This is a genomic window from Flavobacterium sp. Flavsp81 (genome assembly GCF_059491325.1).
Genome location: NZ_CP168505.1, coordinates 1614801 through 1672471 on the forward strand (window position 1 = coordinate 1614801; position 57671 = coordinate 1672471).

45 protein-coding genes and 1 other RNA gene (2 of these 46 cut by a window edge) are annotated in these 57671 nt (G+C 34.7%); 20 read left to right on the forward strand and 26 right to left on the reverse strand.

The features are described from left to right. A protein-coding gene (locus tag ACEN92_RS06485; RefSeq protein ID WP_495641556.1) for an ATP-dependent DNA helicase crosses the window boundary here: on the reverse strand, positions 1 to 1371 show its 5' portion. It extends 54 nt beyond the left edge of the window; 1371 of the gene's 1425 nt are visible here — the first part of the coding sequence; it begins with the start codon at positions 1369 to 1371; its stop codon lies off the left edge, out of view. 364 nt (positions 1372 to 1735) lie between these two features. Between ACEN92_RS06485 and ACEN92_RS06490 the strand changes: the two genes are divergently transcribed. The 3 genes from ACEN92_RS06490 to ACEN92_RS06500 all read left to right on the forward strand — a co-directional run bounded on the left by ACEN92_RS06490 (position 1736) and on the right by ACEN92_RS06500 (position 3856). Next, entirely contained in the window at positions 1736 to 2557 is an 822-nt protein-coding gene (locus ACEN92_RS06490) for a DUF3822 family protein (RefSeq protein WP_495641557.1), read from the forward strand. Continuing rightward, the gene (locus ACEN92_RS06495; protein WP_495641558.1) at positions 2554 to 3156 is read left to right on the forward strand and encodes an RsmD family RNA methyltransferase; all 603 of its coding nucleotides are present in this window, start codon (positions 2554 to 2556) and stop codon (positions 3154 to 3156) included. Before ACEN92_RS06490 ends, ACEN92_RS06495 begins: the two co-directional genes overlap by 4 nt. 97 nt (positions 3157 to 3253) lie before the next feature. Next, positions 3254 to 3856 carry a 3-keto-disaccharide hydrolase gene (locus ACEN92_RS06500; RefSeq protein ID WP_495641559.1) on the forward strand — a complete coding sequence of 201 codons (603 nt, stop codon included), beginning with the start codon at positions 3254 to 3256 and terminating at the stop codon, positions 3854 to 3856. Positions 3857 to 4501: 645 nt separating this feature from the next. On the opposite strand, the gene ACEN92_RS06505 is transcribed toward ACEN92_RS06500, so the two are convergent. Then, the gene (locus tag ACEN92_RS06505) at positions 4502 to 5752 is read right to left on the reverse strand and encodes a cation:dicarboxylate symporter family transporter (protein ID WP_495641560.1); all 1251 of its coding nucleotides are present in this window, start codon (positions 5750 to 5752) and stop codon (positions 4502 to 4504) included. 31 nt (positions 5753 to 5783) lie between these two features. After that, an RNA gene (rnpB, locus tag ACEN92_RS06510) (RNase P RNA component class A) lies at positions 5784 to 6124 on the reverse strand. A gap of 120 nt (positions 6125 to 6244) precedes the next feature. Here rnpB and ACEN92_RS06515 point away from each other — a divergent pair. Continuing rightward, positions 6245 to 6538 (forward strand): SH3 domain-containing protein, encoded by a 294-nt coding sequence (locus tag ACEN92_RS06515; protein WP_495641561.1) that lies wholly within the window; start codon positions 6245 to 6247, stop codon positions 6536 to 6538. A gap of 282 nt (positions 6539 to 6820) precedes the next feature. Here ACEN92_RS06515 and ACEN92_RS06520 read toward each other — a convergent pair whose 3' ends face one another. The 4 genes from ACEN92_RS06520 to ACEN92_RS06535 all read right to left on the reverse strand — a co-directional run bounded on the left by ACEN92_RS06520 (position 6821) and on the right by ACEN92_RS06535 (position 9075). Further along, positions 6821 to 7192: a LysM peptidoglycan-binding domain-containing protein gene (locus ACEN92_RS06520; RefSeq protein ID WP_495641562.1), complete on the reverse strand. Its 372-nt coding sequence runs from the start codon at positions 7190 to 7192 to the stop codon at positions 6821 to 6823. A gap of 6 nt (positions 7193 to 7198) precedes the next feature. Beyond that, positions 7199 to 7681, reverse strand: a complete 483-nt coding sequence (locus ACEN92_RS06525; RefSeq protein WP_495641563.1) for a BON domain-containing protein — start codon at positions 7679 to 7681, stop codon at positions 7199 to 7201. 221 nt (positions 7682 to 7902) lie between these two features. Continuing rightward, complete coding sequence (locus ACEN92_RS06530; protein ID WP_495641564.1) at positions 7903 to 8616, reverse strand: exonuclease/endonuclease/phosphatase family protein; 714 nt, start codon at positions 8614 to 8616, stop codon at positions 7903 to 7905. A 12-nt stretch (positions 8617 to 8628) separates the two neighbouring features. Continuing rightward, complete coding sequence (locus tag ACEN92_RS06535) at positions 8629 to 9075, reverse strand: GNAT family N-acetyltransferase (protein ID WP_495641565.1); 447 nt, start codon at positions 9073 to 9075, stop codon at positions 8629 to 8631. Between the two features lie 305 nt (positions 9076 to 9380). Here ACEN92_RS06535 and dnaX point away from each other — a divergent pair, with 305 nt between their 5' ends. Then, positions 9381 to 10466: a DNA polymerase III subunit gamma/tau gene (gene dnaX, locus ACEN92_RS06540; protein ID WP_495641566.1), complete on the forward strand. Its 1086-nt coding sequence runs from the start codon at positions 9381 to 9383 to the stop codon at positions 10464 to 10466. A 61-nt stretch (positions 10467 to 10527) separates the two neighbouring features. Here dnaX and ACEN92_RS06545 read toward each other — a convergent pair whose 3' ends face one another. Then, entirely contained in the window at positions 10528 to 10890 is a 363-nt protein-coding gene (locus tag ACEN92_RS06545; protein WP_495641567.1) for a hypothetical protein, read from the reverse strand. Here ACEN92_RS06545 and ACEN92_RS06550 point away from each other — a divergent pair. After that, positions 10889 to 11176 carry a DUF8439 domain-containing protein gene (locus ACEN92_RS06550; protein WP_495641568.1) on the forward strand — a complete coding sequence of 96 codons (288 nt, stop codon included), beginning with the start codon at positions 10889 to 10891 and terminating at the stop codon, positions 11174 to 11176. The genes ACEN92_RS06545 and ACEN92_RS06550 overlap by 2 nt on opposite strands. A gap of 162 nt (positions 11177 to 11338) precedes the next feature. Here ACEN92_RS06550 and ACEN92_RS06555 read toward each other — a convergent pair whose 3' ends face one another. Genes ACEN92_RS06555 through ACEN92_RS06570 form a run of 4 tightly spaced genes read right to left on the reverse strand, consistent with a single transcriptional unit; the run spans position 11339 to position 15425 of the window. Next, positions 11339 to 11920, reverse strand: a complete 582-nt coding sequence (locus tag ACEN92_RS06555) for a TMEM175 family protein (RefSeq protein WP_495641569.1) — start codon at positions 11918 to 11920, stop codon at positions 11339 to 11341. 9 nt (positions 11921 to 11929) lie between these two features. Beyond that, entirely contained in the window at positions 11930 to 12820 is an 891-nt protein-coding gene (locus ACEN92_RS06560; protein WP_495641570.1) for a Ppx/GppA phosphatase family protein, read from the reverse strand. 32 nt (positions 12821 to 12852) lie between these two features. After that, a complete protein-coding gene (ppk1, locus tag ACEN92_RS06565) occupies positions 12853 to 14934 on the reverse strand; it encodes a polyphosphate kinase 1 (RefSeq protein WP_495641571.1) in 2082 nt (693 codons plus the stop codon). A gap of 5 nt (positions 14935 to 14939) precedes the next feature. Beyond that, complete coding sequence (locus ACEN92_RS06570) at positions 14940 to 15425, reverse strand: SixA phosphatase family protein (protein WP_495641572.1); 486 nt, start codon at positions 15423 to 15425, stop codon at positions 14940 to 14942. 609 nt (positions 15426 to 16034) lie between these two features. On the opposite strand from ACEN92_RS06570, the gene ACEN92_RS06575 reads away from it, so the two are divergent. Genes ACEN92_RS06575 through ACEN92_RS06585 form a run of 3 tightly spaced genes read left to right on the forward strand, consistent with a single transcriptional unit; the run spans position 16035 to position 25718 of the window. Next, on the forward strand, positions 16035 to 22835 hold the full coding sequence (locus tag ACEN92_RS06575; protein ID WP_495641573.1) for an HYR-like domain-containing protein: 6801 nt from the start codon (positions 16035 to 16037) through the stop codon (positions 22833 to 22835). Between the two features lie 28 nt (positions 22836 to 22863). Further along, positions 22864 to 23781, forward strand: a complete 918-nt coding sequence (locus ACEN92_RS06580) for a PorP/SprF family type IX secretion system membrane protein (RefSeq protein ID WP_495641574.1) — start codon at positions 22864 to 22866, stop codon at positions 23779 to 23781. An 11-nt stretch (positions 23782 to 23792) separates the two neighbouring features. Then, a complete protein-coding gene (locus tag ACEN92_RS06585) occupies positions 23793 to 25718 on the forward strand; it encodes an OmpA family protein (RefSeq protein ID WP_495641575.1) in 1926 nt (641 codons plus the stop codon). Positions 25719 to 25838: 120 nt separating this feature from the next. Here ACEN92_RS06585 and ACEN92_RS06590 read toward each other — a convergent pair whose 3' ends face one another. The 7 genes from ACEN92_RS06590 to pyrR form a co-directional block, all read right to left on the reverse strand. Continuing rightward, positions 25839 to 26342, reverse strand: coding sequence for a CAP domain-containing protein (locus ACEN92_RS06590; protein ID WP_495641576.1), 504 nt, complete (start codon positions 26340 to 26342; stop codon positions 25839 to 25841). A 177-nt stretch (positions 26343 to 26519) separates the two neighbouring features. Then, positions 26520 to 27164 (reverse strand): pyridoxamine 5'-phosphate oxidase, encoded by a 645-nt coding sequence (pdxH, locus tag ACEN92_RS06595; RefSeq protein ID WP_495641577.1) that lies wholly within the window; start codon positions 27162 to 27164, stop codon positions 26520 to 26522. Positions 27165 to 27270: 106 nt separating this feature from the next. Beyond that, on the reverse strand, positions 27271 to 28176 hold the full coding sequence (locus ACEN92_RS06600) for a ribonuclease Z (protein WP_495641578.1): 906 nt from the start codon (positions 28174 to 28176) through the stop codon (positions 27271 to 27273). 93 nt (positions 28177 to 28269) lie between these two features. After that, on the reverse strand, positions 28270 to 28602 hold the full coding sequence (locus ACEN92_RS06605; RefSeq protein WP_495641579.1) for a ribonuclease Z: 333 nt from the start codon (positions 28600 to 28602) through the stop codon (positions 28270 to 28272). 224 nt (positions 28603 to 28826) lie between these two features. Then, entirely contained in the window at positions 28827 to 29753 is a 927-nt protein-coding gene (locus ACEN92_RS06610; protein ID WP_160373111.1) for an aspartate carbamoyltransferase catalytic subunit, read from the reverse strand. 80 nt (positions 29754 to 29833) lie between these two features. Beyond that, positions 29834 to 30475: a DUF6891 domain-containing protein gene (locus ACEN92_RS06615; protein WP_495641580.1), complete on the reverse strand. Its 642-nt coding sequence runs from the start codon at positions 30473 to 30475 to the stop codon at positions 29834 to 29836. Between the two features lie 34 nt (positions 30476 to 30509). Next, positions 30510 to 31049, reverse strand: a complete 540-nt coding sequence (gene pyrR / locus ACEN92_RS06620) for a bifunctional pyr operon transcriptional regulator/uracil phosphoribosyltransferase PyrR (RefSeq protein ID WP_495641581.1) — start codon at positions 31047 to 31049, stop codon at positions 30510 to 30512. A gap of 288 nt (positions 31050 to 31337) precedes the next feature. Between pyrR and ACEN92_RS06625 the strand changes: the two genes are divergently transcribed. From ACEN92_RS06625 to ACEN92_RS06650, 6 genes are all read left to right on the forward strand, one after another. After that, the gene (locus ACEN92_RS06625) at positions 31338 to 32519 is read left to right on the forward strand and encodes a hypothetical protein (RefSeq protein WP_495641582.1); all 1182 of its coding nucleotides are present in this window, start codon (positions 31338 to 31340) and stop codon (positions 32517 to 32519) included. 150 nt (positions 32520 to 32669) lie between these two features. Continuing rightward, complete coding sequence (locus ACEN92_RS06630; RefSeq protein ID WP_495641583.1) at positions 32670 to 33263, forward strand: dihydrofolate reductase family protein; 594 nt, start codon at positions 32670 to 32672, stop codon at positions 33261 to 33263. 169 nt (positions 33264 to 33432) lie between these two features. Next, positions 33433 to 34395 (forward strand): Fic family protein, encoded by a 963-nt coding sequence (locus tag ACEN92_RS06635; protein ID WP_495641584.1) that lies wholly within the window; start codon positions 33433 to 33435, stop codon positions 34393 to 34395. Positions 34396 to 34692: 297 nt separating this feature from the next. Continuing rightward, positions 34693 to 35238 carry a DUF6934 family protein gene (locus ACEN92_RS06640; RefSeq protein WP_495641585.1) on the forward strand — a complete coding sequence of 182 codons (546 nt, stop codon included), beginning with the start codon at positions 34693 to 34695 and terminating at the stop codon, positions 35236 to 35238. Positions 35239 to 35299: 61 nt separating this feature from the next. Then, positions 35300 to 35467, forward strand: a complete 168-nt coding sequence (locus ACEN92_RS06645; RefSeq protein ID WP_495641586.1) for a hypothetical protein — start codon at positions 35300 to 35302, stop codon at positions 35465 to 35467. Positions 35468 to 35684: 217 nt separating this feature from the next. Then, complete coding sequence (locus ACEN92_RS06650; protein WP_495641587.1) at positions 35685 to 35858, forward strand: hypothetical protein; 174 nt, start codon at positions 35685 to 35687, stop codon at positions 35856 to 35858. A 55-nt stretch (positions 35859 to 35913) separates the two neighbouring features. On the opposite strand, the gene ACEN92_RS06655 is transcribed toward ACEN92_RS06650, so the two are convergent. Continuing rightward, positions 35914 to 37533 carry an ABC-F family ATP-binding cassette domain-containing protein gene (locus tag ACEN92_RS06655; protein ID WP_495641588.1) on the reverse strand — a complete coding sequence of 540 codons (1620 nt, stop codon included), beginning with the start codon at positions 37531 to 37533 and terminating at the stop codon, positions 35914 to 35916. A gap of 256 nt (positions 37534 to 37789) precedes the next feature. Continuing rightward, on the reverse strand, positions 37790 to 38563 hold the full coding sequence (locus ACEN92_RS06660) for a TlpA family protein disulfide reductase (RefSeq protein WP_495641589.1): 774 nt from the start codon (positions 38561 to 38563) through the stop codon (positions 37790 to 37792). Between the two features lie 96 nt (positions 38564 to 38659). Here ACEN92_RS06660 and ACEN92_RS06665 point away from each other — a divergent pair, with 96 nt between their 5' ends. The 3 genes from ACEN92_RS06665 (at position 38660) to ACEN92_RS06675 (ending at position 41422) form a co-directional block, all read left to right on the forward strand. Next, positions 38660 to 39400 (forward strand): prolipoprotein diacylglyceryl transferase, encoded by a 741-nt coding sequence (locus ACEN92_RS06665; protein ID WP_495641590.1) that lies wholly within the window; start codon positions 38660 to 38662, stop codon positions 39398 to 39400. A 30-nt stretch (positions 39401 to 39430) separates the two neighbouring features. Next, entirely contained in the window at positions 39431 to 40819 is a 1389-nt protein-coding gene (locus ACEN92_RS06670) for a radical SAM protein (protein ID WP_495641591.1), read from the forward strand. Positions 40820 to 41227: 408 nt separating this feature from the next. Beyond that, positions 41228 to 41422, forward strand: coding sequence for a hypothetical protein (locus ACEN92_RS06675; protein ID WP_495641592.1), 195 nt, complete (start codon positions 41228 to 41230; stop codon positions 41420 to 41422). 179 nt (positions 41423 to 41601) lie between these two features. Here the strand turns inward: ACEN92_RS06675 and ACEN92_RS06680 are convergent, their stop codons facing one another. From ACEN92_RS06680 to ACEN92_RS06700, 5 genes are all read right to left on the reverse strand, one after another. Next, entirely contained in the window at positions 41602 to 46848 is a 5247-nt protein-coding gene (locus ACEN92_RS06680) for a glycosyl hydrolase family 18 protein (RefSeq protein ID WP_495641593.1), read from the reverse strand. Between the two features lie 470 nt (positions 46849 to 47318). Continuing rightward, a complete protein-coding gene (locus ACEN92_RS06685) occupies positions 47319 to 49385 on the reverse strand; it encodes a beta-N-acetylhexosaminidase (RefSeq protein WP_495641594.1) in 2067 nt (688 codons plus the stop codon). Between the two features lie 145 nt (positions 49386 to 49530). After that, positions 49531 to 51468: a glucosamine-6-phosphate deaminase gene (gene nagB, locus ACEN92_RS06690; RefSeq protein ID WP_495641595.1), complete on the reverse strand. Its 1938-nt coding sequence runs from the start codon at positions 51466 to 51468 to the stop codon at positions 49531 to 49533. Positions 51469 to 51585: 117 nt separating this feature from the next. Continuing rightward, the gene (locus ACEN92_RS06695) at positions 51586 to 53166 is read right to left on the reverse strand and encodes a RagB/SusD family nutrient uptake outer membrane protein (protein ID WP_495641596.1); all 1581 of its coding nucleotides are present in this window, start codon (positions 53164 to 53166) and stop codon (positions 51586 to 51588) included. 10 nt (positions 53167 to 53176) lie between these two features. Further along, positions 53177 to 56215 (reverse strand): SusC/RagA family TonB-linked outer membrane protein, encoded by a 3039-nt coding sequence (locus ACEN92_RS06700; RefSeq protein ID WP_495641597.1) that lies wholly within the window; start codon positions 56213 to 56215, stop codon positions 53177 to 53179. Positions 56216 to 56479: 264 nt separating this feature from the next. On the opposite strand from ACEN92_RS06700, the gene ACEN92_RS06705 reads away from it, so the two are divergent. After that, the gene (locus ACEN92_RS06705; protein WP_495641598.1) at positions 56480 to 57532 is read left to right on the forward strand and encodes a sensor histidine kinase; all 1053 of its coding nucleotides are present in this window, start codon (positions 56480 to 56482) and stop codon (positions 57530 to 57532) included. Then, positions 57522 to 57671, forward strand: partial view of a LytR/AlgR family response regulator transcription factor gene (locus ACEN92_RS06710; protein WP_495641599.1) — the 5' end (the start) only. Its footprint extends 552 nt past the window's final position; only the first 150 of its 702 coding nucleotides appear in the window; it begins with the start codon at positions 57522 to 57524; its stop codon lies beyond the right edge, outside the window. Before ACEN92_RS06705 ends, ACEN92_RS06710 begins: the two co-directional genes overlap by 11 nt.

Consider the following 57671-nt stretch of genomic DNA (forward strand, 5'->3'; position numbering starts at 1 on the left):
ACGTGTCATTGCCGTATATAACCATCTGATATAATCCCTATCGATTCCGTTCGGTAAATATGGCTGCTCTATAAAAACGGTATTCCACTGCCCTCCCTGTGATTTATGACAGGTTATGGCATAGGAAAATTTGACCTGAAGGCCATTAAAATATTCATTGTTTTTTACCTTTTGAAATTTCTTGTATTTCGTGGTTTCATCTTCATAATCTTTCATTACTTCTTCATACAAACGATTTGATTCTTCATATGTAAGTGATGGAGATTCACTTTTAATCGTATCCAACAGTAAAACTGTTTCAAAAGGTTTTTGGTCCGGATAATCGACCATTCTGATTTTTACATTCGCAAAAGTAAATCCGTATAATTCTTTGATTCCGAACATTTCCAGAACTTCGATAATATCTCCGTTGGCAATAAATCCGGCTTCATCCGTTTCTTTCAGCCAGAAATAATTATTCTTAACTACCATCAGGAAATCCCCAACAGAAAGTTCACTTTCTTTAAACAAAATCCTGGTTCGGATTTGCTCGTTATACTGATTTGCTCTTTTGTTAGAACGCACAATAAAAGCTGTATCTTCAATACTATAGTTACTGTAAGCCGTATTTATCGCATCCTGAATATCGTATCCATCTGTAAGTCTGACGATATCCTTAAATTTTTTCACATCGAATTTAAATTCCGTAATGAACGATTCTTTCAGCAATTCACGTAATTCAGTTGCATTATATAAAATCCCCGAATTTTCTTCCTGACGCATTACTTCATCCAGTTCAATATGCTCGATTTCTTTATCATAATGAATGCCTAAAGTCTGAATATCAAGTGCCGGGCTAATGTCTAAATTTACGGGAGGCAGCTGAGCCGTATCTCCCAAAAGGATCATTTTGCAATTGGTTCCGGAATATACGTATGAAATCAAATCGTCTAACAACGATCCATTATCATACAATTTTGAATCTGAATTACTGTCTGAAATCATCGAAGCCTCATCGACGATAAAAATGGTATTTTTATGTTTGTTGACTTGTCTGGTAAAAGCAATACCTCCACCGGATGATTTTTTAGGAAAATATATTTTTTTATGAATCGTAAAAGCCGGTGTATTGGAGTAATTAGCAATCACTTTTGCAGCACGCCCGGTTGGTGCCAGCAAAACAAACTTCTTATTGATATCGCCCAGATTGTTTACTATTGTCGAAATCACTGTTGTTTTTCCCGTTCCGGCATACCCTTTCAGCACAAAAATGGTGTCATTTGCAGGTTCAGTCAAAAAAATAGCGATTTTTTGAAAAAATATATCCTGTTTATAGGTTGGAGCAAAAGGAAATCTTTTTTGTAAAACGCCGTAAAACAGTGATGAATTCATAGGGTAAAATTGAAGTACAAAGAACGATATTTTAAATGGCAATTTCAATGTCAATATCAAAAATCAATTAAAATGGCAATGGTAAAAAACAATTAAAATGGCAATAATAACATTCAATTTAAATAATTAAACTTGAGAAATGTCAAATGAACTATAATTGAAAACATACATAAGGGGATTATTTTTTTGAAATTGAAATTGATTTTTGAAATTGATTTCCGCCATTGTACCTGACTTTTTATATTGCCATTGATTTTTGAAATTGACTTTTGCCATTGAAATTGTTATTTATTTTATTTGTAAGTTTGTAGTTGTCATAAATTCTTTCTTGATACTAAACAGGTAACGAATTGTAAATTAAAATATGTCATTGCAAAATACTAATATCACTTCAAAAAAATACAAAAAACTCTCTATTCAGGTTTCATTGACCGGATTATCATTTTGTTGTTTTGATACTTTAAATAACACCATAACTTCCCTGAAAGAAATTCATTTTGAAACTTTTCATAAAGCAACCAAAATTGAAGAATTATTTGGGGATGCTTTCAACAACAATCCTGAATTAAAAGATACTTACGACGAAATTTTAGTGATTCACAACAATAACCTTTCTACTTTTGTACCAACGGCTTTGTTTGATGAAAATTACCTTGGCAGCTATTTGCAGTACAATACCAAAGTTTTTGAAACTGATTTTTTTGCTTACGACCAGATTTCGAATTATCAAATGAATGCCGTTTATATTCCCTATGTCAATATTAATAATTTTTTTATTGATCAATTTGGTGCGTTTGATTATAAACATGCCAACAGTATTTTAGTGGAAAAAATCTTAGATGCTTCCAGAAATAATGACGAAAAGAAAATGGTTGTTAATTTTAATTTCGGGCACTTTGAAGTTATCGTGGTACAAAATCAAAAGCTATTATTATTCAATTCATTTGAATATCAGACTCCTGAAGATTTCATTTATTATTTACTTTTTACTGCCGAACAATTGAGTTTAAATCCGGAAAGCTTTCAACTCGAATTATTGGGTACTATTGACAAAAACGATCCGTTTTATGCGATTGCGTATAAATATATTCGTAATATCTCATTTTTGGATGTAAGCTCTTTACAACAAAAAAACAGCTTTTCAACTGCTCAGAATCAAAAACATTATATCTTATTTCAATCATGAGAATCATTTCAGGAAAATATAAAGGACGCCGCATTTTTCCACCAAAAAACCTTCCTGTAAGACCGACTACTGATATGAGTAAGGAAGCATTATTTAATGTTCTGAATAATCATTTTAGTTTTGATGGCTTAAAGATTTTAGATTTATTTTCAGGAACCGGTAATATTAGTTTTGAATTCGCTTCCCGCGGAAGCGCACCAATAACCTCTGTAGATGGTGATTTTGGCTGTGTAAAATTTATCAAACAAGTTGCATCAGAATATGATTTTGATATTGCAGCAACTAAAAGTGACGTTTTCAAGTTTCTGGAAAACTGTAAAACATCCTACGACATTATTTTTGCCGATCCACCATATGGATTGGATCAGGCTTCTTTCGAAAAAATTGCTTTAACTATTTTTGAAAGAGATCTACTGAATGAAGAAGGAATGATGATTATTGAGCACTCCAAATATACCAAAATGGAACATTTGAGTAATTTCTCCTTTCAGAAAAACTACGGAGGCTCATTCTTTAGTTTCTTTGAATTAAATTCAACTGACGAAGATGAAGAATTAACCGATTCATCAAACAAAGCTACTGAAGAAGACGAAGGCTGATTTATCATTTCTTTTTAAAAAACTTTAATTTTTAAATTACATTATGCTCAAAAAAACATTTTTTGCTTTTGTCTTTCTTTTAGTTTTAAATTCATGCGTGGTCCAACAAAAAAGTTTATCAATAAATGATTGGTATGCTTTTACAAAAACCAGTACTGAAAGGCTCGATCCTTCAAAAGCCTATGCATTTTCTGATGGGATGATCAGAATGTATGGAGAAAGCAATGGTTATTTAATGACTAAAAAAAGCTATAAAAATTTTGAACTTAGTTTAGAATTCAGATGGAATACAGAAGAGAAGTTTAAAACAAACAGCAAGAAAAACAGCGGGGTCATGTACAATATACCCGCAGATTCACCCGATAAGATCTGGCCAAAAGGAATCCAGTTTCAAATCAAAGAAAATACTACCGGAGATTTTATCTTTTTAGATCAGGTAACCGCAAAAGTAAATGGAAAACTCGTTGAAGCCGGCGCAAGCGTAATATCTCCAAAGTTTAACAGTAATGAGAAACCTTATGGCGAATGGAATTCTATTATTATCAAATCCTTCAACGGAAAAATCACTCAATATCTAAACGGAAAATTGATAAACGAATGTGTGGAAGCTTCCTCTACAGAAGGTAAAATTTCTTTGAATTATGAAGGCTCACCTATTGACTTCAGAAACATTGCAATAAAAAACATTTCGAAAGAGTAAGACAAATTTCAAATATTCATTCGATCCACTAAGCATCTCTTTTAAGAATAACATTCTTAAAAGCTGGGTTTGATTTGCATTGTGCCAAATATTTAACCCCTTGCTTCAATTTTAACATCCGTGTAGATTTACCCTGCAAATGATATAAGTTTAAACCACAATTCTATAACATATAGAAGGCATTAACATTATATATTTGACGAAACATTAAAATCAAAAAAATCATGAACCTAAAAAGACTTTTCGGAGGATTACTTACCCTTCTCGGAATAATAGGCCTTATTTACACTGCAGTTATATTTGCAGGTACTTCAGGCGAAACAAGAGACGTTAAATCGTTGATTATTTACGGTATACTAGGAATTATATTTTTCATGTCGGGTATAAGCCTGGTTCGTACTACAAAAGACGAATCGTAAATATTATAAAAGGCTGTACTTTTCATAAACAGAATTATTCTTCGTTAACCCGAAATATGGTTAGCGAAGCAGTTTCTGTTTTATATTTTCTTAATCAGTTAGTTGTCATTTTGTGGCAAAAATTGATAGATAATATGAGTTCAATTCAAACAAAAAAAATCCGCACAAATCCGCATCTTCGTTTTAGCGAATTAGTTTAATCCGCGTCCTGTCAAGCACAATGTTATCAATCTTCCGCAACAGGCTCCAGATTCAATTCCGTAAAATCATGTTCCGTTTTCGAGATTACAATCGTTGCTACAGTATTTCCAATTAAATTGGTTATTGCTCTGGCTTCACTCATAAATTTATCAACTCCCAATAAAAAAGCCAAACCTTCGACCGGAATTTTATGCAGCGCTGTCAATGTTGATGCCAAAACTATAAAACCGCTTCCGGTAACTCCTGCCGCACCTTTTGACGTAACCATTAAAATACCAATTACTGTCAGAATTTCGAAAAAACTTAAATGCACATTGTATAATTGTGCGAGGAAAATAACTGACATTGACAAGTAAATCGAAGTTCCATCCAAATTAAAAGAATACCCGGTCGGAATCACTAAACCCACAACCGACTTACTGCAGCCCATTTGTTCTAATTTGACCATAATACTTGGCAGCGCCGCTTCAGAAGAAGATGTCCCGAGAACCAGTAAGAGTTCTTCTTTTATATATTTTAGAATCGAAAGCATATTGATTTTATAATAACGCAGAATGCTTCCTAAAATTAAAAAAACAAAAAGTGCCATAGTCAGATAAACACACAGCATCAATTTACCAAGCGGAATCAAAGTCTCCAATCCAAACTTACCAATCGTGAATGCCATACCTCCAAAAGCACCTAATGGCGCGAGATACATTACATATTTCAATCCGAGGAAAACTACTTTCGAAAAGCGTTCCAAAACCAAAATCGTCTGCTGCCGTCTCTTATAAAAATTCAGTAGAATACCACAAACAATTGCGGCTAATAAAACCTGTAAAGTAAAATTTGACAGAAAAAACTGCAGCCACGAAAAGTGCTCCGCAGCTCCTTTTGTATATTGACTTGCATCTCCCAAAGTCAGTCCGGATTTATCAATTTTTCCGGGTTGAAAAAAATAGGCAACTCCTACTCCAATTGCCAGCGCCACCGTCGAAACCACCTCAAAATATCCTAAAGCTTTTACGCCGATGCGGCCCACTTTTTTCAGGTCCCCCATTCCGGAAATTCCCAAAACAATCGTCAGGAATATAATTGGGCCGATAAATAATTTGATAATATCAACAAATTTCTTCCCTAAAATCTCCATTTTTACACCATTCGCCGGTGAAAAATGCCCAAGCAGGATTCCGGCAATAATGGCAATCAAAACCCAAAAAGTAAGATTGGTAATGATAGTATAAAAAACACCTTTTTTAGGCTTGGAAATAGTTTTTGGAGTACTTATATTCATGAAAAATAGTTAGGAATTTTCACAAATATATAAAAAAAGCAGACCTGTAAGCCGGATTCTGTTCTTGTCTGGTTCCAAAAAACGAGACAATACCTTATCATTTATCTAGATCACGCATTACTGCGTGACTCAAGCTACCTACCCTTCAGCAACGGACGAGAAGCCCTTAAATGCTGATATACTTGGTATTTCACCGCATAGAGTTTACCTGGTTTCACTACAGCATTACCTGTACATACTTTCTGTTGCACTTGTCCTTGTCTCGTCCGTAAAAACGAGACCGACGGGTGTTACCCGCTATGCTTCTCTGTGGTGTCCGGACTTTCCTCCCTCTCGTCCCAAAGACGAGACGACGATAAGGCGGTCTGCATGGCAAATTTAGTTCTTTTATGGGTATTTTACAGTCATAATAAGTTTACTTTAACACTGCTTTTGCAACGGCTTAATTTTAAAATGGTTATCTTTAAAATCCTAATTTTAAATTCATTTATTATGGCTAAAATGTATCACTACGCAACGGTCTCAAAAGCTTTAGATCAGCTGAATGAAAAAGGATTTACATGCGACTTCAATCGAAACGCAGACATGATAAAAAAAAATCCTGAAAAATTTGAAATTGTACATGTGTATCGATACGAAGGCGAATCAGATCCGGGCGATGAGGCTGTCGTTTACGGGATCAAATCCACAACAGGCAAAAAAGGGGTTTATGTAGCAGGATTTTCGGCAGATTCAGATTCCGAAACCGCACAAATGTTACTCGACTTAAGCATAAGAGGCAGGTGATTTTTCAGGAGCTGTTCCTGCTATCCGCTGTATCTTTTATGATCTCGTTCCAAAAAACGAAACCATAAAAGGATGCCACTCCCATCAGGGCTAAGGCTTTAGGTTTCACAAGAAATTATGTTTTTCACAAAGTAACCCCAATCTAAGTCATTGCAAGGAACGAAGCGATCACACTACTAAAAACAAAAAATTGATTCAGCAAACGAGATTGCCTCGTTCCTCGCAATGACATAAAAAAAGTCCATCATAAAATGACAGACTTTTAAACAACTCGCAACTAAATTACGCCGTTGGTATTTTCAATTTCCAACCAGGCTGAATCAGGTCAGGGTTTTTAATAATATCTTTATTCGCTTCAAAAATAGCCTGCCATGAAACGCCATGTGCTTTTCCTATTTTCGATAATGAATCTCCATTTTTAACGGTGTAATCTTTTGTAGAACCTTCAGCAACGGCGATATTCATCACTATATCAGCCGATCTGAACTCAGGATCAATTTTGCCGTAAGCATTCCAAATCTTTTCCTTGTCTTCTGCAGATTTAGCTGTTCCATCAATATACAACACATTATCCTGCTCTCTAACCTGTAAATTCGATATACCTAAATTAGCCGCTAAATCTGTTAACTCTTTGTATTTATCCCGTAAACTCATAACCTCTTATTTTTTAATAGTTAACTTGTTATCGACTCTTTTAGGTTTCAATTCCTGCACGCTTTGAATTAAAAACTGCAATTGGCTTCCTTTAATTTCCCCTGAAAGAGTAACCACACCACCTACAACAGTTGCACTCACTCCATCATAATCTTTTATTATTTTGCCCACCGATTTATCTAAATCACTATCAGAATTAATTATAACAGCTGCAGCAGCAGGTTCTTCATTAGGCTCCGGAATCTGACAGTTATTCACTACCGATTTTACTCCTTTAACCGCTTTAACAGAACGCTCAATATTTTTTTTAAAAGCCTCATCATCGCAAGTTCCTACAATAGTAGCAACACCTTCATGTACTGTAACATGTACTTCCGGAGTATCACCTAATTTTGTATTAATTTCTTTTTCGATATCCTCATCTTTAGGTGCACAAGCCACTAAAGAAACAACAAGCCCTATTCCCAACAAAACTGATTTAATTTTCATAATGCTATTTTTAATTAATTAACCATTTTAAAATTAAGGCAATTAATTATCAACCATTTATATAATAATGTTAGAAGATTTATATTTTTTCCAGTAAGAATAGAAAGTATACCAAAAGAAATTGTGGTTTTATAATACTGTAATTTCACTTTCAGATTAAACCATAAAAAATTGTAGTTTAGAAATTTCAGGACTTTCTGAAAAGTTCTTTAAAACGTTAACTATATTCCAAACTTTACAATCAAAGGTTTATGATCGCTATACATTTTCCAATCTTCATAACTTCCTATTTCAACGCTTTCCAAAACTTCAATAAAATCATTTGAAGCAAAACAATAATCAAGATGATACGGTTTATTTTCATGGCGATACAAAAACAATGTCGGATGCATTTCTTTTCCCTGTTCCTGATTATAGAATTTATGATAGACACTAAATATATTTTTCTCCGCTAATTTGGCGACAACTGTAGAATGATTACCAGCTCTTCTTGGTCTGTCCCAAATCGTATTGCTGTTAAAATCTCCAATCAAAATTGTTCTATTACCTGAAAGCAGTTTTTCATAATAATTAATTGCCTTCCAAACTTGGGTCACATATTGTCCATCTTTATCCTGAGGGTTATTTGCCCAGACGGCGAACAAAATAAAATTTACTTTGCCTTTTGTAACAGAAATTGGTAATACATTTTTAAAATCGGGATTATGGCAATCCAAAAGTTCAAACCTGTAATCGCTATATGAAAAAACACCAAGACCTTTATTTTGGTTTGTGCCATACCAAAGCATATCGGTTGGCAGTGGAACATCTTTGGCAAACTTAAGTTTTTCGATATTTTCACATTCCGGAATTATAAGAATATCTGGTTGATGGACCAAAATACAGGCAGCTTTTTTTCTGAAAGCCATATTACAATTCCAGGTAATGATTTTCATATCTGTGTACTTTTATGCTATTTTTTTGTTCAATTGAAATAAAATATAAGAACCGTTTTCATTCCTGTCTCTGGTTTTCTCAATAAATCCTAATTTTTTATAAAATTCAATAGCGTCAATATTTTTCTCCAGACATTTTAATGCTACGGGGAATTTTGTTTTCTCTGTTGCAGCTTTCAAAAGCGCTTTTCCTATTCCTTGTTTATGATAGGATTCATCAATATACAAATGGTGAATAAAGCTGTCCCGCATCCAAACAGAAATAAATCCGATTACTTTTTCATCATGTAATGCCGTTAGAATATATTCTCCTTTGGTTTGGGTATCAAAATCTAACAAATCAAATGTTGCCGGATCTGCCCAGACAAAAGCGCTCTGACGAACTTTTAGGAATAACTCACGTAATGAATTTAAATCTCTTTTTCTGAATTCAATGATTTTGAATAATTTGGCATCCATAATTTAATTTTTTTCCTAACCAAAGCAATTATTAGTTTAATCAGTCTAAACGTTATTCTTTGTTCATTTTTTTTTAAAATCAGGAATAGTCAACAGATTATATTTCCTTCTAAAATTAATCTTTTTTTCATTAGAAATAATAAAACCAAAACGTGAATTCCTTAGAAAATAAACTTCAATTTATCTAATTCTTTTAATGACAAATAACAAAACTTACAGTTGTTCAAACAGTTGAAATCTTTCAATTTTTAAATTTTCAAATCATTAAATTATACTCTATATTTGCTATCGATTAATAAAAGAACATGGAACAATTTGTAGTATCGGCCCGTAAATATCGCCCGCAAACCTTTAAGGATGTTGTAGGTCAGAAAGCCATTACCAACACTTTGCTGAACGCCATAGAAAGCAACCATCTTGCTTCTGCCCTTTTATTTACAGGACCGCGTGGTGTTGGAAAAACTACCTGCGCACGTATTCTGGCCCGAAAAATAAATCAGCCCGGATATGATGATCCCAACGAAGATTTCGCTTTTAACGTTTTTGAGTTAGATGCAGCATCCAATAACTCGGTTGATGATATTCGCAGCCTGATTGATCAGGTTCGAATCCCTCCGCAAACCGGGCAATACAAAGTTTATATTATTGACGAGGTTCATATGTTATCTTCGGCAGCTTTTAATGCTTTTTTGAAAACATTGGAAGAACCGCCAAAACATGCTATTTTTATCTTAGCTACAACAGAAAAGCACAAGATTATTCCAACGATTTTATCCCGTTGCCAAATTTTCGATTTCAAAAGAATTACAGTAAAAGATGCCAAAGAACATTTGGCTGAAGTTGCAGCAAGTCAGGGAATCAATTTTGAAGATGATGCTTTGCACATTATTGCTCAAAAAGCTGATGGTGCCATGCGTGATGCCTTATCGATTTTTGACCGTGTGGTTTCCTACTGCGGAACTAACTTAACACGTCAGGCCGTAACCGAAAATTTAAACGTTTTAGATTACGAAACCTATATTTCGATTACCGATTTACTTTTACAAAATAAAATTCCGGATCTTTTATTAGCATACAACGATATTCTTTCAAAGGGGTTTGACGGACATCACTTTATTGCCGGTCTGGCTTCACATTTCAGGGATTTATTAGTGAGCAAAACTCCTGCAACTTTAAGTTTGCTCGAAGTTGGTGAACAGGCACAACAAATGTATGGAATACAAGCGCAAAAATGTTCTCAGGACTTTTTACTGAAAGGAATTGACATTGCAAATGATTGCGATTTAAAATACAAATTAAGTCAGAATCAACGTCTTTTAGTCGAATTATGTTTAATGCAACTGGCCTCTATCAACTTTGATGGAGAAAAAAAAAAGTTGAGCAATTCATAATTCCACCCACTTACTTTAAAAATGGCGGATATTCTATAGTTGAAGTTCAACAGCCAAAAACTCAAATTTCAAATGCGAATTCGCAAATTCCAAATTCTGAAGTTGTATATACTGAAACAAAAGTTAACAACAATGTCAACGAAAGTAACGATGGCAACACATATACTGCAACTGCTGAAATTCCAAAATCTGAAGAAACTGTTGTAAATTCTTCTGTAACTCCAAAACCGGAAGTTAATAATGAACCAAAAGTTTCTGCCTTTTCTTTATCAAGCATTCGCAAGAAAAAAGAACTGGAAGCAAGCAGTAAATCATACGTAAAGCCTTCTTCTGTTCTGCCAACCGAAGAATTTACGGAGACTGATATGTTATTGCACTGGAACAAATATGCCCAGCGTTTGGGTGAAAAAGGTTTCAAAATCATGGAATCGTTATTATTAATCAACGATCCAACCTTAAACGGAACTACCATTACTTTAGAGTTGCCTAATGAAGGGTCCAAACTGGATTTTGAAAGTCAGGTTCACGGGCTTTTAGGGCATTTGAAAGGACATTTACACAATCACGACATCACAATTGAAGTTGTAGTAAATGAAGCTATTGAAAGCAAACGTAGTTTTAATGATCAGGATAGATACAATCGGTTATTAGAAATAAATCCGAATATTGAACTTTTACGTTCTACATTTGGATTGGATTTACATACTTAAGATTGATTTACTTTTAGATGTAATTTAAACGAATATCAAGCTAAGTCCATTCGGTTTCGTTCAGGATAAACTCAGTCGAAGCCTTTTCAGGTAAAAAGCCTTTCCATCTGAGATAAAACTTGAATTGATGAAAAATGGATTTCATTACAAACTCAGAATAATTTAATCTTTTGAAGCAAAAACTCTCTCAATTCTTTTATCCGGAATAAGCCATAACAAAGCTACCGCCAGATAAGCAGCTCCTGAAATCCATTCATTATAAAAAGAGAAAATAATTCCCAGAATATATAAAATTGTAGAAGCTATTCCTTTAAAGTCTTTCCCAATTGCTTTTGCCAATATTGAATTTTCTCCTTCATTGATAATAATAATTCTCTGCAAAATAAAATACGCTATTGAAGAGAACACCAGTACAACTCCATATAAAGTCATTGAAGCTTTTGCAAAATTATGTTCTCCCATCCAGCCTGTAGCTACTGGAACCAGTGAAAGCCAAAAAAGCAAATGTAGATTTGCCCAAAGGATTTTCCCATTGACTTTACTCATTCCGTGGATCAAATAATGGTGATTGTTCCAGTAAATTCCAATATAAATAAAACTCAGGACATAACTTAAAAATTTAGGAAACAAAGGTTTCAAATCTACAAAGTCAACACCATGCGGCACTTTAATTTCTAAAACCATAATGGTGATTATAATGGCTAAAACGCCGTCACTAAAGGCTTCAAGTCTTGTTTTATTCATTTTAAAAATTTATATTTTACCGTAATACATTGCTTTTACAATTCCGTCAGAAAGTCCAATTTTAGGAACATAAATTTGTCTGGCCCCACTCCATTTCATTGCATTTAGATAAATTCTTGTTGCATGGATAATTACGTCGGCACGATCTGAGTTCAAACCCAATTCAGCAATTCGCTGTTCGTAAGTCAGGGAGTTTAAAAATGCATATTGTGAACTGATATAAATGTATGAAAGCGGTTTTTCCTGCTGTTTTCCGGACATTTTAAACAATTTATTAATATTTCCTCCGGAACCAATCAACGTTACCTCTTCGTAGTCTTTAGTATTGGTTTTAATCCATTTTTCAATTTCATCCCAGACAACATCATGCACCATGTCGTTCAGCAAGCGAACTGTTCCTGCTTTAAAAGATCTGGAAGTAATCATTTTATCATTAGAAAATAAAGTAAACTCCGTGCTTCCTCCACCCACATCAACAAAAAGATAAGTTTGATCCGTTTTAAGCAAATGATGCAAATCAGTCGAAGCAATAATGGCTGCTTCTTTTTTACCATCTATAATTTCGATATTTATATCTGCCTTTTTCTTTATCAATTCTACAACTTCTTTCCCATTATATGCCTCACGCATTGCCGAAGTTGCAAAAGCCATATAACGTTCTACTTTATGTACTTTCATCAAAAGATTGAATGCTGTCATGGCATCCACCATTCGATCTATGTTTTCTTCTGAGATTTCACCCACCGTAAAGGCATCCTGACCTAAACGAATTGGTACACGAACAAGCGAACTTTTATTAAATTGAGGCTCTTTTCCTTCTTGTTCTACAACATTCGATATCAATAGCCTCATGGCGTTTGAACCAATATCTATTGCTGCATATTTTTTTATTTTAATCATGCTCACTTATGATTTGAAATTTGTAGGTTTAATTAATTTATTTTTTGAACAACTTCTTCGATTGCCTCAATTTTATTTTGGTAATATTTATAAGTTTCAAGCTGTGCTCTGAACGGGGCATGATGGTTTCGGGGCTTATATTTATTATCTAATTTATAGGATTGGTACCTCACTTTAACATTCCCTTTCCATGCAATATTAAAATTATCTATTAGTTCTTTCTTAATTTCAAGATCATATATTGGACAGGTAACTTCTACTCTTCCATCAAGATTTCTGGTCATAAAATCAGCTGACGAAATGTAAACTTCTGTTAAACCGGCATTCCCAAAAATATAAACTCTTGAATGTTCCAGATAATTATCGACTATACTAATTGCTTCAATATTCTCACTCATTCCCGGAATTCCCGGAATCAAAGAACAAATTCCTCTTACCTGAAGCTGTATTTTTACTCCTGCATTACTGGCTTCATATAATTTATCGATCATTTTAAAATCGGACAAACTATTCATTTTGAGCTTTATATGTGTCTTCCTCCCGGCAAGGGCATGCAGGATTTCGCGATCTATGAGTTTAACAAACTTAGAACGTGTATAATGTGGTGATACAATTAAATGTTTGTATCTGTTTACTCTGTAATTGATATCGAAAAATTCGAATATTTTAGAAATGTCTTTCAGAATTTGCTGATGACAGGTAAAAAGGGTGACGTCTGTATATATTTTAGCTGTTGCTTCATTAAAGTTTCCTGTCGAAATAAAACCATAACGACGCGTTTTGCCATCTTCAATTCTCTCTATTACACATATTTTACTGTGAACTTTTAAGCCTTTTATCCCAAATATAAGCTCAATTCCTTCCGTTTGCATTTGTTCTGCATACGAAATATTACTTGCTTCGTCAAAGCGTGCCTGTAATTCTATTTGAACGGTTACTTTTTTACCGTTTTTAGCTGCATTGATCAAAGAACTGATAATCTGTGAATTTTTGGCAAGGCGATATAATGTAATTTTTATGCTTGTTACTGTTGGGTCTAAGGCTGCTTCACGCAAAAATTTTGTTAAGTATGAAAAAGACTGGTATGGGGCATGTAATAAATAATCTTTTTTATTAATTTTTTCCAGAATACTTCCTCCCAGACTCAAGCCGGGAATTGGCAGTGGATCATTTGTTTTATAGAGTAAATCAAATCTTCCCAGGTTTGGAAAATTCATATAGTCACGTCGATTATGATACCTTCCGCCGGGAATTATACTGTCTGTCTCTACAATTTTCATTTTATCCAGAAAAAATCGTAAAGTATCATTTTCAATTTGACTATCATAAATAAACCGGACAGGCTCCCCTATTCGTCTGTCTTTTACAGATGTTGCAATTTTTTCGAGCATACTTTTGCTCAAATCGCTGTCAATATCCAGCTGTGCATCACGTGTAATTTTAATCATGTGTGCCGATACACTTTTATAATCGAAAATATTGAAAATGTTTTTCAGATTATGACGAATCACATCATCAATCAGAATTACATAGTGCTTATCATCATTAGACGGTAAAACCACAAATCTGTTTATAGTTTTTGGAATTTCGATTATGGCATATCGAATTTCATCATTTGTGTTCATTTCTAACCGGACTGCCAAATATCCTAAAGTATCTTTAAGAACAGGAAATTCTGCTAAATCGTTTAATATAATGGTTACTAATTCCGGACTTAGTTTTTGAATAAAAAAGTCTTTCAGGTAGTTTTCCTGTTCTTTTGTAATTTCATCTTCTTTGATAATAAAGATGTTCTCGGCCTCAAGTTCAGCTTCTATATTACCTAAAATACGTAAACTTTCAGACTGCTGCTGAATTACGATTTCGGTAATATCCTTAATTAACTGATGAGCAGAAACCCCGCCTAAGTATTTTTCGCCGGAAATTCCGGAAAGACTCAATCTTCGGATTGCAGCATAACGAACCCTGAAAAATTCATCTAAATTATTTGAAAAAATTCCAACAAAGCGCAATCTGTCTAATAATGGGACTGTATTATCTGCGGCTTCCTGAAGTACTCTTGCATTAAACGCTAACCAACTTTTTTCTCTGTCTATATATTTCTGTTCGTGCACGTTATTTATTTTAAATCTTTGGGGAAAATTGTTTTATGAGTTTTGCCTTTATTTATTTTATCCCAACTATCTTCTTCAAATCTCAGAGAGACAAAACCTGAAGTCGGGACATTCTCAATAAAAACATCCCCAAATTTATTAACAAAATTTGTAATAGCCTCGTTATGTCCAAAAAGAATAACGCTTTCGAAACTATTATCACACGATTTAATAACTTTTTCGAGTTGCCTGTCATCAAAAGTATATAATTCATCCTTGTACAGAATGCTTTCTATTGGATAAGATATGTTTTGTGCAAAAATAAGAGCGGTTTCTGTAGCACGTGCAGCTGTACTACTCCAGATTATGTATGTTTTAGGGAGAAACTTTGTAATACTTCCTGATACACTATGCGCATCCTGAATACCCCTTTTCATTAAAGGTCTGTCGAAATCTTTAAGTGGTGCTTCCCAGCTTGATTTTGCATGACGTATTAAAATTAAATTTTTCATAAACAGTGTGTATTTATAATCTTGCTATAAGATAAAAGAGGTTACTATTTTAATTCATCTTCTAATTTACAAAAGAAATTCTAATAGTCCTCCTTTTTTTAATTCTGTTAACATTGCCAAAAAGAAGTACATGAATGCGAAATATACATTTTTTAATATTTTATAAAAAGTTGAAAGCTCGTTTTTAGTAATAAGTGAATTTCAACTATAAAAAACAACATTTCATCGATGCTTTAAAAATACTTTAAAACAAATTCAATAATCTGATTTACAGCTATTTAAAACAATTTAAATTTTACACATTTAAAGATATTTAAGTTTAAAAACATCTTTTTGAACGTTATAAAAAGAATCAAAAACAACTATTTTGAAAAAATATATAACAAAAAAAGCACATTTCAACGAGTTTTCAGGTTAGTTACAGACAAAAAAAAGCAAATCAATCCAATCTATATAACTTTGATTTAATAAATTTTATGTTAAAAATTTGAGATATCAATAATTTACTTCTTTACTCAAATTGAATAGATCCAAATGTTTTTTTGACCTGATAAAAAAACAAAAAATTCAAAAGCATTATTTAATCCTAACTTAATAAAATTAGAGATTATGAAAATCATTACTTATTTATTTACATCCAAAAATATTAGAAACGTTTTTATAACGCTTACTCTACTATTTAACATTCTTTTCTCATACTCACAAGTTGATTTACGAACCTGCAATTATGATTGCACGTCTAATAATTACACCCTTAAAGATGTCTATCTGAGTTTATCTAATGTAAACGGTGAGCCGATAACCAATACTACCTGTACCATAGGAGAAGTACGGCAGGTATATATTTTTCTTAATTATTCTTCAAATTCTAATTCAAACATTTATTTTGCAAGATTAAACTCTGACCTTACCATAGCGGGTGTAACTACTTTTGTAAATGTTTTACTGGGAACCATAGTTCCGGGTGATAACAAAAAATTGTTATACGGTCCTTTTAATTGGACTTGTGGCGATGAGTTAAGCCTGAGCAATACCATAATTGCCTGGAAAACTAACAGTAATAATGATCCGGGACCCAATTATTCCTGCAGCAGTTATACAAATTCGCAATGTGATTTTACCAATGCTTTTACAATTTCTAAACCATTGGCAGTTCAATTTACTTATAAAGCCTGTAAAACCGGAACAAACACAACGGTTAAATTCACATCTACAACAAACGGAGGTATTGCACCTTATACCTATGCCTGGGATTTTAATAATGACGGGGGGGCTCCTGATTCTACCATTGCTAATCCTTCCTATACGTATACAACATCTAATAATTCGGCAAAATTAACAGTAACCGATACACAAAATTTAACCAACACTTACATTCTTCCAATTGTTGAGCCTACTGAAATAATGTTAAGTGAAAGTCATACAAATATAGGATGCAGCGGAGGAACAACATCTTTAACTTTAACAGTTACAGGCGGAACTCCCGGGTATACCTATTTGTGGAATACCGGTGCCACCACTAAAGATTTATCGAATATTCCTCCCGGTACTTATACGGTAACGGTTACAGATGCAAACAGCTGTACAAAAACTCAGTCTTTTATCATTAATCAACCAATTAGTTTAAGTGCTGTAACCTCGCAAACAAATGTAACTTGTTTTGGAGGTTCTGACGGAACTGCAACTGTAACACCTACGGGAGGAGCTGCTCCATACACTTATACATGGTCACCTTCCGGAGGAACAAATACTACAGCAACAAGTCTTTTGGCAGGAAATTATAGTATTATTGTTACCGATACAAACAACTGCACGATAACTAAAACAGTAACAATTATTGACGGCGATTCTATTATTCCTATAATAAATCCGTTACCTTCTCCAACAACTATAGATTGTCCCGCTTTACCTGTATTTGCAACAGCTACTGCAACAGACAATAGTGGCGTAATATCATCTTTAACATTTGTGGATTCAATTACAAATAATTGTATCAATTCTTATACTCAGATTAGAACCTGGACTGCTAAAGACGCCTGTGGAAATACTTCAGCTCCTGTTAGTCAGACAATAACAATACAAGATATTACAAAACCAACATGGACAACCGCAGCGACTGCTCTAAATGTAACTTTACAATGCAATGATATTGCAGGTTTGGCTGCTGCACAGGCATTATTCCCTGTAGCTTCCGATTTATGTGATACCGATGTTTCAAACATTGTAAAAACAAGTGGTCAATTTATCACTCAAGGATGTGCCAATGTCGGAACGTATACCAATACCTGGACTGTAAAAGACGATTGCGGAAATACTTCTGATACTTTCACGCAAGTGATCACGATTGAAGATACTACCGCACCAACATGGACAACCGCAGCAACAGCTCTAAATGTGACTTTGCAGTGCAGCGATACTACAGGTTTGGCAACTGCTCAGGCTGCATTCCCGATGGCTACTGATAATTGCGGAGGAATTGTAACTTATACCAAAACCAGTGGAACTTTTTCTGCAGGTTCTTGCATCAATTCCGGAACTTATACCAATACCTGGGTTGCGAAAGATGTCTGTAATAATTCTTCAACAACTTTCACGCAAACCATTACTATTGAAGATACTACCGCACCAACATGGACAACCGCAGCGGCTACCTTAAATGTGACTTTGCAATGCAGTGATATTACAGGTTTAGCAACGGCTCAGGCTGCATTCCCGATGGCTACTGATAATTGCGGAGGAACTGTAACCTATACCAAAACCAGTGGAGTTTTTTCTGCAGGATCTTGCATCAATTCCGGAACGTATACCAATACCTGGGTTGCGAAAGATGTCTGCAATAATTCTTCAACAACTTTCACGCAAACCATTACTATTGAAGATACAACCACGCCAACATGGACAACCACAGCTGCGGCTCTAAATGTGACTTTGCAGTGCAACGATACTACAGGTTTGGCAACTGCTCAGGCTGCATTCCCGATGGCTACTGATAATTGCGGTGGAACTGTAACCTATACCAAAACCAGTGGAATTTTTGCTCCGGCATCTTGTGTTAATTCCGGAACTTATACCAACACCTGGGTTGCGAAAGATGTCTGTGATAATTCTTCAACAACTTTCACACAAACCATTACCATTCGGGATACTACCGCACCAACATGGACAACCGCAGCTGTGGCCCTAAATGTGACTTTGCAATGCAGTGATATCTCAGGTTTGGCTACTGCGCAGGCAGCATTTCCGGTGGCTACAGATAATTGCGGAGGAACGGTAACCTATACTAAAACCAGCGGAACTTTCTCTGCAGGCTCTTGTGTTAATTCAGGAACCTATACCAACACTTGGGTTGCGAAAGATGTTTGTAATAATTCTTCAACAACTTTCACACAAACCATTACCATTCAGGATACTACTGCCCCAACATGGACAACCGTAGCTGCAGCTCTAAATGTTACTTTGCAGTGCAGTGATAGTGCTGGTTTAGCTGCTGCACAAGCTACATTCCCTGTGGCTGCTGACTTGTGTGATGCTGATGTTCTGAATATTGTTAAGGTAAGTGGTCAGTTCATGGCTTCTGAAGGTTGCGCCAATGCAGGAACCTACACCAACACCTGGACCGTTAAAGATGATTGTGGAAACACCTCCAATACTTTCACGCAGGTAATTACCATAGAAGATACTACAGCTCCAACATGGACAACCGCAGCTGCGGCCCTAAATATTACTTTGCAATGCAGCGATATCTCAGGCTTAGCAACAGCTCAGGCAGCATTTCCGGTGGCTACAGATAATTGTGAAGGAACGGTAACCTATACTAAAACCAGCGGAGCATTCTCTGCAGGTTCTTGTGTCAATTCAGGAACCTATACCAATACCTGGGTTGCCAAAGATGTTTGTAATAATTCTTCAACAACTTTCACACAGGTAATTACCATTGAAGACACAACCGCACCAACATGGACAACTGCGGCAGCGGCTTTGAATGTGACTTTGCAATGCAGTGATAGTGCTGGTTTAACTGCTGCACAGGCTTTGTTCCCTGTAGCTTCCGACTTGTGCGATGCTGATGTTCTGAATATCGTAAAAACAAGTGGTCAGTTCATGGCTTTCGAAGACTGTGGAAATTCCGGAACCTACACCAATACCTGGACAGTCAAAGATGATTGCGGGAATACTTCCGATACTTTCACACAAGTGATCACGATTGAAGATACCACCGCACCAATCTGGGTTACTCAAATAAATTCCCTTAACCAAACTGTACAATGCAGCAACCAGGAAGTATTGGCATCCGCACAGGCATTATTCCCTGTGGCTTCCGACTTGTGCGATGCTGATGTTCTGAATATCGTAAAAATAAGTGGTCAGTTTATCGCTTCCGAAGGTTGCGCCAATGCAGGAACCTACACCAACACCTGGACCGTACAAGACGATTGTGGCAACACCTCCGATACTTTCACCCAAGTGATTACGATTGAAGACACAACGGCTCCAACATGGACAACTACAGCAACAGCTTTGAATGTTACTTTACAATGCAGTGATAGTGCTGATTTAGTTGCTGCACAGGCAGCATTTCCGGTGGCTACAGATAATTGTGAAGGAACGGTAACCTATACTAAAACCAGCGGAGCATTCTCTGCAGGTTCTTGTGTCAATTCAGGAACCTATACCAATACCTGGGTTGCGAAAGATGTCTGCAATAATTCTTCAACAACTTTTACGCAGGTAATTACCATTCAGGATACTACTGCCCCTACATGGACAACCGCAGCTGCGGCTCTAAATGTGACTTTGCAGTGCAACGATACTACAGGTTTGGCAACGGCTCAGGCAGCATTCCCTGTAGCCACTGATAATTGCGGAGGAATTGTAACTTATACCAAAACCAGTGGAATTTTCTCTGCAGGTTCTTGCATCAATTCCGGAACTTATACCAATACCTGGGTTGCGAAAGATGTCTGTAATAATTCTTCAACAACTTTCACGCAAACCATTACTATTGAAGATACAACCACGCCAACATGGACAACCACAGCAACAGCTCTAAATGTGACTTTGCAGTGCAACGATACTACAGGTTTGACAACTGCTCAGGCAGCATTCCCGGTAGCCACTGATAATTGCGGAGGAATTGTAACTTATACCAAAACCAGTGGAACTTTTTCTGCAGGATCTTGCATCAATTCCGGAACTTATACCAATACATGGGTTGCCAAAGATGTCTGCAATAATTCGTCAACAACTTTCACACAAACCATTACCATTGAAGATACAACCGCGCCAACATGGACAACCACAGCAACAGCTCTAAATGTGACTTTGCAGTGCAGCGATAGTGCTGGTTTAACTGCTGCACAGGCTATATTCCCTGTGGCTGCTGACTTGTGTGACGCTGATGTTTCAAACATTGTAAAAACAAGTGGCCAATTCATGGCTTCCGAGGGTTGTGGAAATTCCGGAACATATACCAATACCTGGACAGTCAAAGATGTTTGTGGCAATACCTCCGATACTTTCACCCAGGTGATTACCATTGAAGATACTACTGCACCAACATGGGTTTCTGAAATGGCTTCCCTAAATGTGACTTTGCAATGCAGTGATAGTGCTGGTTTGATTGCTGCACAGGCTATATTCCCTGTGGCTGCTGACTTGTGTGACGCTGATGTTTCAAACATTGTAAAAACAAGTGGCCAATTCATGGCTTCCGAGGGTTGTGGAAATGCCGGAACGTATACCAATACCTGGACAGTTAAAGATGATTGTGGCAATACTTCCGATACTTTCACGCAGGTAATTACCATTGAAGATACTACGGCTCCGACATGGATTACTCAAATAAATTCCCTTAACCAAACTGTACAATGCAGCAACCAGGAAGCATTAGCATCCGCACAAGCGTTATTCCCGGTGGCTTCCGACTTGTGCGATGCCAATGTTTTGAATATTGTTAAGGTAAGTGGTCAATTCATGGCTTCTGAAGGTTGCGCCAATGCAGGAACGTATACCAATACCTGGACGGTCAAAGATGATTGTGGCAATACTTCCGATACTTTCACCCAAGTGATTACCATTGAAGATACTACCAAGCCAATATTTACAGGAAATCTTCCTGCAGATATTACAGTTTCTTGTGATGCAGTTCCTGAACCTGCAATTGTTGAAGCTTCTGATAATTGTAACAGCAATTTATCGATAGTTTTCTCAGAAATCAAAAGTGATATTCAAAACGAATGCACAACAAATTACACATTAACACGTAAATGGACTATTACTGATTGCAGTCGAAATACCTCTTCCTATTCTCAAATTATAACAGTAAGAGATACAGCACCGCCTACAGGAACAGCTCCTTCTAATATTGCTAATTTACAAAGTATTGCTGACATTCCTGTTGGAAGTCCGGCAGACATAAAAGATGCTTCAGATAATTGCAACGAAAACGTAAACATTAAGATAATTGATTCTAATAATGGAGGAAGTGGCTGCAATGGAAATGCATATATCTTAACCAGAACTTATATTTTAACAGATTGTGCCGGTAATAAAACAGAGTTAGTACAAACGTTTACTGTCGAAAATAAAGTTTCAGTAACTGCAATAGCATCAAATGTAACTTGTTTTGAAGCAAATAACGGTTCTATTTTAGTAACTAATAGTCCAGGCTCTATTGTAACTATAACAAATGGAAATAATGAAGTTGTTGGGAATACCAATTTACCAGCCGGAACGTATACAATTACTGCAACATCCTCTGTAAATAATAACAATCAGGGCTGTTCAGCGACAACAACAGTGACCATAACACAACCTCCGTATGGTGTAACCAATGTAACCGGAGAGGCTTGTACTTATGATTCAACACCTGTTAACTTATTAAGTTTATTACCGGAAAATACTCCGGCAACAGGAACCTGGATTGATACAGACGGTACGAATGCATTACAGGGAAATATTCTTAATGTATTTGGTCTGGCACTGGGCAGTTATACATTTGAGTACCAAATAACTGATGAAAATTGTAAAAGAAGTATTTTTCTGAATCTGACAATAAATGATGATTGCAGGGTATTAGCATGTGAAAATATTATAATCCATAATGCTTTTTCTCCTAACGGGGATGGAATAAATGATGTTTTCAAAATTGATAATATTGATCAGACAATCTGTTATCCTGAAAACACTGTAGAAATTTATAATCGTTGGGGAATAATGGTATTTGAAACTGTTAATTACAACAATACTACCAATGCATTTGACGGGACTTCCAAAGGCAGAACTACTATTAAACAGTCTGACGGACTGCCAACCGGAACATACTTTTATATTATTAATTACACCTTTCTGGATGGTAACGATGTAATTCAATCTAATAAAAAAGCGGGCTATCTCTATTTATCAAAATAAGGTAATAATTGAAGTAATACTATCTACTATGAGAACAAAATTATTTTCCCTCGTCATTATATTTGTAACCATTGCAGGTTTTGCACAGCAAGATGCTCAGTTTACACAATATATGTACAATACCATAAATATCAATCCTGCTTATGCTGGTTCACGTGGAGCTTTGAGCATTTTCGGATTACATCGTACTCAATGGGTTGGTCTGGATGGTGCGCCGGAAACGAGTTGTCTTTCTGTAAATACTCCTATAAATAATAGTAATTTAGGAGTTGGAGTTTCATTAATCAATGATAAAATAGGGCCGACGAATGAGAATAATTTCTCTGTCGATCTCTCTTATACCGTTCAAACATCAGCCAATTTCAAACTTTCCTTTGGGATTAAAGGAACAGCAAATTTATTCAATCTTGATATCGATAAACTGAACCCTGAAAACCAGGGAGACCCTCAATTTCAGGATTTTAACAGTAAATTTTCTCCAAATGTCGGAGCCGGGGTTTACTGGCATTCAGATAAAGCATACATAGGTTTATCGATACCGAATTTTATTGAAACCAATCGTTATAATGATAATGATGTTGCTATTTATAAAGATAAAATCAATTATTATTTAATGGCCGGTTATGTATTTGATCTGGATCATTATGAATATATAAAATTCAAACCGGCTGTACTCACCAAAATGGTTGAAGGTGCACCATTACAGGTAGATGTTTCTGCAAACTTTATGTTCATCGATAAATTTGTTGTCGGTATTGCTTACAGATGGAGCGCTTCATTAAGTGCTATGGCTGGATTTCAGATCACAGAAGGTCTTTATCTGGGATACGGTTATGATCGTGAAACGACCAACCTAAACAATTATAATTCAGGATCGCATGAAATATTCCTGCGTTATGAATTCTTCAGAAAAAATGATAAAATGACAACTCCACGTTTCTTCTAAAAATATTTATTATGAAAAATTTTATACTCCTTTGCCTGACAATGGTAAGTGTTTTTTCATTCAATAGTTATTCTCAACAATCGAAAATGAGCGCTGCTGATAAAGAATACGATGGTTATGCCTATGTTGATGCCATAAAGACCTATGAAAGAGTAGCCAAGAAAGGATACAAGTCTGAAGATATGTTTAAAAAACTGGGGAACTCTTATTATTTCAATTCTGAATTTGAAGGGGCTGCAAAATGGTACGGCGAATTATTAGCCATGAATACCAATCCTGAACCTGAATTTTACTACAGATATGCCCAGTCTTTAAAATCAATAGGGCAAACTGATAAAGCAAATAGTATCCTGGAAGTATTTAACTCCAAATATAAAAATGATAACAGAGGTAAACTTTATAAACAAAATGTAAATTATCTGGATTTGATTAAGGAAAATTCAGGACGCTATAAAATTGAAAACGCCGGTATCAACTCTAAATATTCTGACTACAGCACCTTTGTATCCAAAAACAAAATATATTTTGCTTCAGCCAGGGATACCGGTAATTTTTCACAGCGTAAACATAAATGGACAGGAGAATATTTTACGAACCTGTATGTTGTTGATATAGATTCCGTAAAAGTAAAAAGATTCAGAACTGTTTTAAATACCAAATTTCATGAATCTTCTCCTGTTCTTTCGAAAGATGGCGAAACAATCTATTTTACAAGAAACAATTATAATGATGGAAAAAAAGGAAAAAATGCAGAGAAAATTACTTTAGTTAAAACATACAAAGCCACCCTTGAAAATAATAATTGGACCAAAATAATGGAACTTCCATTTAATAGCAACAACTACAGCGTCGCACATCCTGCATTAAGTCCGGATGAAAGAACTTTATATTTTGCATCAGATATGCCGGGAAGTATTGGCCAATCTGATTTGTATAAAGTCAGTATCAATGAAGATGGAAGTTACGGTACTCCTGTGAATTTAGGAAAAACTATTAACACGGAAGGCAAAGAAACATTTCCGTTTGTAACCAGCGAAAACGAAATTTATTTTGCTTCTGATGGTCATCCGGGACTTGGTGGTTTAGATGTTTTTGCCGGCCAAATCGATCCTGACGGAGGCATTAGTGATATCCAAAATGTTGGTGCTGATATCAATTCACCAAAAGATGATTTTGCCTATACAATTGATCCGGTTTCAAGAAAGGGTTATTTCAGTTCGAACAAAGATGGCGGGCAAGGTTCTGATGACATCTATAAATTTCTGGAAACCAGAAGATTAAAATGTACCCAGGAACTCTACGGACTTATTACTGATGCTGAGACTGGTGTAATCTTATCTGGAGCAAAAGTAAGTTTATACGATAGAAATTTAAATCTGAAAACCTCAACCATTGCCGATGTAACAGGAAATTATACTTTTCCGGTTGAATGTTCAGAAGTATATAATGTCAGAGCCGAAATGACTGATTACACTACCAAAGAAGTAAATATTGAAATTCCTCGTAAAAATGGCCGGACCAATCTCCCGATAGCTTTAGATAATGCAAAATGCAAAGTAGCAATTGGTGATGATTTAGGGAAATGTTTTGGCATCAAAATGATTTATTTTGACCTTGACAAATCTAATATCAGAGAAGAAGCGGCTCTTGATTTAGAAAAAATATTAGATGTCTTAAATGAAAATCCAACCATGAAACTCGATATCCGATCTCATACCGATAGCAGAGCAACGCATCAATACAATGAAGCTTTATCTGGCAGAAGAGCAAAATCAACCATAGACTGGCTTGTAAAAAATGGTATTGCTTCTGATAGACTAAAAGGCAAAGGCTATGGAGAAAACCAGCTTGTAAATGAATGTTCTGATGATGTAAACTGTAACGAAGAACAGCATCAGGCCAACAGACGAAGTGAATTTATTATTATGGCTTTGTAATAATGAAACACAATAATTTAACTATCGACACACATTCACTTTTATAAAAAATAAGCCGTTGCAGATTCATAATAATTTACAATGGCTTATTTAACTAAACAATGAATACTAACTATCTTTTCAAATTTTTGCAAATATATTGGTATAGTATTTTTTACCTGTTTCTGCATCAATTTTTACAGCAATACCAAAATGGGTATAATCTCCTTCTATATTTTGTTTATGTGACGGGCTTTCTAACCAGGCTTTCAGAACAGCTTCGGCTGTTTGATAATTATAGGCTATATTTTCGCCTACTTTTTTTGCTCCCAGAACAGCAATAATATTCTCTGAACGGGCTACAAAATCATTATGGTTAACAACATTATTTTCAATCATGTAGATATCATGCTCTTCTGATTTAAAAGAAATATGATTCACTCTTTCTAAAGTATTCAGGCCAATACTTACACGATATTTATTAATTAACTGCAGAACCTCTAATTCTGTATCATTATAAGTATAATCTGTTACAAGTTTCGCTGATGTAGTTTCATTGGTATTCGCCTCAGCAGAATCCGATGAACAGGAATTAAAAATAAAAACAACAAAAAAAAGCACAATTGTACAAAGCAATTTCCTCATAAAAATAATAGTTTATATATAAAGTAGATTGGGGGCCAAACTATTTTAAATATGTTAATAGATTTTTTTTGTAAACGTAAAAAGAATCAGTTTAAAATAACAAACTATTCGCTTAATGACCAAAGTTAATCGATAAGTAACACGTTTTGTGCGTTTTACAAAATAAAATTCCTACGTCTAAGGAGCTAATCTTTGAATCAGCCAGCTATAATCAGGCTGACTTTTATACCGAATTCTGTCATGAAGCCTGTTCGCTCTTCCCTGCCAAAATTCTACTTCTGAAGGAACTACTAAAAATCCTCCCCAATGTTCCGGTCTCGGAATTGGTTTCCCTTCAAAATTATTTTCCAGCTGTTTTAGATTCTCTTCTAAAAAAGTTCTTGACGGAATTACTTCGCTCTGGTTTGAAACAATTGCACCTAATTTGCTTCCGTCCGGACGGGAATCAAAATAACTGTCTGATATATTTTCGGAAGTTTTTTGGGCGATTCCTTTTATAATTACCTGACGCTCCATATTTGGCCAGAAGAAAGACAAACAAACATGTGGGTTTTGAGCAATTGCCCTGCCCTTTTCGGAATTATAATTGGTATAAAAAATAAATCCTTCTTCAGAATATTTCTTTAATAAAACAACTCTTGACTTAGGGAAACCATCTAAACCAATAGTCGAAACCGTCATGGCATTTACTTCTCCCATTCCTCCGAAATCTTCCACTTCATGAAACCATCTGTTAAAAAGATTAATCGGGTCCTCAGGAATTGTAGTTTCCAGCAATTCACTTTTTTCGTATGATTTTCTATAATTACTTAAATCACTCATTTTTTTTTTAATGTTATAGGTTAGATGTTAAAGGTTAAACGTGTGTGCGATGTGTTGAAAAGTGTTTTTCTTACTTCTAACTCAACCCCTAACTTTTAACTTTTTTTCAAAACTCAAAACTCCTGCCATCATCTGCTAATAATACATTTGCAAAAACTGTTTGTGCTTCTTCCTTAAAAATATTAATATCACCGTAACGTGTAGAATAATGTCCCAAAACAAGATTTTTAGCATTGGCTTTAAGAGCAATGGCTGCAGCTTCTTTTGCTGTAGAATGCAGTGTTTTTAATGCCAAATCTTCTTCAGATTGCAAAAAAGTCGATTCATGATACAAAACATCAACATTCTCTATAATCGGAATTATTGCTTCGTTATAAACCGTATCTGAACAAAAGGCATAGCTCATTGCCGGAATCGGATCAAAAGATAATTTCTCGTTTTCTATTACAGTTCCGTCTTCGAGGGTAACATTTCCGCCGCCTTTTATTTTTTGGTAATAACACTTATCAATATTGTAGTTTTGAACAGCATCAACATTTAGTTTTCTGTCTCCTGGCTTTTCCTGAAATAAAAATCCATTCGTATATACACGATGCTTTAGCGGAATCGTTTTTACGATTACTTTTTGGTCTTCAAAAATCACTTCACTTTCTTTCGATTCCAATTCATGAAAAAACAAATCATAAGTTGTCCATGAATTCGATAATTTCAATTGTAACGTGATAATTTCCTTAACTCCTTTTGGTCCGTAAACATGCAAATCGGTTGTACGTCCTAAAAGTGCAAAAGTTGAAATAGTACCAATTAACCCAAAAAAATGATCGCCATGCAAATGCGAAATAAAAATGTGATTAATTTTTGAAAATTTGATTTTGTTTTTACGCAATTGCACCTGAGTTCCCTCACCACAATCTATTAAAAACATTCTGTTTTTTATTTCTAAAACCTGCGAGGTCGGATTGGTAATCGTTCTGGGTGTTGCGGCATAACAGCCAAGTATGGTTAATTTCATTTTAGATTTTAGATTGTTGATTTTAGATTAGGGAATTTAAATTTCAGATTATTTAGTATTCCAAATCTAAAATCTGAACTCTAAAATCTAAAATTAAAACCCCAGGTCTCTTTCAATTTCATCCATTTCGATAATATCATGGGCTTCCAAAAGCGAAGGCACTACAGTTAATTTATCAGAAACGGCATTAAAATCAAGTCCGGAAACTACAAGTACAAACGACTTTTTAGCTTTTTTTTGTTGCTTGGAAAGAGGTAAAAAAAGTTTTAAATCCTTTTCAGACAATCCCGAATCTGATGATAAATCGATGATAATATTTTGTTTTTCAAAGGTTTTAAACTGTTGCGTTACTTTTTCCAGAAAAGCATTAAAATCTCCCTGAGTGTCTTTAATAGTAACGGTATGTCCTTTTTGATCTACTTTCATTTTATAATTTATGGGGGTCAAATATAAAAATAATAATTCGAGAGCTAAGGTACAAAGTTTTTTTCTAGTTTTCAGTACCAGTTTTTCAGTCTCAGTGTTCACTTTTGTCAGGCTGAGTCCATTCGGCTTCGTTCAGGATAAACTTAGTCGAAGCCCTTTTTAACCAACAATCGTTCGACTCCGCTCAGGGTGACATTCGGGAAAAGAGAAATTTTTAAAAAAAACTATTGAATTTTAGAAGCCAGAAGATAAATAACCGCCATTCTTATTGCTACTCCGTTCTCCACCTGATTCAAAATCACCGAATGATTTGAGTCGGCTACTTCAGAAGTAATCTCAACTCCCCTGTTGATTGGTCCCGGGTGCATGATGACGATTTCTTTTCCAAGAGAATCCAGTAATGGTTTATCGACTCCGTATTGCTGTGCGTATTCACGTGTTGAAGGGAAAAAGTTCACATCCATACGTTCGTTCTGAACACGAAGCATATTGGCAACGTCGCACCATTCAAGGGCTTTTCGCAAATTTGGTTCTACCGTAACTCCAAGCGATTCAATATATCTCGGAATCAAGGTTTTTGGTCCGCACACTTTCACTTCCGCACCTTGCATCTGCAAAGCGTATATATTTGATAAAGCTACTCTTGAGTGTAAAATATCACCCACAATAACCACTTTTTTTCCTGCTACATCTCCCAGTTTTTCTCTGATCGAATAACTGTCCAATAATGCCTGGGTTGGATGTTCGTGTGCTCCGTCTCCGGCATTTACGATACTGGCTTTGACATTTTTGGATAAAAAATAAGCCGCTCCGGGATTGGAGTGGCGCATTACAACCATGTCAACTTTCATGGAAAGGATATTATTTACAGTATCAATCAGGGTTTCTCCTTTTTTAACCGATGACTGGGCTGCCGAAAAACTGATTACATCTGCAGATAAACGTTTTTGGGCTAACTCAAACGAAAGTTTGGTTCTGGTACTGTTTTCGAAGAAAATATTGGCAATGGTAATATCTCGTAATGAAGGAACTTTTTTAATTGGCCGGTTGATGACTTCTTTAAAATGATCTGCCGTTTCAAAAATTAGGTTAATATCATTCTCGTTGATGTATTTAATTCCTAATAAATGATTTACGCTTAATTCTTTCATTTTTGTTTCTTTAATTATTTGTCAAATTTTTGAATTTCTGAAAATATTCAGTCATTCAATGCTTTTAAAGAGAAGCTTCTCTATTGAACCATTCTGTCTACAACTTCACTATAATCCTGCAGATCCCTTGCATCTTCATCAAAAATTTTCTGCCATCTGAAACCCGGAATTTCGATTTTAGATCTTGGAGAGCCGTCCCATTTTATTTTAAAATCATTATTGATTAAAACTTCGGCAACTTGTTTTCCCACTTCTATTGTAACTGCATCATCAGAATTATCAACTTTTTGAAAAGCGATATACAAACCCGGATTTTCAAGATCTATTGCTCTGGCCAAGTCTTGTTCGTGATAAAAACAATAACCATCAGACTCTATTTCGTTTTCCTGCAATTCTCTTTCAACCTCAACTACTTCATATTCACCGTCGGTTGTGGTGTAACCCGCATTATGAAGTGCGATTATATTCTCATCGCATAATTCATCAAACGCTTTTATCAGCCTTTCCGTATCTGTTGGGCTTTCCCATTTTTTACTTTCTGACAGTAACTTTTGGTATTCCTCTTTTATTTTATCAAAGGCCCACTCTTCTGAAATTTCGTCTTCAAATTCGTTGTCTTCAATTTCTTCTAAGATGTTTTCCTGAATCTCATCAAGAGAAAGAAATCCCATTCTGACCTGATTAAAAATTGATTCATAAATAAACGATTCGTTTTCTGTCATTATTATATTTTTCAATTTTTAAGAATTCAATATTTTAATTGGTAACCAGGTAAACAACATCTTCTCCGTCATTTTCTTTCCAGTTCACTACTACTTTTTCATTGTTTATGGCATCTACCTGACGGCCGCGATAATCGGGCTGAATTGGCAGATTACGGCTAAAACGTCTGTCGATTAACACTAACAATTCAATTTCTGATGGTCTCCCGAAAGACTGAATTGCCGTCAATGCAGAACGAATGCTTCGTCCGGTAAACAATACGTCATCGATAAAAATGACTTTTTTGTTTTCGACTATAAAATTGATTTGAGTTTTATTGGCTTCAAGCGGTTTATTCGTACGACGGAAATCATCCCTGAAAAAAGTAATGTCCAAATATCCTAAAGGAATTTCCGGAGTCTGATATTCGTTTTCTAATATTTGTTTTAAACGTTCCGCTAAAAAAACGCCTCTTGGCTGGATTCCGACTAAAATAGTATCAGAGAAATCAAGATGTTTTTCGATTAACTGACATGCCAAACGATGGAGTATGATAGTAACTTCTTTTGAATTAAGTAATACTTTTTGGCTCATAATTAAGTGTGATGTTTGGTTGGGCAAATATACAAAATCAGAATTTATTTGTTGGGGTGTTGGGTGGGGAAATATTTTTTTGATTCGGTTTAAAATTTTGAAGGTTTGAAAGCTAGTACTTATAAGCAACTTGGGTATTTTGAATTACAAAATAAATCTTACTTTTTGAAGATTATTTTAGTTAAAAAATTATATTTTAGCTAAATATAATATTGATTTATTGAAAAATAACTTTATATAATTCACCCTTAATTAAACATTTCTCAAAAACAACTAAACAGCGACATTATGAGCAAAAAATCTCCTCCAAAGGTAATAGAAAAAGAAAAGAAAAATGCTACTAAACCTCTTTCATCAAGTGCTATGCCACAGAGGACTTTAGAAGATGTGATTCCAGTTGCAGAGATTATTTATAAAAATTTTGCTGGTGGAGAAACTCCTTTAGGTACGATTGCTAAAATTATTGGACTAGGTGAAAAGTCAACAAATATGGTTTACGTAATCAAAGCTTGTGAATCATACGGAATAGTAGATAAAATCAGTAAAGAAGGGTATGCTTTATCTGAAATTGGAAGAAAAATTGTAGCGCCAACTTATGAAGGTGAAGATAGTGAAGCTATTAGAAAAGCTATTTTGACTCCAACTTTGATGAGTAAAATATATTCTGATTATAATAAGCATCCAATTCCCGAGGATTCATTTTTTCTTAATGCTTTAGAGCAGAAATATGGTGTAACAAAAGCCAAGGCATCAGAAATTAAAGATGTTCTTATCAAAAATGCAGAATTCTCAGGTATAATTACACTTTCAAACGATGGAAACACAAGATTATTAAATTTAAATAGTGATATAAAAGGATCATCAACAAATGTTATCACAACATATGTTCCTACAGTTATGCAAGCTGGATCAGATACCATCGATTTGGTACCAAGTTATCAAGAAACCACATTAGCAGATTATTCAAAAACATGTTTTATCATTACACCAATTGGTGCTGATGATTCACTTGAAAGAAAACATGCAAATATGATGTTAAATCACTTAATTAAGCCTGTCTGTGAAGAATTAGGCTTACATGTAGTTAGAGCGGATACAATTGACAAGGCAGGATTAATTACCCATCAAATTCTTGATTATATAGCTAGATCTGCGTATTGCATTGCTGATTTATCATTTAACAATCCAAATGTTTTTTATGAACTCGGTGTTAGGCATGTGTGTCAATTACCAACCGTACAAGTAATTAGAAAGGGAGACAAAATACCTTTTGACGTTTCACAAGGAAGAACAATTATAATAGACACATCAGATATATATACAATTATGGATAGATTTGAGAGTGCAAGAAAAGAACTCAAAGAGCACATCAACAAACAAACTAATAATATTAAAAATGACATTGCTGATGACAACCCTATAAGAATTTATCTCCCTGATTTAAAAGTTACATTGCCAAAACATAAGTAGAATAAAATAATTTGAATACAAAGAAAAAATCCTACCACTCAGATATACGCACGATAGCGCGGAAATTCTTTCAGTGCCCGCAAAGTAGATCAGCTTAAAATTCCTACCAATTTCTTATATTTGATAAACAAACAAAAAACTCCAAACATCATGAGAAAAATAATCGTCATAACCATGATTACAATCGATGGCGTAATGCAGGCACCTGGTGGCCCTGAAGAAGATACTTCTGGCGGTTTTGAATATGGAGGCTGGGTGGCGCCTTTTGGAGATGAAGAATATGGCAACGTCATGCAGGAGCAAATGAAACCTGCCGATATTCTTTTGGGCAGAAAAACATTTGATATTTTTGAAGCCTATTGGCCCAAACATGCAGAAGGCTGGCCGGGAATTAATGAGGTTACCAAATACGTTTTGTCCTCCACCAGAAAAAACTCTGATTGGGAAAACTCCCAATTCCTTTCCACTATAGAAGACATCAAAAAACTCAAAAATTCAGAAGGCGGCGATATTAAAGTTTGGGGAAGCGCAACACTTGTTCAGCTTTTGCTTCAACATGATTTGGTTGATGAACTGGCTCTTAAAATTCATCCTGTAATTCTGGGTAAAGGCAAGAAATTATTTGATGATAGTTCTGTTCCTTCAGGCTTTACGTTAACAGAAAGTACGGTTACACCAAGCGGCGTCATTGCTGTGAGTTACAAACGAGCCGGTGAAGTGAAGACCGGAACTATTGCAGATTAAAAAAAGGCTTTAAAATCCCGATCGCTCGTATATGCACAACTATAGTGCGGAAATTTTTCCGTGCCTGCAAAGTATATCAACTTTCTGAGTTCAGTGAAAAATCTATTTCAAAATCGCATCAATTAATCCAGAATTAGTACTTTTGATACTATCAAATGATACTATTACTATGAATCCACCGTACGAAATAACATCTGAAATATTAAAACTAATTATAGCTGTCTCGGAGAAAATTGGAGAAGTAAATGCCAAATATTTAGTTAAGCAAAACTCAACTCTTAGAAAACAAAATAAAATAAAAACCATTCACTCTTCATTAAGTATAGAAGGAAATACTTTATCTGAAGAACAAATAACCGCTATACTTGAAAACAAAAGGGTAATTGGCCCGGAAAAAGACATCGTTGAGGTTTTAAATGCATTGGAAGTTTACAACAATTTAAATTCTTTAAAATACCAATCCGAAAAGGATTTTTTGAAAGCTCATAAATCGCTGATGAAAAACCTAATCGAAAATCAAGAGGCATATCGAAAAAAAGGGGTTGGAATTGTAAAAGGTTCAAAAGTAGAGCATGTTGCTCCGCCTTATGAAAATGTTCCGTTCCTTATGAAGGAATTATTCGAATATTTAAAAGATAAATCCGAAATTACATTAATAAAAAGCTGTGTATTTCATTACGAAATGGAGTTTATTCATCCCTTTATGGACGGAAACGGAAGAATGGGAAGATTGTGGCAAACCCTGATTTTAATGAGCGAATATCCATTATTCGAATTCTTACCTTTCGAAACCTTAATCTCAAAAAATCAGGAAGAGTATTATAAAGTTTTGTCGGCTTGCGACAAAGAAGGTAAATCAACAAAATTTATAGTCTATATGTTGCAAATAATTGATACTTCCCTTTCTGAGTTACTTCAAAATTCAACAAAAAGACTAAACGAGTCTGAGCGGTTAGAATTATTTATTGAAAATATAAAGGGCGAATTCACGAGAAAAGATTACATGAAACATTTTAGCGGGTTATCAACTGCAACAGCCAGCAGAGACTTGAAAAGAGGGGTAGAAAACCAAATTATCAAAAAAAGCGGAGATAAAAAAACAACTACCTATATTAGATTCGAAAATAAATAAAAGGTAGATTAAAAAGAAAGTATACTAAAGGAAACTATTGGAAATTAAGAAAAGCTTTAAAATCTTCTGTTACAAAATAATACATAAAAGAAAACTTTCTTTCCCTTACAACTTCCTTGAAAAGTAAGCAAATCTTTTGGTTTGTATTCTTTTTAAGTTAATTCAAAACTACTCCTTTTCGGCAATAATAAATTGTAGGAAAACAACACTTAAATTGTTGATAACTTTGAAAACAAACAAAAAACTTAAACTCATTTTTGAACTATTTTTGCTGACCTACTCTAAAAAAATAAGTATTTGAAAGCCCTTCCAATTTATGATATTAAACAAATCCAGGATGAAATTAAAATTCAATATTTGTTTGCCAGTGTTGGCCGAAGAACAATTATTAAAGTCATTGAATATTCGCCTGTAACTACTATTGGTTCCAGAACTGTTTATAATCTTGGATTTGGAGATTATGATGAAACAAACATCAATGGCGCTATTATTGATGACAGTAACAGTAATAACGGTGATATTTATATTGTATTTAATACGGTATTAAGTACGGTACCCATTTTTTTTAAAGCTAATCCTGATGCAGTAATTATTGTAAGCGGAAGTGACAGTCATCAGGATTTTATAAATAACTGCCTTCCAAATTGCAGAAAGAAATGTGTCGAACAATGCAAAAATTACCAAAGAAGAATAAAAACGTATCGCTATTATGTAGATAAAAATTTTGATGAACTGTGTAAGGATTTTATTTTCTTTGGACGCAATAAAAATACAGAAAGTACGTTTGTACAATATATTCCAAATCAAGATTATGTTGATATTTTGGTTTATAAGAAAAAATAATTAACTTTGTTGGCAATTAAGTATTTATTATCAATCAGAGTACTAAATAATATTAATAATTATGAGGACAGTTAAACCAACTTTAAAAGCTAAGGTGATTGCTACATCAGCTGTAGCCAAAGAAAAGATGACTACTGTTGCTAATAACCTTAAAGGAAAAGAATTGTTTGCTGACAAGATAGAATTAGCAAAAAGAAGTTTAAGTGATTTAAAATCTTTGCCTATTTAATTCATAAATATAAAACATAAAAATAAAAAAAGTCGATTTGGAATGAACCAAATCGACTTTTTTATTTATACTTTAAGCATAATTATAATCCCTGCTCTACAAATCATAGAACTTTTCAACCAAATTATATAACATCTTTTTTTACTGTTTAAAGTAATTTTATTTTTTAGATAATTAGAATACTAAATTCTTTTTAAACAATTAAAACAGTAAAATCATGCAAAATAAAATTACAAGATTGTTAATGGTATTCGTTATACTATTTTCATTTACAAGCTGCGAACTTATTGGAGACATTTTTAAAGCCGGAATGGGTTTCGGAATATTTATTGTAATTGTTGTGGTTGCAATAATTATTTTTCTTTTCGCCAAGCTCTTCGGCAGAAAATAAGTATAAAAAATCCCGTTATTCAAATAACGGGATTTTTTTTTATTATAAGTGTACGTTACAAATTGTACATTTTCTTTCTTAATTCCTGAATTTTTTCATCATCAAGATATTCGTCAAATGTCATGTAACGGTCTATTGCTCCGTTTGGTGTAAGCTCCACTACTCTATTACCAACAGTTTGTGCAAACTCGTGATCATGCGTAGTGAAAATTACAGAACCTTTAAAGTTTTTCAATGAGTTATTAAAAGCTGTAATAGACTCCAAGTCTAAGTGATTCGTTGGCTCATCAAGCATTAAGATATTAGCACGCTCCATCATCATTCTGGATAACATACAACGCACTTTTTCTCCTCCTGATAAAACGCGGCTCGTTTTTAAAGCTTCTTCTCCTGAGAAAATCATTTTCCCCAAGAAACCTCTAATAAATACCTCATCACGCTCTTCTTCAGTTTTTGCGTATTGACGTAACCAGTCTACCAAGGTCAAATCGTTTTCAAAAAACGAATGATTTTCAGCCGGTAAATATGCCTGGTTGGTTGTGATTCCCCAATCAAAAGTTCCGGCATCAGCTTTTTGTTCACCGTTCAAAATCTGATAGAAAGCCGTTGTAGCACGTGAATCTTTAGAGAAAAGAACGATTTTGTCGCCTTTTGCCATATTCAAATGCACGTCTTTAAACAAAAGTTCTCCATCTACGGAGGCACTTAAATTTTCAATATTCAAAATCTGATCTCCGGCTTCACGATCCTGATCGAAGATAATTGCAGGATAACGACGGCTTGAAGGTTTAATGTCTGAGATATTCAATTTAGAAATCATTTTTTTACGGGAAGTCGCTTGTTTAGATTTTGCAACGTTCGCACTAAAACGACGAATAAATTCTTCCAGTTCCTGTTTCTTTTCTTCGGCTTTTTTGTTTTGCTGAGCACGTTGTTTCGCCGCTAATTGGCTGGATTCGTACCAGAATGTATAGTTTCCTGAATAGTGATTTATTTTTCCAAAATCAATATCCGAAATATGCGTACAAACCGAATCTAAAAAGTGACGGTCGTGAGATACTACAATTACAGTGTTTTCATAGTTTGCCAGGAAATTTTCTAACCACGCGATGGTTTCAAAATCCAGGTCGTTGGTAGGCTCATCCATGATAAGCAAATCCGGGTTCCCGAAAAGCGCCTGCGCCAAAAGCACACGTACTTTAATTTTCCCCTCAAGATCCCCCATTAAAGTATAATGATGCTCTTCGTTGATTCCTAAGTTAGACAACATTGCAGCCGCGTCAGAATCGGCATTCCAGCCGTTCATTTCTTCGAATTGAACCTGAAGCTCTCCAATTCGGTCAGCGTTTTTATCATTGTAGTCTAAATAAAGTTCATCCATTTCTTTTTTAACAGCATACAGCACTTTATTTCCCATCAAAACGGTTTCCAATACAGTATGCTCATCGAACATGTTGTGATTTTGGTTTAAAACCGACATACGTTTTCCCGGTTCTAAATGAATGTGTCCGGAAGTTGGGTCAATGTCGCCTGAAATGATTTTTAGAAAAGTAGATTTTCCAGCACCATTGGCTCCAATAACGCCGTAAATATTTCCGTGTGTGAAAGTAGTATTTACTTCGTCAAACAAAATTCGTTTGCCAAATTGAACTGATAAATTATTGACTGTTAACATGAATGTCTTTTTAATTAATTTTGTGCAAAAGTATGAAAAAAGGTTCAGAGGTGCAAGGGGGCTAAGGGGCTAAGTTTTTTTTATCCTAAAGAATACCTCTCGCAAAGACACCAAGGCGCAGAGAAAAAAAACTTAATGTGAAAAACTTCACCATATAAGTTACATAAATACATTTAAACTAAACATAAATCCTCAAAATGATTTAAAAATTACAAAAAAAACTTTGTGACTTCGCGACTTCGCGGGCAAAATTCCGCTACAATTTACTTTCTTCTGCCAAGGCAACTTCTAAACTTTCGTAATTATTAACTACTTTGATTATTATACCTTCTTTATTCAGTATAAAATGTGTTGGAAAAGCATTTAAATCGAGTGTTTCGTTCATATACACTTTCATGTTTGGAATCACCGAATATGACAATGGTTTTCTCACTAAAAATGCTTTTAGCTGTTCGGGAGTATCTTCAGCCAGACTTATAAAAACAATATCTTTTCGGTCTTTGTATTTTGCTGCTAATTGATTGACTTGCGGAAATTCTTTGATGCAGGCGGCACAGTGAATGTACCAGCATTTAATAACAATGATTTTTCCTTTCATGGTTTCGTTTGAAACTATATTTCCGTCTAAATCATTAAAAGAGAATTCAGGAAAAGCGGTGCCTTCCATTTTATAGTTTTTAAGCGCATCGAAAGCAATTTGATTGATGGTTGCTTTTATACTGGTATCTGATTTAGGCTGAATTTTAAACAGCTTGTAACAGTAAATCGAGTCAGTTGATTTTAATCGGATTGGAATAAAATTCCCGTTAACCAATTGATCCAAAAATGATTCTTTTGAAATTTCTTTTGACAGAACATCAAGTGGCACAAAATCTCTTGAAAGCATGATATTTTTGCTTTGATACGTCCACCAGTCAATAAATTTATTTTGAATCTGAATTGGATCTGCTTCCGGGTTTCCAAATTTGGTTTGGCCAGTACAAGAGATTATAATTAAGGGTAAAACTATAAGGCTGATTAGTTTCTTCATGAATTTAATAGAATAATTTAGAATTCAAAAGTACTTAAAAATTAGTTTGGAAATCTTTAAATAGATTTACCTATATTCGTTAAAAATCCTAATTAAATGACATTTCCTTTTCAATTTGAAATCTTTGAAAAAACCTTCTACTGGCATTTTGTATTTGAAACTTTAGCTTTTTTTGTTGGTATAAGAATCTATTATTTTCTAAAAAAAAGAGCACAGGATCCTATATCAGATACTAATCGTTTAATTATTATGATTGGTGCCATGATTGGTGCTTTGATAGGATCAAGAGTAATTGCCTTGCTCGAAAATCCGTCCCAAATTGCTAATCAGACTTTTTTAACCATCTATCAGAATAAAACGGTTGCAGGAGGGTTTTTGGGAGGATTATTTGGTGTCGAATTAATTAAAAAAGTCATTGGCGTAAAGATCGCATCCGGCGATTTATATGTGATTCCTATTATTGCCGCTTTATTTATTGGACGAATTGGCTGTTTTTCCATGGGCATAGCCGAACCAACTTATGGCAACGAAACTACTTTTTTTACAGGAATGAATTTAGGTGACGGATTATACAGACATCCTGTCGCTTTGTATGAAATGCTATTTATGATTTTGCTTTTCTTCTTTTTTCAAAGCATAAAAAATAAAAATTTGATTAATGGCGACCGGTTTAAGCTCTTTATGGTCTTGTATTTTTTATTCCGTTTTTTAGTTGAATTTATAAAACCTTACGAACCCTTGTTTCTTAATCTAAGCAGCATCCAGTGGAGTTCTATTTTTATTTTTGGCTATTACTGGAAATTTCTTTACCGAATATTGGTCTTTAAAAGCAAATAAAATCTTACTTTACACCATAAAACAATTTCAATGAAAACCCGCGATTATATATTTTACGATTACACTAAAAGTTTATGTCACCATTGTTTAGCACTTGTAGATACTAAAATTGTATTTCAGGATGATAAAGTCTGGATGCTGAAACATTGCAAAACCCATGGCGAAATGAGAGCGATGATTGCTGATGATGTCACCTATTACAAACAGTTGCGTAATTACAACAAACAGTCTGAAATGCCTTTAAAATTCAATACAAAAGTGCATTACGGCTGTCCTTATGACTGTGGATTGTGTACAGATCATGAACAGCATTCCTGTCTGACCATTGTAGAGGTTACGGATCGCTGCAATTTGGCGTGTCCGACTTGTTACGCCAACTCAGCACCCAATTACGGAAGACACCGCACATTAGAGGAAATTGAAAAAATGTTTGACACCGTTGTAGCTAATGAAGGCGAGCCAGATGTGGTTCAGATTTCGGGAGGGGAACCAACTGTGCATCCTGAGTTTTTTAAAATATTGGATATCGCCAAAAGCAAACCTATAAAACATTTGATGTTAAACACAAATGGTATCCGAATTGCAAAAGACATTAAGTTTGTAGAAACATTGGCAACCTACATGCCTGATTTTGAGATTTATCTGCAATTTGACAGTTTTAGGCCTGAAGTATTAGAAAAATTAAGAGGCGAAGATTTAACGGAAGTCCGTAAAAAAGCAATAGAACATCTTAATCAATTTAATATTTCTACTACATTGGTAGTCACCCTGCAAAAAGGAGAAAATGATGATGAAATTGGTAAAATAATTGAATATGCCTTACAGCAAAAATGTGTCCGTGGCGTGACTTTTCAGCCTACGCAAGTTGCCGGCAGAAATGATAATTACGATGACTTTTCAGGAAGAATAACATTAACTGAAGTACGCCGAAAAATTTATGAGCAATACCCTCTTTTTACACCTGAGGATTTAATTCCGGTTCCTTGCAATCCAGACGCCTTGTGCATGGCTTATGCCTTGAAAATTGATGGAGAAGTTTTTCCGATGACTCATTTGATAAACCCTGAAGATTTGTTGAATAACTCAAAAAATACGATTGTTTTTGAGCATGATGAAAAACTTAAAACCCATATGCTGAATTTGTTCAGCACAGGTATTTCTGTTGATTGTGCAGAAGGTGAATTTAATGAATTAATGTGTTGTCTGCCAAGAGTTCAGTCTGACACATTAAATTATAACAACTTGTTTCGGATTTTGATTATGAATTTTATGGATGCCCATGATTTTGATGTCAGGGCGGTTAAAAAATCATGTGTACATATTGTAAGTGATAAAATGAAAATCATTCCTTTTGAAACAATGAATCTATTTTACAGAGATCATAAAATTGATCAGATACGGGAAAAATTAAATGTTTAATTTTTTAATTAATTTATGGAATTTTTACTATTTGTTGGATTGATTCTTTGCACGGTATTTTTTATTGGCCTCTTCGGTTTAATTTCAGGCAAGGGGAATAAAAAAAAATTTTTAACGCTATTATTGATTCCAATAGTTGTTGCTGTAATAGGATTTGGTACATGTGTAGTGATTTTAAATAATTTGTAATTCTAATAAAAATGTAGAAGATTTTAGTTTTCTTTGGAGCGCACAATAGTATTAATCAGAATTATTGCTTTTTACATTTAATATAAAGCATTTTAGTCTTTCTGTATTGTGGCAAAATGGTAACTGTAATTAACCCGTAAATGTATATCAAAATCGTATTAACTAATAATATAAAGTACATAAAACATCAATAAAAAAATTAAACAAATTGCATAAATTATGAGAGATGAGTTAGGGTTGATTGGTTTTGTTGTGGCATTTATTAGTGTTCTCACTTTTTTCTTTGGAATTTTACGGTTAATATTTGTAGAAGAAAAGAAGATTTCATTAAAAATTATTTTGTATTCCGTAATAGCCTTTGTAATTGGTTTTGGTACTTGTGCTGCCAATTTTTCATTAAGTGGTATGCATTAAAAAAGCCTGGCAATATAATTACCAGGCTTATAATGCTCTCCTTCAGGTGAAAACCAAATAACAAATCACCTGAATTTGACCATCTAATTAGAAACAAATCAGATTAAAAAATAAATAACCAAACTCAATTTTAACCGTCCCAATTTTATTTCTAACTTTTCCATTCTATTCAATCACTTCTAATTTAAAAAATTGATTACTTTGAATGATTTTTTATTTCCTCCCTTGTCAGTAACAATCACTATAAACAACTGTTTGGTGTTGAAACTTTGACTTTGAAGCAGTACTTCTTTACTATTCTGAATATTTTTCTGACTTGCCAAAACTTGCCCGATTGTGTTGAAAACATCAACCTGAGCAATATCTTCAGTTCCATTTGCAACTGATAAGACATTGTCTCTGAAATACACTATTGTATTGCTGTTTAATTCAATTTTGTCAGCAAATTTTTTTGCTGTGGATTGCGATGCAAAATAGGCAGCATATGCCTTTGATAATTCAGACGAATTACCACAAGAAGAAGCGTCCCAGTTTACAGACCAGGTCATTAAACCTCTCAAATTAGGATAAGGTCCCCCAAGTTGCATAGTGTAGGTTCTTCCTGAAAAAGTAGTTCCTGTTCTTAAATAATGCAAAGCACTGATTCCTTCGGCTGGAGTGATATAACCACTACCTGCTGCACTTGGACAAGCTGGCAACCCGATAAGAATTTTTGAAGGTGGTAAACCATCAAAATGCATTCCTGTTGTACCAATATTATACCCTTTTACAAGCATATCAGTTAGAGCGGTTACCATATTTGCTCTCTTAGCTGAGCCATAGTATTGACCATCTAATCCGTTTTCTCCACCTGTATTATACAATTGTACGGCTAACAAATCCAATTCATTACGCAAGTTTTGAATAATTGGAAGGAATGATCCATACGTATCTGAATAGCTGGAATATCCACCTTGCACATATTGTGTTTCCGGAGCCGCAGTTAATAAAAATCCAGTTCCGTAATATGCTTTTAATTCTTTACAGGCATCTACTATGTTTTTTAATCTTGGATAAGCTGAGATTCCTGCATAAGAAATATCTCGTAAACTTCCTGCATTAAAATTCATGGATCCGCCTTCAAAATCTAAATCAACTCCATCAAATTGATATTCGTCAATAATTGCTTTTAAACCATTAACAAAAATATTTTTTTGAGTTACATTATCTAAAACAACATGGCCATTCTGACCTCCAATAGAAATGATAACAGGAACCCCGCTGGCTCTTAAACTTTGAATATCATTTTTCAACAATTGTTTATTGAAAACGCCATTCGTCAAATATCTGGTGTCATTTGTAGTTAGTACTGGTGTGTAACCATCACGATTAACGGTTTCAATGAAAGAATAATCAACTACATTAAACTTGCTTCCAACCATTTGAGAAAAATATAAAAATGGAGCAGAAGAGTTTTCCCAGGAGTGAGCATATCCTAAAAGTACCTTTGCAGGAAGTGGAATAAACCTATTACTGCTGATCGGAGCAATTTTAATTGTATTGTTTAATGTAGTTACAGCAGATTTATTATCGGTAGCTTTAATTACAATCGGATAATCCTGATAAGCAGATGGTGTAAAATTATACGTATAAATATTGTTTGCTCCAGCAGTCATATTAAAAGTACCTCCATTGATTGTGATAGTAACCCCCGAAACAGATCCATCACTATCAACAGCTGTAACTGAAATAGGCACAACCTGAAAAGAACTTTGGTTTACAGTAGTATTCGATGGTGAATTCCAGGTAATTACCGGCAATGAATTAGGGCAGTTTGCACCTGAACAACTTAATGTAAAACTATATGTTTTTGAATCTGTTGTTCCGTTTGATGCAGTAGCTGTAACGGTTAACGTATGGCTTGCTGAAAATTGACTGGCAACTGGTGTCCAGCTTGCATTATAATTTCCTGCAGCATTTGTAACACTTAAATTCTGACCATCTAAGCTAAATACAACCGACGAAATTGTAGTGGCATCATTGGCACTTAATCCAACATTTGCTGTAAAATTAACTGCACTTCCTAAATTTAAGGAAATCGCTGAACTTGTTGGTGCAGTAATTGCAACCACCGGAGTAGTAGCAACAACCGTTTGAGTATTAAAATTAAATACTTGTGGTGAAGTTGGAAGATTTGTTTGTGGATAAGATGGTGAATAAGCAACATCCTGATTTTCCCAAGCATTAATCTTTAAACTTAAAAAAGTAATGTAACCATTAATGGCAGCATTTTCAAAATGGTAATTTCCCTGAGCATCCGACAAAGTTGATAAGTTAACCCATCCGTGAGTATCATTAGCATATGGCAAAATTAAATCTACTTTTACTCCGGCTACCGGAACTGTTCCATTTTTAACAGTACCGCTAATTAAATATCCATTGACAACATTCTGTGTAAAATTTAATGTTTTGCTTGAATTGATTGCAGAATAAACTGTCGAAGCCGGAGTAAAACTCACTCCTGTTTTGAAAGCCGTTACAGTATAATTTGATCCTGCAGCCAAATTTGAAACTGTATAATTTCCTGAAGCATCTGAAACTGCTGTTAAAGTTGTAGTTCCTGAAACTGCCGAAATCGTTACACCAGAAACCGGAGTTGCTCCGTTTAAAACTGATCCGCTAACCGTGTAATATATTGGATTAATAACAGTTTGAGTAAAGCTTAGTGTTTTGTTTGAATTTATAGCGGTATAAACTGTTGAAGCCGGAGTAAATGTTACCCCTGCTTTTGCAATAGTCACCGTATAATCTGATCCTGAAACTAAGTTTGCAATACTATAGTTTCCTGAAGCATCTGAAACTGCTGTTAAAGTTGTTGCTTCTGAAACTGCTGAAATTGTCGCTCCTGAAACAGGAGTTGTTCCGTTTAAAACTGTTCCGCTTACCGTGAAATATGTTGGTGTCACCACAACACTCGTATTAAAATCGTAAACTGTTGGATTTGCCGGAACAGCAAAATTTGTCAAATTTGATGGTAAATATACCACGTCTCCATTTTCCCAGGCATTTAGTTTTAAACTTGAAATTGTAGTATATCCATTTACTACTGCATTATCAAAACTGTATTTTCCTTGTGCATCTGTAGTGGCAAAAACACTTTTCCAGCTATGTGTATTATCTGTCCATGGCAATACCAATTCCACTTTGGCACCTGAAACCGGAGTTACTCCGTTTTTAACTGTTCCGCTAATTTTATTGGTTCCAATAACCACAACATCCTGAGAGAAGTTTAATGTTTTATTGGCATTTAAATTAGAATAAACTGTTGAAACCGGAGTATAGGTCTGTCCTGTTAAAGCAGCTGTAACCGTATAATTTCCTGCAGAAGGCAAACTAAGTGAATAAACACCACTTGCATTGGTAACAGCTGTGAAGTTTCCACCTGTTGAAGATGCTGTAACGGTTACGCCTGAAACCGGAGTTGTATTGTTTAAAATAGTTCCGCTTACTGTGTAATTTACAACTGCCGCTCCCTGAGTAAAATTCAACGTTTTGTTGGCATCAATTGTATTATAGACTGTTGAAGCCGGCGTATAAGAGAATCCTGTTTTTGCAGCTGTAAGAGTGAAATTTAATCCCGCGGCTAAACCTGAAACACTATAAACTCCACTTGCGTTAGAAACAGCCGTTAAAACTGTTGATCCTGAAGTTGCCGTAACGGTTACGCCTGAAACTGGAGTTGTCCCGTCAAGAACTGTTCCGCTTACTGTGTATAAAGGTTGAGTTCCATTAATAACAACTGCTGTCTGACTAACTGTAACATTGGTTAATGTTACAGGAGTAAAAGTATAAGTCGATTTTAAGGCTGTAAGTGTATAATTTTGTCCTGAAGTTAAGTTGCTGAATGTAAAATTACCTCCAGTAGAAACAATAGTTTGTAATACTGCATTACTTCCATTACGCAATTCAACGGTAACATCAGGCACTAAAGCTGATCCGTTTTTTACTGATCCGGAAATACTTACAGATCCAATAACCGTACTTCCAAACGAAGTATCAACCTGAGTTAATAATGAATTTGGAATCGAACCTCTGGTATCCTGAGACAATTCCCATACCATTCCTCCGGCAAGATTTCTTGATTTGATATACTGTACTTTTAAATCCATTGACTGTTTATCTTCATAGCTGATAAACTGTTTTAAAGTAGCATTGTATAAGTAAGGAACTTTAGTAGTATTGTCAAAATAGCGTGCCCATCCTGCAGCAGCTGCGGTTGGTGTGACTAACATGGTATTTGGATCTAAATAAGCGTGTGAATTGGTTACCGGATTTCCAACTAAATCGCAGATTTCGATACTTCCGGATTTTTCGCATGCTGCAGGACCATCCCAAGTTCCTGTAGGATTCTGTGGATTTGTACAACCTGAAACTGTATATCTTGGTGCTGCAACAAACAATCCCGGGAGATTAGGATTGGTTCCGTTATTGGCAACATTGTCAAATTTTTTTCCGTAAAAAGGCAATCCCATGATTAACTTATTGGCAGGAAAACCAACTACATTTAGAAATTGAGTTGTTAATTCATCTAATGATTCTGATTGTGTTGCACCATACAGTGGATCATTTGCATTTCCGCTTGCATATAAAGGAGCATTATAGCATGTTTTATCATACCAGTTACCGCCAAGGTCATATCCAAAATAAGTAATGTAATCACAATAAGTCGAAATGTCTTCTGTCATTCCGTATTGCACCCTGTTGTTTGGTCCTAAATATTGTGATGAAACTTTGCGGACATTATTTCCTGCAGCGATTGTAACTAATTTATTTGGCATTGCCTGACGCATTGCTTTTAATAAATATACTAAATTTTTGTTGTCGTCCGGACTATACTTTTGTGGAGGAATAGGCGATCCGTTAATGACCTCAGTACCGTCTGTTCCTCCGGAAAGAGGATATTCCCAATCAATGTCGAAACCATCAATAAAAGGATAAGTCACTATAAAGTTTGCCATGTCTGCAGCTAAAGCAGCTCTTGCTACCGGACTTGCAGCAATTGGGGAAAGATCCTGACCTTTCGTCCATCCTCCAACAGAAATAAGAATTTTTAGATGCGGATACTTTTCTTTTAGTTTTTTCAAATCATAAAAGTTTCCTTTTACCGGAGCATCCCAAGGAATTCCGCCTTCTGTATGCTCAAAATCAGCATAGGTATCCAGGCATTTTAATTTTGTATTCTCAGGATGGGCAGCATCAAAAGTGGTCCCATAAAAAGAATAATTCAAATGTGTCAATTTGCTTCCATCTATCTTCGGAACATTGAAGTCCCGCGCATAAATAGACCATTGCGCATAGTATCCCACTACTTTTTTACCGTGAGCTGGTTGGGCTGACACGAGTAAGGGAAACAGTAACAAAAAAAGTAATCTGTAATAATGTTTCATAATTAATTAATATTGGTTAATAGAAAAAGTATTCCAATTCACTTAATTACATGTCAGATACAACATATAAAAAAGCACAACTGGGATTCAACAAACTGCAAATAGAAAACATTGCAACTCATTGGAAATAATCCTCTTACTTCTATAAATAAATATTACTATTACTGATTCTACCATAATCATAAGCAAATAGTGATTTATATTTATGTATAATTTGTTTAAAAATTAGTATTAAATAAAAACCGATAAATTTGGGGCGCTAATTCATCAATTTAAAAAATTTTACTTTATCATTTTTTATTCGTTATTTGGTTTAAATGGTTATTATTATTTTATTGGTTATTTAATATCAGAATATCAGTCTGAAAAAGATTTTTCGGGGAAGTTTTAATTACCGCTACCGGAATTCCGGTAGAGGTAATTAACCTAAACAATTGCGGTACTAAAACTTACTAAACCAATTCAAACAATTATATCAATTTTTTTAAACTCGCATAAACAGCGAGTTCAACATCAGCATGGTCTTTTGTATTGCATTGCTCAATCAGGCTTTTTAAATCGGTTGTTTTTAAAGTTGATTTATTTTCTAAAACAAACAATAACTCTTGCGATGCATCGCTTAATTTTTTAGTCAAAGGCAAAATTGGCTGTACTAAAGGAGCAGTGGCACTTAGCGCAGTCAAATCTTTATTTATGGCGATCCATTTGTTGAAAAACGCGGCAATTTTTGCCTTATTTTCAGGAGTTTTACTCGTCAGATATTGATTTACTGCCTCATCAAAAATTATAGCATCTTTGGCATCGGGCGTGCAGGCATCTGCAAAAAGTGTCAGTGGAGAATACATCTGATATTCTGTTCCGTCCTTATTTCGGGAATATCCTTTTAAAGGTTCACAAACATTTGAAAAATCATTAATTGCCTCCATATTTTGGTTATTGACAATATTTCTAAGGATAACAGCTTTATTACTAATATGTGTCAAACCTAATTCTTCTAATCTAAACGAAACAGTTTCAAGACGTTTACGCATATTAGCGAAATCCGTAATATTTTCTGCCGACCAAAGCCTTTCGGCAATTGCAGCTGTTCTTGGCCAAATTCTGGAATCTATTGTTGCTGGTGACACAAGCTCTGTCCACATTGTCGCTTCTCCGCCTAAAATTCTTGCCTTCTCTTCAATTGTTAAATTAGCTTCTTTTGGCATTGGGTCATTCAGATAATGGTTTTCAACAGGATACATCAAATCGATGTAATATCCGTTTGATAATACTGTTTTATACCCTTTTTTAACTGCGTCTATTAATGACTGACCAGTAGCCACTCCTTCGTTCGGTCCTCTCCAGGAATGGATAATAGCTTCTTTTGACATATTTTTTGTCAAAATTTCTTCCCATCCCATTAATTGTTTGCCGTGTTTTTTAAGCATTGGGGCTAATTGCATGGTAAAATAGGTTTGCAATTCGTGATTTGTAGCTAAGTTATGTTTCTTTTTAAATTCCTGAATTTTTGGATTCGCATCCCAATCTTTTCCTTCATTTTCATCTCCGCCAATGTGAAAATAAGCCCCGGGAAACAATGGGCAAACCTCATCAAATAACTCACTCAATAATTGGTATGTTTTAGGGTTTGAAGGATCTAATGTAGGCGAAAAAATACCTGCATTTCTTTCAATTCCATAGGTGGCAATTGCCGTTCCCTGAATGTTTTTTTCTGAAGTTCCTCCTATAAGTGTAATCACTTTACTTCCAATTTCCGGATAAGCTGTTAAAATAGCCGATCCGTGACCGGGAACATCTATTTCCGGAACAATTAAAATACCGCGCTCATCAGCGTATTTTACGATATTTTTAATTTCTTCTTGTGTATAATATTGCCCATCCGAAGCTAATTCAATTAATTTTGGATGTTTTTTCATTTCAATTCTCCAGCCCTGATCATCAACCAAATGCCAGTGAAAAACGTTCATTTTCATTGCTGCCAATCCATCAATATTTCTTTTGATTACGTCAACCGGCTGAAAATGTCTTGAAGCATCTATCATCAAACCTCTCCAGGTAAATCTTGGAAAATCTGAAATTTGGGAGTTTGGAAAATAAAATGACGTACTATTATTTTGCAGCATTTGCAGTAAGGTTTCAAGACCGTGCAAAGCCCCTAAATCGCTGGTTGCATTTATTGTAATCTGCTTTTGTTTAATATCCAAATGATAACTTTCATCTTCATACAAACCAATTTTTCCGTTTTTTGTACAGTTAATCTGAAGTTCAGCGATTGGGACTTCATTCAGTTTGGTAATAAAACCCTGTTCGAAAAACATACCTGTTCTGCTATCTAATCGTCTTAAGAAACGAGTTACTCCTCCAAAAATTCTTGAATTAGGATCTCCTGTGATATTTACTTTAAATTTTTTAGTTAAAGCAAAATTCCCTTCATTTAAAACAATACTCTGAGGCCAGGGCATAAGATTTAATTGCTCTTTTTGAATTTGAGCATTAGAAGCTAAACCCGCTAATAGTAGGACTAATATATATTTCATTTTATGTCGCTTGAAAAATGTTATCCTGAAATAACATTCATATAAATAAAAAAAATCCAGAAAGATCTCTATTGATCCTCACTATCATTATAAATCAATCTGAATTTCGAAATTTGATCCGCTCTAAACGAACCATAAAATAATCTTAGTAATCAAAACGTTTAAAAGCTTCAATCGCCTCATATTCTGCCAAACCTAAATCATCATAAAGGATGGCTGTATTTTTATTACGATCTTCTGCCCTAACCCAAAATTCCCTGGAATCATTTCCCTGAAACATCACCCTGTCTTTTTGAGACTGATGGTACAAAATGGCATGGCGTTTTAACAATACTTCTGATGGACTTAACGGAACTGCCATATCAATTTCGTGAATGTCCCATTCGTGCCATGCCCCTCGATATAACCATAACCAGCAATCATCCATATAAGGTTTTGATTTTAATTCTTTTAATGCGGCAAATATGGCATTCAGACAGACTTCATGAGTTCCGTGCGGATCGGCAAGATCGCCGGCGGCAAATACCTGATGTGGTTTTATTTTGGCGATAATGTCCTTTACGATATCAATATCTTCCGGACCTAACGGATTTTTCTTTACTTGTCCTGTTTCATAAAAAGGAAGATCTAAAAAGTGAGTGTTCTCATCTTTTAAACCAATGTATCTTGTCGCTGCATACGATTCTCTTCTTCTTATGAGTCCTTTTAATTTTCGAACTTCCAACGAATCTACCTGATCTTCAGATTTATTATTCAGAAATTCAATTACAGATTTAAAATTTATTTTACCCTCTGCATCTCCAACAAAATCGTTACACACCTCAGCAAATTTTAATGCCTCATCATCAGTAACGGCTATATTTCCGGAGGTTTGATATACTACATGTACATCATGTCCTTGTTTGATCAATTTTGAAAAAGTTCCTCCCATAGAAATCACATCATCATCCGGATGCGGACTAAAAAGAATTACTCGTTTTTTTGCAGGATTGGCTCTTTCCGGACGATGTGAGTCGTCAGTATTTGGCTTTCCACCCGGCCATCCCGTAATGGTATGCTGTAATACATTGAACATATTGATGTTCAAATCATAAGCAGAACCTTCCAGTGCCAAAAGATCAGACATTCCGTTATTATTGTAATCACGATCTGTTAATTTTAAAATGGATTGTTTTGTTTTTTGACATAACCAAACAATCGCTTTGCTTTTTAATTCCTGTGTCCAAATACATTCTCCAACCAACCAGGGTGTTTTGAAACGAGTCAATTCTGAAGCTGCAGACTGATCTAAAACGAAAGTGGCATTAGGATGATTTTGTAAAAAGGTTGCCGGAACTTCAGAACTGATATCTCCCTGAATGGTTCTTTTGATGATACCGGCTTTGTTTTGTCCCCATGCCATCAATACAATTCTTTTGGATCTCATAATGGTAGAAACTCCCATAGTAATCGCTCTTTTTGGGACATTATCTATACCATTAAAATCTGATGATGCATCTACTCTTGTAATATGATCCAGTGTGATAATACGTGTACCGGAATTGATATGTGATCCCGGTTCATTGAAACCTACGTGACCTGTACGCCCAATTCCTAATAATTGAAAATCAAGTCCTCCAGCGTTTTTAATATTCATTTCGTAGTCGATGCAATATTGATTTAATTCGTCAATAGCAATTGTACCGTCCGGAATATTTATGTTTTCAGGGTTAATATCAATATGATTAAAAAGATGCTGGTGCATGAAATAATGATAGCTTTGATTGTTTTCTTTCGTCATCGGATAATATTCATCCAGATTAAAAGTGATTACATTGCTAAAACTTAGTCCTTCTTCTCTGTGCATTCTCACTAATTCTTCATAGACTTTTATAGGAGAAGAACCTGTTGCCAAACCTAATACACAAGATTTATTTTTTTCTTGTTTAGATCTAATTAACTGAGCAATTTCGTGTGCAACAATTACTGAAGCTTCTGCTGAATTTTTGAAGGTTTCATTGTGAATTTTTTCGAATCTGGTCTCTTCAAATTTCCCCGCACTTTTATAGCTGATATCAGGTTTTATTTCTAAAGCACTTTTCATTTTTTTCTTTTTATGTATTATAAAGGTAAGTTTTCTAAGTAATGGTATAGGCAATTTGCATCGCCTATACCATTTACAAACCACACTTATATATTGTTTAATCTTTGTCTTGTTTTATTAGAAGTTAGCTCCTGTAGTATCCCACCAGACTCTTGTCCCACCAGTATCCGGGCCTCCTAATTTTGCAACTCCTGTAGCCAACCCACCCGGGTTACCATCTTTTTCGGATTGCACATAATTTACTCTTCGTGGTCCAAATTCAGTAGTAATTGTACCTCCACTTGTATTATGTAAGATTCTGAATAATTTTGGATACCCAGTCCTTCTATATTCCGACCATGCTTCCTGACCTTCAGGAAAATTAGCAATCCATTTTTGGGTAATTATTTTTTGTAATTTCACTTCATTTGCAGCTGCAGCATCCCAGGCGATAGTGACTTTATTTACCGCTACTCCATTATTCGCAACATCTTTTACATCTACAAAATCTTTAGCCATACTTACATTGTCAGCGATGTAAGACGCAGCATCAGAAACTCCATGTTGTGAAAATGATGCTGTTATACCGGCTTCATATAAAGCCTGAGCAGTTCCGCCCATATCCCATCCTCTTAATGCTCCTTCGGCTCTTAGAAAATATACTTCAGCAGTAGTCATTAATACTTTTTCGTTTTTAGACACAATCGAGCCAAGTTGAGACATACCAGTACGATCAGATTTTGCAATCATGTTGATGCCTGTACGTATACCTCTGTATTCACTAGGAAAATCTTCTGATTTATTAAAATACACTGCTAATCTAGGATCTGCATATCCCCCCATTATTGATTCCATATCAGCAGACATTCTAATATCCCCCCAAGCACCTGAAATTGTCAAAAGAGGATCGATATAATTAGGAATAATTAGTTTGCATATATCTGCATTTGTTGTCAATACTCCAAATGCATGACTAACTGCTTTTTCAGCTTCTGTTTTTGCTAAAGCCGGATTAACTTTTACAATTCTCATCGCTAAACGTAAACGTAGTGAATTGGCATATTTAACCCATTGCTTATAATCTCCGTTGTAAGTACTTATATCTGGACCTGTAAGAGTAGAAATTTCACCAGCATTTGCTCTTTTAGTTAATTCTGCTACTGCAAAATCCAATTCTTTAAACATTTGTGTGTACACATCAGCTTGAGAATCATATCCTACTAGCTTACCAGTAGTTCCAAACTCAGAATAAACTATAGGACCAAAAACATCAGTAATTCTGTGCATTCCTTCTACTTTCAAGATTAAGGAAATTGCATAAAACTGATCGTATTTTCCTTTTGTTAATCGCTCTAATTTATAAGAATTTGCCATTACATCAGTATAGCCTAAGTCCCAAATAAATCCATTCCAACCATTCACATAGTTATAATTTGAATTATCCCCGGCAGCTCCTTTAAAAGGAGTTGGTGTTGCCATATATCCAGACCAAATATCAGCATTTAAGTTTTGCTGCAATTGATATTTCCAGTGCGTTGTATTAAAAATCCCTAAGAATTCAGCATTTAATGGCGCTTTTATATGATTAAAATCTTGCTCCAATTGCTCATTTGTAAAACCTTCTGGATTTTTATTTAATTCATCAAATTCTCCTGTACATCCCATAGCCATAAGCAATGATGCACAAAACGCAGTAGTTTTTATTTTATTGAGTATCATAATATTTTTATTAGAAAGTTACATTTAAATTAAGACCGATACTTCTTGTAGAAGGAGTTGCATAAACATCAATTCCCTGTAAACCATTTCCAGTACTTAAAGAAACGTTAGGATCAAATGGTGCATCCTTGTAGAAGAAGAATAAATTTCTGCCTACTAAAGATAAACTGGCTGCTTGGAAAAAATTATTGTTTTTTAGGTTAAATGTATATCCAAACGCAAACTCTCTTAAGCTTACATTGGTAGCATCATAAATATACTCTCCTGAAATACCTGCCCTTCCACCTACTTGAGAATAGTATTTTTCAGCATCATATTTTCCTGAAAAAGCAGTTCCTTTATTAGGTCCGTCAGCATAAACGGCATTAACAACTACACCTCCGGCATCTCTAGCCTCACCTGAAACTTTTGAAACCCCAAATTGATCATTTGTTGCTTCAGTCAAACTCATTACATCCCCTCCAAAACGAGCATCTATTAAAATATTTGCAAAGAAAGAACCTATTTTGAATGAGTTTGCAAATCCTAACATAAAATCCGGGTTAGCATTTCCAACCGCTTCAAATTCAGTCTTTTGAATAGATCCATCTTCATTCAATAACATTCTGCCCTGGTCATCTTTCTTTATATTAATACCTTCAATAACGCCAAATGGCTGTCCGTTGATTAACGAGTATCTATAACTGTTTACACCTGCGGCTGTTAATATCACTTTACCTCCACCTGCACCATCAGTTGGTAATTCTGTTACTTCATTTTTGTTTTGTGAATAGTTAACACTTGTATCCCATTTAAACTTATCATTATTTATTATTGCTGCACTCAACACAACTTCAACACCATTGTTTTTAATAACACCTCCATTAAAAGTATAATTCGTTACACCCTCAGCATTTGTAGAAGGAGCTGGTACATTTAGTAATTGATTTTTAGTTGTATTTGCGTAATATGTAAATTCTAAACCAAAACGGTTTCCTGCAAATCTCCATTCAGTTCCAAATTCATAAGATGTTTGTCTTTCTGGTTTTAAAATAGTTCCAAACTGCGGGCCATATAAAGGACCTTGACTATCAGGGACAGTTGTCTGATATAAATTCACAGGATCTTTACTAAAAGCTGGAATATCATTACCAACTTGCGCATAAGAACCACGTATTTTACCAAAACTTATTGCATCTGGCATATCAACCATTTCAGATAAGATTGCTGTAGCACCCACAGAAGGATAAAAATACGATTTGTCTAAAGTAGAAGACCATTCGTTACGTCCGGTAACATCAACATACAACATACTTTTATAGCCAAAAGTCGCGGCGGCAAAAACTGCCTGAACTTCTTTTCTAGCTCCAAAATTGTGATAATTGCCTTTATTCGAATTGAAATTAGCCAAAGTAAACCAATTCGCTCTGTTCAACCCTGAAGGGTCCGAATCCAAAACTGTTTGATCCGCTATGCTAGTTTTAGTTAAACTGGCACCAATGTTAGCAGTAAAAGAAAAATCTTCGTTGAAGTTTGTATTGATTGTTGCAATTAAATCTCCGTAAGTTTGGCTGCTCACATCATCGATACTGATGAATCTACCGTTTATGTGAGATAAAGTTCCTTGAGTTGAAGCATAAATTCTCTTGTCAAATGAATTAGTAATTTGGTCATAACTAATTCGGGAACCAATAGATAACCAATTGTTTAATTTATAAACTAAACCTAAGGAAGCGTTCAGATACTGATTTCTATCGGTTGATTTATTGCGTTCTATTCCCCAATACGGGTTTTGTTCAATATCTCTATCCGTCATCCAGTTTTGAACCATCATATTCCTTGTAGGATCAAATTTTTCAAAATTATTTTTATAATTATTGAAATCATTTCCTCTTGGCATCAAATATAAACCAGTTAAAGGATTAAAATAGAAGCCATTTGTAGGTCTGTTTGTAACATTTTGAATAGCTAAATTTGCAGCTGTATTAACTGTTAATTTATCATCAAAAAGTTTTACTGATTGTCTGGCCCCAAAGTTATTTTTACTTAAAGTGTTTCCTGGAATTACTCCACTGGATGTAGTATTAGCATAGGAAAAACTAGTACTTGAATTAGCTGCACTTGTAGAATAGCCCAAAGAAGTAATTTGTGTAACCCCCGTATTGAAAAAATCTTTCACATGATCATTTGATGTACCTTTGGCTCCCCAAGATTCATCTGCTCCTGGTTTAGCAATATAAGATGTTTGAAATTCTGGTAAATAAGCAGCACTTTCTACATTAGTCGTTGATGTTACTTTAACTGATGCAACACCTTCTTTAGCTTTTTTAGATGATAATAAAATAACACCTCTCGCACCTTGGCTTCCATACAAGGCAGCTGCTGAAGCGCCTTTAAGAACTGTCATACCATCATAATCATCCGGATTAATTAATCCTACTACATCACCACCATCTCTGTTTCCACCTTGTGTTGAACCAAAAGAATCGTTAGGCTGTATGGCTGAAACATTTAAAATTGGCACCCCATCAATTACATAAAGTGGTTGGTTATTACTTACTGATGAATTACCACGAATAGTAACTTTAGTAGACCCTCCGGTACCACCAGCACTTCTAACTACGGCAACACCTGCAATTTTACCTGCGATAGTATTAATGACGTTAGCATCTTTTACGCGGGTTAACTCCTCACCTTTTAGTTCCTGAGCTGCATAAGTCAAAGATTTTCTTGTTTTCTTGATACCTAAGGAAGTTACCACAACTTCGTTCAATGCATTTGATGCTGCCTGTATCATTTTAACATTAATTGTAGCAGCATCACCTACAACTATTGATTGTGTTTCAAGACCTACATAAGTAAAAACTAAAGTCTGTCCTTTTTGCACTTCAATTGCGTACAAACCGTCAAAATCGGTAGTGGTACCTCTTTGACCTCCTTGTACAGCAACAGATGCCCCTGGTAATGGCATCCCGTCAGAATCTGTAATCACTCCCTTGACACTTTTTACCTGAGCAAGTGAAACCTGCGCTGTAAAAACAATCATAAAGATTAAGAAAAATTTTTTCATGTTTTATTTATTTTTGTTAGTTATGGTGTAAATTTATTCTTAAGGTATTGTTAAAAAAAATAATTTATACAAACTGCCTTAAACTTTAAACCAACGACATAAAACAATCAATAATACGTTTTACGAAAACGTTTTTTAAATAAAAAAACATACCGAATATGGTTTTCTTTAAAATTTTATTCAAAAAAATTGTGTTTTACCAACTAATTGTTTAAAGTTGCATATAATTTAACATTCAGCTAATACGTCTAAAACGCAACTAAATTGAGCGAAATTCAAAAACTAAACTTTGATATTAAACTTCAAAATCATATTTGGTTTTGGGGAGCTTACTTTACGTTGAACTTTTTAAGATGGGGAGCCTACTTCAATGATTATCCTTATTCATTCAAATCTAACTTAATCGAATTTTCACTGCATATCCCTTTAGTATATTTTAATCTTTTCATTTTAGTACCCCGTTATGTTCTGAAACAAAAATACATTCAATATACTATTTCCTTGCTGATAAGCCTTTTTGGAATCTATTTATTAAAAACAGCTCTGACTTACTATCTTATATCCGAAAACATCTGGCCGGAAGCAAATCGCGAATATCATCCGTTTGAGATTAACCATATTGTAGCAGTTTGTATTGGGGAATTATATGTTTTAGCCATGGCATCATCTGTTTATCTTACTTTAACATGGTTGCGTGAACGCGAAAGAAACAGATCATTGAGAGAAAATCAATTTAAAATAAAACTGAAATACCTTGAAAATCAAATACAACCTCACTTTTTCTTCAATACTTTAAATAATTTATACGCATTATCACTAGAATCTTCCGATAAGGTTCCGGATGTAATTATTAAGTTATCAAATTTGATGGAATATGTACTATACGATGTAAAAGGGACCAAATTTGTTCCTCTGATAAAAGAAATTGATTACATCCAGAATTACATTGAAATTGAGAAACTCCGTTTTGAGAATGTTGAAGTTACCATTAATTTAGAGTCAAATATTGAAGATATCAAAGTGCCTCCTTTAATATTTATTTCATTAGTCGAAAACACTTTTAAACATGGCGGATTAAACAACAAGAATTTAAAAATTAAAATCAACTGTAAAGTTCTTGAGAATAAATTACTTCATTTTGAAGTCCTGAATAATTTTGTAATTTCACAAAAAAATGACCCCAAAAGCGGAATTGGATTAGTTAATACCAAGAAAAGACTAAAATTAATTTACAAAAATGATTTTATACTGGAACACAAAACAAAGCTGAATTACTATATAATAAGTTTGCAAATACCTGTTAAGAATGAAGATTAAATGCTTGTTAATCGATGATGAACCTTTAGCTATTAAAGTTTTACAAAATTACTTCACCAATTTTACTGACTTTGAAATCATAGGTACATTCAATAATTCTCTTGAAGCGCTCGATTTTATCAACAGTACCCCTGTCGAT

Bases quoted from the DNA above. Each gene is read 5' to 3' on its own strand.
- ACEN92_RS06610 (WP_160373111.1), bottom strand. From the start codon at position 29,753: ATGAAAGAATTAAGCGTAAATCATTTATTAGGAATTAAATACATCAAC.
- ACEN92_RS06635 (WP_495641584.1), top strand. From the start codon at position 33,433: ATGAATCCACCGTACGAAATAACATCTGAAATATTAAAACTAATTATA.
- ACEN92_RS06685 (WP_495641594.1), bottom strand. From the start codon at position 49,385: ATGAAATATATATTAGTCCTACTATTAGCGGGTTTAGCTTCTAATGCT.
- ACEN92_RS06650 (WP_495641587.1), top strand. From the start codon at position 35,685: ATGCAAAATAAAATTACAAGATTGTTAATGGTATTCGTTATACTATTT.
- ACEN92_RS06675 (WP_495641592.1), top strand. From the start codon at position 41,228: ATGAGAGATGAGTTAGGGTTGATTGGTTTTGTTGTGGCATTTATTAGT.
- ACEN92_RS06545 (WP_495641567.1), bottom strand. From the start codon at position 10,890: ATGATTTTGAAACCTTTTTCACCCAAACGCTGGGCATATTTGTTCCAG.
- ACEN92_RS06630 (WP_495641583.1), top strand. From the start codon at position 32,670: ATGAGAAAAATAATCGTCATAACCATGATTACAATCGATGGCGTAATG.
- ACEN92_RS06580 (WP_495641574.1), top strand. From the start codon at position 22,864: ATGAGAACAAAATTATTTTCCCTCGTCATTATATTTGTAACCATTGCA.
- ACEN92_RS06520 (WP_495641562.1), bottom strand. From the start codon at position 7,192: ATGAGTTTACGGGATAAATACAAAGAGTTAACAGATTTAGCGGCTAAT.
- nagB (WP_495641595.1), bottom strand. From the start codon at position 51,468: ATGAAAAGTGCTTTAGAAATAAAACCTGATATCAGCTATAAAAGTGCG.
- ACEN92_RS06605 (WP_495641579.1), bottom strand. From the start codon at position 28,602: ATGAAAGTAGATCAAAAAGGACATACCGTTACTATTAAAGACACTCAG.
- ACEN92_RS06615 (WP_495641580.1), bottom strand. From the start codon at position 30,475: ATGACAGAAAACGAATCGTTTATTTATGAATCAATTTTTAATCAGGTC.
- ACEN92_RS06560 (WP_495641570.1), bottom strand. From the start codon at position 12,820: ATGATTAAAATAAAAAAATATGCAGCAATAGATATTGGTTCAAACGCC.
- ACEN92_RS06645 (WP_495641586.1), top strand. From the start codon at position 35,300: ATGAGGACAGTTAAACCAACTTTAAAAGCTAAGGTGATTGCTACATCA.
- ACEN92_RS06530 (WP_495641564.1), bottom strand. From the start codon at position 8,616: ATGAAAATCATTACCTGGAATTGTAATATGGCTTTCAGAAAAAAAGCT.
- ACEN92_RS06700 (WP_495641597.1), bottom strand. From the start codon at position 56,215: ATGAAAAAATTTTTCTTAATCTTTATGATTGTTTTTACAGCGCAGGTT.
- ACEN92_RS06600 (WP_495641578.1), bottom strand. From the start codon at position 28,176: ATGAAATTAACCATACTTGGCTGTTATGCCGCAACACCCAGAACGATT.
- ACEN92_RS06590 (WP_495641576.1), bottom strand. From the start codon at position 26,342: ATGAGGAAATTGCTTTGTACAATTGTGCTTTTTTTTGTTGTTTTTATT.
- ACEN92_RS06550 (WP_495641568.1), top strand. From the start codon at position 10,889: ATGGAATCGTTATTATTAATCAACGATCCAACCTTAAACGGAACTACC.
- ACEN92_RS06695 (WP_495641596.1), bottom strand. From the start codon at position 53,166: ATGATACTCAATAAAATAAAAACTACTGCGTTTTGTGCATCATTGCTT.
- ACEN92_RS06505 (WP_495641560.1), bottom strand. From the start codon at position 5,752: ATGAATATAAGTACTCCAAAAACTATTTCCAAGCCTAAAAAAGGTGTT.
- pdxH (WP_495641577.1), bottom strand. From the start codon at position 27,164: ATGAGTGATTTAAGTAATTATAGAAAATCATACGAAAAAAGTGAATTG.
- ACEN92_RS06655 (WP_495641588.1), bottom strand. From the start codon at position 37,533: ATGTTAACAGTCAATAATTTATCAGTTCAATTTGGCAAACGAATTTTG.
- ACEN92_RS06670 (WP_495641591.1), top strand. From the start codon at position 39,431: ATGAAAACCCGCGATTATATATTTTACGATTACACTAAAAGTTTATGT.
- ACEN92_RS06525 (WP_495641563.1), bottom strand. From the start codon at position 7,681: ATGAAAATTAAATCAGTTTTGTTGGGAATAGGGCTTGTTGTTTCTTTA.
- dnaX (WP_495641566.1), top strand. From the start codon at position 9,381: ATGGAACAATTTGTAGTATCGGCCCGTAAATATCGCCCGCAAACCTTT.
- ACEN92_RS06490 (WP_495641557.1), top strand. From the start codon at position 1,736: ATGTCATTGCAAAATACTAATATCACTTCAAAAAAATACAAAAAACTC.
- ACEN92_RS06665 (WP_495641590.1), top strand. From the start codon at position 38,660: ATGACATTTCCTTTTCAATTTGAAATCTTTGAAAAAACCTTCTACTGG.
- ACEN92_RS06575 (WP_495641573.1), top strand. From the start codon at position 16,035: ATGAAAATCATTACTTATTTATTTACATCCAAAAATATTAGAAACGTT.
- ACEN92_RS06625 (WP_495641582.1), top strand. From the start codon at position 31,338: ATGAGCAAAAAATCTCCTCCAAAGGTAATAGAAAAAGAAAAGAAAAAT.
- ACEN92_RS06570 (WP_495641572.1), bottom strand. From the start codon at position 15,425: ATGAAAAATTTAATTTTAATACGTCATGCAAAATCAAGCTGGGAAGCA.
- ACEN92_RS06535 (WP_495641565.1), bottom strand. From the start codon at position 9,075: ATGGATGCCAAATTATTCAAAATCATTGAATTCAGAAAAAGAGATTTA.
- ACEN92_RS06495 (WP_495641558.1), top strand. From the start codon at position 2,554: ATGAGAATCATTTCAGGAAAATATAAAGGACGCCGCATTTTTCCACCA.
- ACEN92_RS06660 (WP_495641589.1), bottom strand. From the start codon at position 38,563: ATGAAGAAACTAATCAGCCTTATAGTTTTACCCTTAATTATAATCTCT.
- pyrR (WP_495641581.1), bottom strand. From the start codon at position 31,049: ATGAGCCAAAAAGTATTACTTAATTCAAAAGAAGTTACTATCATACTC.
- ACEN92_RS06515 (WP_495641561.1), top strand. From the start codon at position 6,245: ATGGCTAAAATGTATCACTACGCAACGGTCTCAAAAGCTTTAGATCAG.
- ACEN92_RS06680 (WP_495641593.1), bottom strand. From the start codon at position 46,848: ATGAAACATTATTACAGATTACTTTTTTTGTTACTGTTTCCCTTACTC.
- ACEN92_RS06585 (WP_495641575.1), top strand. From the start codon at position 23,793: ATGAAAAATTTTATACTCCTTTGCCTGACAATGGTAAGTGTTTTTTCA.
- ACEN92_RS06555 (WP_495641569.1), bottom strand. From the start codon at position 11,920: ATGAATAAAACAAGACTTGAAGCCTTTAGTGACGGCGTTTTAGCCATT.